The 57,671-nt window shown below is 61.6% G+C and carries 32 protein-coding genes and 1 rRNA gene (1 of these 33 running past the window's edge); 15 read left to right on the forward strand and 18 right to left on the reverse strand.

The genetic code is table 11. The features are described from left to right. The 3 genes from rrf (at position 1) to KW837_RS26055 (ending at position 2,614) form a co-directional block, all read left to right on the forward strand. Positions 1-115, forward strand: a 5S ribosomal RNA gene (gene rrf / locus KW837_RS26045). A 219-nt stretch (positions 116-334) separates the two neighbouring features. Beyond that, positions 335-2,227, forward strand: a complete 1,893-nt coding sequence (gene mrdA / locus KW837_RS26050) for a penicillin-binding protein 2 (protein WP_218399027.1) — start codon at positions 335-337, stop codon at positions 2,225-2,227. 132 nt (positions 2,228-2,359) lie between these two features. Next, positions 2,360-2,614: a DUF1652 domain-containing protein gene (locus KW837_RS26055; protein WP_123497993.1), complete on the forward strand. Its 255-nt coding sequence runs from the start codon at positions 2,360-2,362 to the stop codon at positions 2,612-2,614. Between the two features lie 196 nt (positions 2,615-2,810). Here the strand turns inward: KW837_RS26055 and KW837_RS26060 are convergent, their stop codons facing one another. The 3 genes from KW837_RS26060 to KW837_RS26070 all read right to left on the reverse strand — a co-directional run bounded on the left by KW837_RS26060 (position 2,811) and on the right by KW837_RS26070 (position 4,645). Beyond that, positions 2,811-3,212, reverse strand: coding sequence for a lysozyme inhibitor LprI family protein (locus tag KW837_RS26060; protein ID WP_218399028.1), 402 nt, complete (start codon positions 3,210-3,212; stop codon positions 2,811-2,813). A 93-nt stretch (positions 3,213-3,305) separates the two neighbouring features. Next, positions 3,306-3,704 (reverse strand): GFA family protein, encoded by a 399-nt coding sequence (locus KW837_RS26065; RefSeq protein WP_218399029.1) that lies wholly within the window; start codon positions 3,702-3,704, stop codon positions 3,306-3,308. Further along, the gene (locus tag KW837_RS26070) at positions 3,701-4,645 is read right to left on the reverse strand and encodes an ADP-ribosylglycohydrolase family protein (protein WP_218399030.1); all 945 of its coding nucleotides are present in this window, start codon (positions 4,643-4,645) and stop codon (positions 3,701-3,703) included. The genes KW837_RS26065 and KW837_RS26070 overlap by 4 nt, the downstream gene beginning before the upstream one ends. 198 nt (positions 4,646-4,843) lie before the next feature. Between KW837_RS26070 and KW837_RS26075 the strand changes: the two genes are divergently transcribed. Continuing rightward, positions 4,844-5,329, forward strand: a complete 486-nt coding sequence (locus tag KW837_RS26075) for an SRPBCC family protein (RefSeq protein ID WP_007907615.1) — start codon at positions 4,844-4,846, stop codon at positions 5,327-5,329. A 177-nt stretch (positions 5,330-5,506) separates the two neighbouring features. Here the strand turns inward: KW837_RS26075 and KW837_RS26080 are convergent, their stop codons facing one another. Both KW837_RS26080 and KW837_RS26085 read right to left on the reverse strand, forming a co-directional pair. Then, positions 5,507-5,653: a hypothetical protein gene (locus KW837_RS26080; protein WP_218399031.1), complete on the reverse strand. Its 147-nt coding sequence runs from the start codon at positions 5,651-5,653 to the stop codon at positions 5,507-5,509. A 217-nt stretch (positions 5,654-5,870) separates the two neighbouring features. Next, positions 5,871-6,806, reverse strand: a complete 936-nt coding sequence (locus KW837_RS26085) for an AraC family transcriptional regulator (protein ID WP_218399032.1) — start codon at positions 6,804-6,806, stop codon at positions 5,871-5,873. Positions 6,807-7,009: 203 nt separating this feature from the next. Here KW837_RS26085 and KW837_RS26090 point away from each other — a divergent pair, with 203 nt between their 5' ends. From KW837_RS26090 to KW837_RS26100, 3 genes are read left to right on the forward strand one after another with little or no spacing between them, the layout of a single operon-like run. Continuing rightward, on the forward strand, positions 7,010-7,747 hold the full coding sequence (locus KW837_RS26090; RefSeq protein ID WP_218399033.1) for an SDR family oxidoreductase: 738 nt from the start codon (positions 7,010-7,012) through the stop codon (positions 7,745-7,747). A gap of 31 nt (positions 7,748-7,778) precedes the next feature. Next, positions 7,779-8,036 carry an Atu4866 domain-containing protein gene (locus KW837_RS26095; protein WP_123720437.1) on the forward strand — a complete coding sequence of 86 codons (258 nt, stop codon included), beginning with the start codon at positions 7,779-7,781 and terminating at the stop codon, positions 8,034-8,036. A gap of 53 nt (positions 8,037-8,089) precedes the next feature. Then, positions 8,090-8,926, forward strand: a complete 837-nt coding sequence (locus KW837_RS26100) for an SDR family NAD(P)-dependent oxidoreductase (protein ID WP_218399034.1) — start codon at positions 8,090-8,092, stop codon at positions 8,924-8,926. 41 nt (positions 8,927-8,967) lie between these two features. Here the strand turns inward: KW837_RS26100 and inhA are convergent, their stop codons facing one another. Further along, positions 8,968-9,654, reverse strand: coding sequence for an isonitrile hydratase (gene inhA / locus KW837_RS26105; RefSeq protein WP_218399035.1), 687 nt, complete (start codon positions 9,652-9,654; stop codon positions 8,968-8,970). Positions 9,655-9,745: 91 nt separating this feature from the next. On the opposite strand from inhA, the gene KW837_RS26110 reads away from it, so the two are divergent. Further along, a complete protein-coding gene (locus tag KW837_RS26110) occupies positions 9,746-10,738 on the forward strand; it encodes a GlxA family transcriptional regulator (RefSeq protein WP_218399036.1) in 993 nt (330 codons plus the stop codon). On the opposite strand, the gene KW837_RS26115 is transcribed toward KW837_RS26110, so the two are convergent. The 3 genes from KW837_RS26115 to KW837_RS26125 form a co-directional block, all read right to left on the reverse strand. Beyond that, positions 10,707-11,609 (reverse strand): alpha/beta fold hydrolase, encoded by a 903-nt coding sequence (locus KW837_RS26115; RefSeq protein ID WP_218399037.1) that lies wholly within the window; start codon positions 11,607-11,609, stop codon positions 10,707-10,709. The two genes, KW837_RS26110 and KW837_RS26115, sit on opposite strands and share 32 nt — an antisense overlap. 58 nt (positions 11,610-11,667) lie before the next feature. Then, on the reverse strand, positions 11,668-12,057 hold the full coding sequence (locus KW837_RS26120) for a hypothetical protein (RefSeq protein ID WP_192343226.1): 390 nt from the start codon (positions 12,055-12,057) through the stop codon (positions 11,668-11,670). A gap of 773 nt (positions 12,058-12,830) precedes the next feature. Then, positions 12,831-14,654, reverse strand: coding sequence for a glycoside hydrolase family 15 protein (locus KW837_RS26125; protein ID WP_218399038.1), 1,824 nt, complete (start codon positions 14,652-14,654; stop codon positions 12,831-12,833). Positions 14,655-14,817: 163 nt separating this feature from the next. Between KW837_RS26125 and KW837_RS26130 the strand changes: the two genes are divergently transcribed. The 6 genes from KW837_RS26130 (at position 14,818) to KW837_RS26155 (ending at position 42,866) form a co-directional block, all read left to right on the forward strand. Beyond that, positions 14,818-15,558 carry an alpha/beta fold hydrolase gene (locus KW837_RS26130; RefSeq protein WP_218399039.1) on the forward strand — a complete coding sequence of 247 codons (741 nt, stop codon included), beginning with the start codon at positions 14,818-14,820 and terminating at the stop codon, positions 15,556-15,558. Positions 15,559-15,600: 42 nt separating this feature from the next. Further along, positions 15,601-16,599 (forward strand): TauD/TfdA family dioxygenase, encoded by a 999-nt coding sequence (locus tag KW837_RS26135; RefSeq protein ID WP_218399040.1) that lies wholly within the window; start codon positions 15,601-15,603, stop codon positions 16,597-16,599. 300 nt (positions 16,600-16,899) lie between these two features. Continuing rightward, the gene (locus KW837_RS26140) at positions 16,900-20,322 is read left to right on the forward strand and encodes a non-ribosomal peptide synthetase (protein ID WP_218399041.1); all 3,423 of its coding nucleotides are present in this window, start codon (positions 16,900-16,902) and stop codon (positions 20,320-20,322) included. After that, a complete protein-coding gene (locus KW837_RS26145; protein ID WP_218399042.1) occupies positions 20,319-28,148 on the forward strand; it encodes a non-ribosomal peptide synthetase in 7,830 nt (2,609 codons plus the stop codon). The genes KW837_RS26140 and KW837_RS26145 overlap by 4 nt, the downstream gene beginning before the upstream one ends. A gap of 12 nt (positions 28,149-28,160) precedes the next feature. Further along, positions 28,161-41,834, forward strand: a complete 13,674-nt coding sequence (locus KW837_RS26150; protein ID WP_218399043.1) for a non-ribosomal peptide synthase/polyketide synthase — start codon at positions 28,161-28,163, stop codon at positions 41,832-41,834. 75 nt (positions 41,835-41,909) lie between these two features. Next, complete coding sequence (locus tag KW837_RS26155; RefSeq protein WP_218399044.1) at positions 41,910-42,866, forward strand: alpha/beta hydrolase; 957 nt, start codon at positions 41,910-41,912, stop codon at positions 42,864-42,866. Between the two features lie 234 nt (positions 42,867-43,100). Here KW837_RS26155 and KW837_RS26160 read toward each other — a convergent pair whose 3' ends face one another. The 7 genes from KW837_RS26160 to pvdM form a co-directional block, all read right to left on the reverse strand. After that, on the reverse strand, positions 43,101-43,460 hold the full coding sequence (locus KW837_RS26160) for a DUF6124 family protein (protein WP_123497956.1): 360 nt from the start codon (positions 43,458-43,460) through the stop codon (positions 43,101-43,103). 491 nt (positions 43,461-43,951) lie between these two features. Beyond that, on the reverse strand, positions 43,952-44,311 hold the full coding sequence (locus KW837_RS26165) for a DUF6124 family protein (protein WP_218399045.1): 360 nt from the start codon (positions 44,309-44,311) through the stop codon (positions 43,952-43,954). Between the two features lie 594 nt (positions 44,312-44,905). Then, the gene (locus tag KW837_RS26170) at positions 44,906-47,386 is read right to left on the reverse strand and encodes a TonB-dependent receptor (protein ID WP_218399046.1); all 2,481 of its coding nucleotides are present in this window, start codon (positions 47,384-47,386) and stop codon (positions 44,906-44,908) included. Between the two features lie 115 nt (positions 47,387-47,501). Further along, a complete protein-coding gene (locus KW837_RS26175) occupies positions 47,502-49,151 on the reverse strand; it encodes a cyclic peptide export ABC transporter (RefSeq protein ID WP_218399047.1) in 1,650 nt (549 codons plus the stop codon). 195 nt (positions 49,152-49,346) lie between these two features. Next, on the reverse strand, positions 49,347-50,234 hold the full coding sequence (locus KW837_RS26180; RefSeq protein ID WP_218399048.1) for a formylglycine-generating enzyme family protein: 888 nt from the start codon (positions 50,232-50,234) through the stop codon (positions 49,347-49,349). 43 nt (positions 50,235-50,277) lie between these two features. After that, positions 50,278-51,564 carry an aminotransferase class V-fold PLP-dependent enzyme gene (locus KW837_RS26185; protein ID WP_218399049.1) on the reverse strand — a complete coding sequence of 429 codons (1,287 nt, stop codon included), beginning with the start codon at positions 51,562-51,564 and terminating at the stop codon, positions 50,278-50,280. After that, positions 51,561-52,931 carry a pyoverdine-tailoring dipeptidase-like protein PvdM gene (pvdM, locus tag KW837_RS26190; protein WP_218399050.1) on the reverse strand — a complete coding sequence of 457 codons (1,371 nt, stop codon included), beginning with the start codon at positions 52,929-52,931 and terminating at the stop codon, positions 51,561-51,563. Before pvdM ends, KW837_RS26185 begins: the two co-directional genes overlap by 4 nt. Positions 52,932-53,275: 344 nt before the next feature. On the opposite strand from pvdM, the gene KW837_RS26195 reads away from it, so the two are divergent. Further along, positions 53,276-54,901, forward strand: a complete 1,626-nt coding sequence (locus KW837_RS26195; RefSeq protein WP_218399051.1) for a PvdJ/PvdD/PvdP-like protein — start codon at positions 53,276-53,278, stop codon at positions 54,899-54,901. A gap of 139 nt (positions 54,902-55,040) precedes the next feature. Here the strand turns inward: KW837_RS26195 and KW837_RS26200 are convergent, their stop codons facing one another. After that, a complete protein-coding gene (locus tag KW837_RS26200) occupies positions 55,041-56,435 on the reverse strand; it encodes an efflux transporter outer membrane subunit (RefSeq protein ID WP_218399052.1) in 1,395 nt (464 codons plus the stop codon). Positions 56,436-56,442: 7 nt separating this feature from the next. Then, positions 56,443-57,671 carry the 3' portion of a MacB family efflux pump subunit gene (locus tag KW837_RS26205; RefSeq protein ID WP_218399053.1) on the reverse strand. 745 nt of this gene lie beyond the right edge of the window, so 1,229 of the gene's 1,974 nt are visible here — the last part of the coding sequence; its start codon lies beyond the right edge, outside the window; the stop codon is at positions 56,443-56,445.

Below are 57,671 nucleotides of genomic sequence, written 5' to 3' on the forward strand. Positions count from 1 at the left end.
TTGACGACCATAGAGCATTGGAACCACCTGATCCCATCCCGAACTCAGCAGTGAAACGATGCATCGCCGATGGTAGTGTGGGGTTTCCCCATGTGAGAGTAGGTCATCGTCAAGATTAAATTCCGAACCCCTATCTGCGTATGCAGGTAGGGGTTTTGTTTTGTCCGCAGGAAAGTACCGTGCTGGCTGTGTCGGCTGCATTGTTCATGAAGTTTCGGTAGAACGGGCGCTAAAGTAACCACGCCGTTTTGGTATGGTGCAGCTCGTTTTTTAACGGACTGATTTCAAGCCTACGGATCGGCACCTCCTCTACAGTCAAAGAGCTGCTGCAGAAATGCCTGAACCAATACCAATCAAGGACCACGAAAAAGAGACGCGCCTGGTCAATAAAAGACTGATGGCCTGCGCCTTGTTCGTCGTCGCTATTACCTGCGCGCTGGTGGTGCGGCTGTATGTTCTGCAGGTGGTCGAGTACGACTACCACTCGACGATCTCCGAAAACAACCGCGTACACGTATTGCCGATCGCCCCTACCCGCGGGTTGATTTATGACCGCAACGGCGTGCTTCTGGCGGACAACCGGCCCAGTTTCAACCTGACCATCACCCGCGAACGGGCCTCCGACGTCAAAGAAGAGCTGGATGAGGTGGTCAACCTCCTGCACCTGCCGGCTGAAGACCGCACGCTGTTCGACAAGGCAATGAAGCAGGCTCGACACCCCTTCGTGCCCGTCACCTTGTTCTATGAACTCAGCGAAGAACAGATCGCGGTGTTGGCAGTCAACGAATTTCGTTTGCCAGGGATCGACGTAGAGCCACAGTTCGTTCGCCACTACCCGATGGGTGCACACTTCGCACACTCGATCGGCTACGTCGGCCGTATCAACGAGAAAGAATCCAAAGCCCTGGACACGGTGGAATACCGTGGCACGCAATCCATTGGCAAGACCGGCATCGAGAGATTCTACGAGCCTGAGTTGCACGGCCATGTGGGTTATGAAGAAGTCGAGACCAACGCTCAGGGCCGCGTGCTGCGAGTGCTCAAACACACCGATCCGATCCCCGGCAAAAACATCGTTCTGAGCCTCGACGTCAAACTTCAGGAAGCTGCCGAGGAGGCGTTGGGCGATCGCCGTGGCTCGGTGGTCGCTCTCGATCCATCGACCGGCGAAGTGCTGGCCATGGTCAGCAAGCCCAGTTTTGACCCGAATTTGTTTGTGACCGGCATCAGCTTCAAGGAATACGCGGCGCTACATGATTCCATCGACCGGCCGCTGTTCAATCGTGTGCTGCGTGGGCTCTACGCGCCGGGCTCGACCATCAAGCCGGAAGTGGCTATTGCCGGCCTCGACGCCGGGGTGGTCACTCCGCAGACCCGCGTCTTCGATCCGGGTTATTACCAGCTACCGGATTTCGATCATAAATACCGTAACTGGAACCACAGCGGCGATGGCTGGGTGGACATGGACGCGGCGATCATGCGCTCCAACGACACCTACTTCTACGATCTGGCGCACAAGCTGGGGATCGACCGCCTGCACGATTACATGGCGATGTTCGGCCTCGGCGAGAAGGTCTCGCTGGACATGTTCGAAGAGTCTGCGGGGTTGATGCCGTCCCAAGCCTGGAAACGCGTCACTCGCCGTCAGGCATGGTTCCCGGGTGAAACCGTGATCCTTGGCATCGGCCAAGGCTACATGCAGGTCACGCCACTGCAACTCGCCCAGGCTACAGCGCTGATTGCCAACAAGGGTGTATGGAACCGACCACACCTGGCCAAAACGGTGGATGGTGTAGCGCCGGTGGACGAGCATCCGATGCCGAACATCCTGCTCAAGGACCCGCGTGACTGGGAGCAGGTCAACCACGGCATGCAGATGGTGATGCACGATGCTCGCGGGATTGCTCGAGCGGCAGCGGCGGGGGCTCAGTACCGCATCGCCGGCAAAAGTGGCACCGCGCAAGTGGTGGCAATCAAGCAGGGTGAGCGCTACAACCGGGCGAAAACCCTGGAGCGCAACCGTGACAACGCCTTGTTCGTCGGTTTCGCCCCGGCCGAACATCCGAAGATTGTCATTTCGGTGATGATCGAGAATGGCGAGGCTGGTGGTCGCGTCGCCGGTCCCGTGGTGCGGCAGATCATGGATGCCTGGCTGCTCGATCAGGACGGCCACCTGAAGCCGCAATACGCCGTGCCGGGCAAAGCTCCGGGAGATCCTCACGTCTAAGGATCACTAACGAGACGATGAGCAACCTGTTACGGTCTTGAGACAGCCGTTATTGAGGATTAGAATTTTCCGGCTAATGGGTGAATGAGGGAGTATTTGCCCGGCCATACACCTGGCGTGATGGAGGTAGCGATGTTCCTTTCAACCCTGGAAATTCAAAACATCATTGAACATAGTTTTTTGCCGGCGGTGTGCACTTGCAGCATGGAGGCGGACCAGTCCCTGACAATTCGGGTCTGCGATTGCATGACCGGGAAAGTGGATTTGGTGGCCACCCATGTTCCGGTATGGACACTGGATAGCCCCCACGCGATCGCGTCACTGGTGGCTGATATGCGGCAAGAAATCGAGGCTCATAAAGGCATTCACGCGCCGTTTTACCGTTGAGCCTGCGTCACGCCGCACCACGTTGGTGGTGCGGCGTGTCTCCCGAAGCCGAGAAGGAAGACTCGGCCACCGCCGAACACGCTATAGCCTGAAGCAGAGCGGTAACATCAAGTTGTCGGGTGGATTTTTGGAGAACACACAATTTGTGTGCCGCCAAGCCCCTTGCAGGCGCGAGGCTTGCCCGCGAACCGCAGCATCAAGCCCCAGGCACCGGGCAACTCAAATCCCCTTCCTGACACTTCAAGTAAGTCTTGAACGCCCCGACCCGCGCCTTCGTCAGTTTGGTGATGCAATTGCTATAGATCAACGGATACACACTGCCACCCGCCACTCCGGACGCCGAGAACTTGCACTCGGCATCGCGAAACGCAATCCATGAGCGTTGAGCACCAATCAACAGCTTTTTGGCGTCAGGGCTGTCGTTCAACCGTAGGGTGATTTGCTGGTAAAGCGCATTCAGCTCCTTGTCGGCCGCTTTGTACTGCTGCGCCGCGCACTGATTCATCGTCGTCTGGTCAGTGGCATTGTCGCAGTCGATGGCATGCGCAAGAGGAGTGAACAGCAGCGGCGTCAACGCAAGGAGAAAACGTGGGGGCATGGGAGGTTCGCTGTAATGATGGAAAGTTGGAATGCAGTGTAGCGGGGCGCCGCCAGCCAACAAATCAGAGTCTGGCGCGGTGTATCCGGAAAACTATGTCTGCCATTCCTGACACTTCTCATTTGATTCATATTCAAGCCAGGACACATCATGGGACGTCCAGATGTGAGCCTGAGGTGTCATTTTCGGATCATCGTCGAGCGTCGCCACGCGAACGATTACATGGGGTTGGGCCAAGCGCTCTGCCATCAGATGCGATCCGCAGATCGAACAGAAATGCCGAAGCTTGCCCGGCGACGACTCATAGGTGCTTAGCCGGTCCTGTCCTTTTATCCAGCGAAAATGCTCACGCATGACCCCGGCCGTCGAGGCGAATGCTGCTGCGTGTGCCTTGCGACAAGTGTGGCAGTGGCAATGACTGATGGGCATGTCGAGGCTATCAAGTTCGTATTCGATGGCTTTGCACAAGCAGCTGCCATGCAAGTTATTCATGGGGCTTTTCCTGGTTGCGTGGCTGAGATGTCGGCAGCGGCGGCGGCCCGAAGCAGGGCGTCAGCCGTGGCCTCGATCTCTTCGCGCATGTGCAATTTCGCCAGCCACCCGTCAGGGATGGCCTGCACACCGTAGTGAGCCCCGGCCAACTGACCGACGATGGCGGCAGTGGTATCGGCGTCATCGCCCATGTTCGCCGCTTCGAGGATGGCGGCTTCAAAACTGTCAGTGTGGTGAAAGCACCACAAGGCCGCTTCCAGTGATGCAACGCAGTAACCGGTACCACGAATATCGTCTTTGGATTTTCCGAGGTAGTCACCTCGGGCGATGCTCGCGACCTTTGGTTCCACGAACGTCGTCTCTGGCAGGCTCTGCAAATCCAGCTTGGGCGCGCCTTGCAATGCCTTGCGGATCAGAGCGGCAAGCAACTGACAGCATTCAAGTGCCTCTGGCGCCGCATGGGTAGTGCGCGAGCTGTCTGCGGAAAACCTCCTGATCCGGTCGGGGTCGGGAAAGTAGTACAGCACAATTGGCGCTAACCGCATCAGCGAACCGTTGCCGGCTGTGTAGGGATCGGTGGAACCTGCGAATGGCTGACCGTTTTCCAGATAACGAGTCAGCGCTTCACGGACGGTCATGCCGATGTCGAAGCATTCGCCGGTTGAACTCAGGTAACCCCATTGCCACCAGTTGAGATAACGGCCCATTTGGTCGGCCGCATCAAAACCTTTTTTGTTCAGCAGGCTTTCTGCCAGGCAAAGTGCCATGGAAGTGTCATCGGTCCATTGCCCTGGCTTCAGATTGAACGGGCCGCCCCCAACCATATCGGTCAGAGGGATAAACGAGCCGCGTGGCTGGAACTCGGCACGGGTGCCAACGGCATCCCCACACGCAAGCCCCAGCAGGGTTGCGCGATAACGTTCCGTGAGTGAAGGCTGCATGAATCTTCCTTGTAAGGGGTCACGTCGCTGCAAACGTTAGCAGTTTCAGCCCGCTGACTCCCCCCCAAAAACCAGAACTTATGGCCAGAACTGAGGCCGAATATTTCAGGTACGGGTGATTGCGGCACCTGTTTGATACAACTTTTAGGTTGGTCTTATGGTCTTTACGGGCCTACTGTTCAATACAGGAGGTGACTTATGAACCCAGCATCAGATCGCATCGAAAGGAAAATCCTGCTCAAGGTGCCGCGCTCGCAGGTCTGGCGTGTGCTGGCCAACGCCGAAGCCTTCGGGCAATGGTTCGGCGTGGCACTCGAAGGCAAGCGCTTTGTCGCCGGCGAGTGGACCCAGGGGCAGATTACTTATCCTGGCTATGAGCACTTGTTGTGGAATGTACTGGTGGAGCGGGTCGAGCCGGAGCGGGTGTTTTCGTTTCGCTGGCACCCGTACGCAGTCGAACCTGATACCGATTACTCCCAGGAGCCCACCACGCTGGTGAAGTTCGAACTCCAGGATATGGATGAAGGCACGTTGTTGACGGTCGTCGAGTCCGGTTTCGATCACATCCCTCAGTCGCGCAGGCTCAAGGCGTTCCGCATGGACAGCCGGGGTTGGGATGAGCAGATGAGCAATATCGAAAAATTTCTGGTAGACACCAAGGACCACGAGCGTCAGGGCGGCTGATGGCTGCAGGCCATGAAACTCGTGGCTTCAGCCCATGATGGCTGATACATCTAAGGGGGTTCGGAGGGGCGGCTATAGCGGATGTCTTACACGCGGTAGTAGCTATGTCGTCTATTGCGGATTGGATCCGAAGGGTAATCTAGCTCCATCAACTGAAGCACAGGAAGTGCTCCAGGGTCACGGATGATCGACCATAGCAAGGATCGCTGCCGACAGGGAGTCGATATGGTCTTGGGAAAAACCCGCTTCGGCGGGTTTTTTTTCGTCTTTAGAAACCTGAAACCCGATCTCCTGTAGTGCAGGTTTCAGGCGTTGAATGGTCAATGGCTTACACGCAGCCAGTGGTATGTCGTCTTTTTAAGCTTCGCCGATACGTTTAATCTGGATCCATCAACTGCAGCACAGGACGTGCTCAGGATCACGGATGATCGACCATACGCCAGGATGGCTGCCGACAGGATGTCGCAATGGTCTTGAGAAACCCGCTTAGGCGGGTTTTTTTATGGCCTTGATTTGCCTGATTCTGGCGTACACAAAACTGTTAAATCGCCTGAGCGCGTAGTCGGGCGATGTCCTTGCTCGGCGAGGCGCCAAACAGACGGCTGTATTCACGGCTGAATTGCGAAGGGCTTTCGTAACCCATCTTGTAGCCGATTGACGAAATATCGCTATTCTCCGACAACAACAGCCGCCGCGCTTCCTGCAGGCGCAACTGCTTCTGGTATTGCAACGGGCTCATGGCCGTCACCGATTTGAAGCGGTGATGCAGCGCCGAGGTGCTGAGGTTGATCATCTGCGCCAGGTTTTCGATGCTCAAGGGCTCGACGTAATGGTTGTTCAACCACTCGATAGCACGGCTGATACGGTGGGTCTGGGTGTCGGGGATGGCGATTTCATGCAAGCGCTGACCCTGCTCGCCGCGCAATAACCGATAGAAGATTTCCTGTTGTGCCAGTGGCGCCAGGGTCGCGATGTCGTCCGGGGTGTCCAGCAACCTCAGTAGCCGCAACACGGCATCCAGCAAGGGCGCGTCGATCCGATCCAGAAACAGACCACGTCCAGTCGTTCTCACCCCAGATACCCCGATTGGGCTGACATCTGCGATCAAACGGCAGATCTGTGCCGGGTCTATGTCCAGACGCAAGCACAGATAAGGCCGATCCGGGCTGGCCTCGATCACTTTGCCGGCCAAGGGCAGGGTGACCGACACCACCAGGTAATTGAGCGGGTCGTAAACATAGCTTTCAGCGGCCAGGCGAACTTCCTTGCGTCCTTCGACAATCACGCACAGTCCCGGTTTGTGCACCGTGTGCAGGTCTTCGGTGGGATGGTCGCTGCGGATCAGGTGCAAGTCCTTGATCGGCGTGGCGTGAACGCCGTATTCCGGGGCAAAGCGCTTCATCAGGCTCACCAGTTCGGCGCGCCGAACGTCGATGCCGTCCTGGGGCAGGGCATTCGAGGAAATAGAAGTCGTCATGCTGAACAATCTCCTGGGCCGATGGTTGAATCGGGCTAGTAAAACCGATTGTGTTCTTGTCGGCCAGCATCGGTTCGCTGGTACAGGATCGTGCAAGAACCCAGGAGAAACCGGCTAACGAAACTCATCGAAGCGTCCCTAATCTGGACCTGTCGCAACGTCCCCATCCGGGATGTTCCAGTCTTCAGAACAAGGGAAAAGTCATGTCCAACATTCAAGGCAAAGTGGTTGTCATTACCGGCGCCAGCAGCGGAATCGGCGAGGCCAGCGCACGTCTCCTGGCCAGTCAGGGTGCTCATGTGGTGCTTGGTGCCCGACGCATCGATCGCCTGGAAACACTGGTCGCAGAACTCAATGAGGCTGGCCAGAGCGCAGCGTTCAGGGCGGTGGACGTCACCCGCCGCGATGATGTGCAGGCCTTCATCGATTTCGCCGTCGAACGCTTTGGCCGGGTCGATGTGATCGTCAACAACGCCGGAGTCATGCCCCTGTCGAAACTCGAGGCGCTGAAGGTCGATGAGTGGGACCGGATGATCGACGTCAACATCCGTGGCGTCCTTCACGGCATCGCTGCCGGGTTGCCATTGATGCAGCGTCAGCGCAGCGGTCAGTTCATTAACATCGCCTCCATCGGGGCTTATACCGTCAGCCCGACCGCGGCTGTGTACTGCGCCACCAAATTCGCCGTGCGGGCAATTTCCGAAGGCTTGCGCCAGGAAGTCGGGGGCGATGTGCGGGTCACGGTTATTTCCCCCGGCGTGACCGAATCCGAACTGGCCGAGAGCATTTCCGATGCCGGCGGCCGGGCCGAAATGCGTGAATTCCGCAAGATTGCCATTCCTGCCGAGGCTATCGCCCGGGCCATTGCCTACGCCATCGATCAGCCGGCCGATGTGGATGTCAGCGAATTGATCGTACGGCCCACAGCCAGTCCGTTCTGAACGGTCACCTATTGAAGTCGGGAGAACTGAAATGACCAAACCATCAGGTAACCAAGACCAATACGTCGGCCTGTGGGTCACCGCCGACGGCGTGATCCGCCACCAACTGCTGCCCGGCGGGCGCTACGACGAAGCGCGCGGCCATCGGGAAAGCGCCTATCTGGGCCGCTATTGGCTGGAGGGCGACCACATCGAATATGTCGACGACACCGGTTTCACGGCTGACGGCGACTTTCGCGACGGGGTGCTCTATCACGCCGGGATGGTGCTGTACCGCCGGCCGGAGTGACGCGTCATTGTTTTTATCGAGCAAGTCATGCACTGAAACAGAGGAACCTACTCATGAAAAACTCTCCTAAAACCTGGTTTATCACCGGCACCTCCAAGGGCCTCGGCCTGGCCCTCGCGCAACAGGTGTTAGCCTTGGGAGATCGCGTCGCCGCCACTTCCCGTAACCTCGGCGAGCTGCAGGCCGCCAGCGAGCGCTTTCTGCCGCTGCAAGTCGACTTGATGAATGAATCCAGCGTGGCCACCGCTATCGCAAGCACCGTTGAGGTCTTTGGCAGTCTTGATGTGGTCGTCAATTGCGCCGGTTACGGTCAGCAGGGCACGTTCGAAGCGCTGTCGGACCGCGAGCTGCGACGCAATTTCGATGTGAATCTGTTTGCGCCGCTCAATGTATTGCGTCACGCCTTGCCGCAGTTGCGGGCGCAGCGCAGCGGGCACGTGATCAATATCTCGTCGATCGTTGGCTTCGATGGCGGTTACGCCGGTTGGGGCAGTTACGTGGCGAGCAAGTTCGCCCTCGGTGGCGTGACCGAAGCGCTGGCGGCAGAAGTTCAGGAGTTGGGAATCAAGGCCACGGTGGTTTATCCGGGGCCGGTGCGTACGGGGTTCCTGTCCAGCGCTTCGCTGGCCGTTGCCGAGCGCAGGATCGATGATTACACCGCCGCGCAAGCGTCCCTGGACCTGCACCAGAACACCCTTGATGGTCAGCAGGCCGGCGACCCGGACAAGATTGCCTTGGCAATCATCCAGGCGGCGAATGTCAGTGAGCCACCGCTGCACTTGTTCATGGGTCAGATTGCGGTTGACCTGGCGCAACAGAAAATCGCACGGGTGCAGCACGATTTGAACCAGTGGAAAGCCTCATCACTGGCAACGGATTTTCCGGCCTGAGTAACTGGCTGCGGGGGCAATAGCTCCCGCAGCCGTTTCTTTCACTGGCGGGCGAGTTTCGCCGCTGCACGTTCGGTGATTTCCGAGCGCAATTTCAACGACGCGGCAGCGCGTTTGCGGGCTTGCTCCAGCACGCTGACCGGTGCTGTCTCGGGACTGCCCGAAGCAAACGGCGGCGCCGGAGCATATTCCAGCTGCAACTGCACCAATTGCGCCGTGTCCTTATCAAACAATTCAGCCGCCAGGGTCAGGGCAAAATCGATCCCCGCGGTGATCCCGCCCCCGGTCAGCAGATTGCCGTCGCGCACCACCCGATCGTTCACCGGGATCGCTCCCAAAACCCCGAGCAACTCGTGATACGCCCAGTGAGTGGTGGCGCGTTTGCCCTTGAGCAACCCCGCCGCGCCAAGCACCAGCGCGCCGGTGCAGACCGAAGTGACATACCGCGCCTCGGCGGCCTTTGCCTTGATGAAGGCCAGGGTTTCTTCATCCTCCATCAACGGCCCGACACCGCTGCCGCCAGGAATGCAGATCACATCCAGCGGCGGGCAATCGTCGAAGGTGGTGGTCGGTTTCAACACCAGCCCGGTGCTCGCGGTGATCGGGACCAGGTCCTTCCAGATCAGGTGCACTTTCACGTCCGGCAGCGAGGCCAGCACATCATAAGGGCCGGTCAGGTCCAGTTGTTGAACCTGTGGAAACAACAGAAAGCCGATCTGCAACGTCATGGCGTTTTTTCTCCTGGTTGGGGTGGACGGCTTCACTCTAGGCTCGTAGGATCTGGCGCATACGCCAATCACCCCACGAATTACGCCAAACATGCCGAACACCCCGAAAACCATTCATGTGCTGGCCTTTGCCAACGTACAACTGCTCGACGTCACCGGGCCGTTGCAGGTATTCGCCTCGGCCAACGACATCGCTCGCCAGCAAGGTTTGCCGCAACCCTATGCGCCGTCGGTGATTGCCAGCGGCGGCGGGGCGGTGATGTCGTCGGCGGGGTTGGCGCTGTTGGCAGAGTCGCTGCCGGATCAGGGCAGCGACACTTTGATCATTGCCGGTGGCTGGGGCGTTTACGCGGCGGCGCAAGACGAGCCGTTGGTGGCTTGGGTGCGTGAGCATGGGACCGGGTGTCGGCGGGTGGCGTCGGTGTGTACCGGGGCGTTTTTGCTGGCGGCCAGCGGTTGGCTCGATGGCAGGCGGGTGGTCACGCACTGGACCCGCTGCGAACAATTGGCGCAGCAGCATCCCAAACTACAGGTCGAATCCAACCCGATCTTCATCAACGACGGTCCGGTCTGGACCTCGGCCGGTGTCACCGCGGGCATCGACCTGGCCTTGGCGATGGTCGAGGAAGATCTCGGCCGAACCATGGCACTGGACGTCGCCCGGCAACTGGTGGTGTTTCTCAAGCGTCCGGGGGGCCAGTCGCAGTTCAGCGTGACCCTGTCCCTGCAACAGGAAGGCAACCGCTTCGACGAACTTCATGCCTGGATCAGCGAAAACCTCACCAAGGACCTCGGCATCCCGACCTTGGCCTTGCAGGCCGGCATGAGCGAGCGCAGCTTCGTCCGTCACTACCGCGCCGACACCGGCCAGACCCCGGCGCGGGCCATCGAACTGATTCGGGTCGAGACCGCGCGACGGCTACTCAGCGACACCGGCGTACCGATCAAACGGGTCGCGGTGCAATGCGGGTTTGGCAGCGAAGAAACCTTGCGCCGCAGTTTTCTGCGAGCCATGGGCGTGACGCCGCAAGCCTATCGCGAGCGGTTTTCCGTCAGCCTTCCAGCAGATCCAGTATTGCCTTGAGGGTTGCTTCGGGCGCTTCTTCGGCAATGTTATGCCCGACGCCCGCCAGTATTCGGCGTTGGTAAGGGCCGGAAAAGCGCTCGGCGTCTTCATCGATTTCAGAAGCGGGGCCCACGCCGTCATCGGCGCCACACAGGGAAATTGTCGGCACGCTGATCACCGGTTGCTGGGTGAGCGCTTCTTCCATCCGTTCCAGCGCCGGATCGCCGGGCGCATACATGAAGCGGTGCCGGTACGAGTGAATCACCACCTCGACGAAATCCGGATTATCGAAGGCTGGTGCGCTCAAGGGATAACGTGCGGCATTGTTGGCCCAGGTCGGCGACCACAACTTCCAGAGCAGTTCGCACAGTGCCCGGCGGTTTTGGGTCAAGCCTTCGACACCGCGCGGGGTATGGAAGTAATACTGGTACCAGAGACGGTGTTCGGTCTGCGGATCCAGAGGCTGGGTGGAGTTGGGGATGTTCTGAAGGTTGTAACCGTCCCCGGTCACCAGACAGCGCACCCGCTCCGGCCATAGCGCCGCAACAATGCACGCCGCCCGACCGCCCCAGTCGTAACCGCACAGGGCAGCTTGTTTGATGGCGAGGGCGTCCATCAGGTCCAGCAAATCCTGGGCGAGGACGGCTTGCTGGCCGGAGCGCAGGGTGTCGGGGGAGTTGAAGCGGGTCGGGCCGTAGCCGCGCAGGTACGGGACGATCACGCGGTAGCCCTTTGCGGCGAGGGCCGGGGCGATTTCGTCGTAGGCGCGGGGGGAGTAGGGGAAGCCGTGGAGCAGGATGACCGGGTCGCCGGTGGTGGGGCCGTGTTCCTCGTAGGCGAGATTGAGGCTGGGTGTCAGTGCGTATCGGATCTGCGCGTCAGGGTTCATTCGACATTCCAGAGGGCTGTTTTGAGAGGCTGGTTCAAATCGACTCAGGGCCTTTGCCTCAGGCTTCCACGTCCGCCACCTGATTGAAATACTTCGACCGATCCGGCGTAAACGTCACGACCATTTTGGTTCTGGAACAGGTCAACGCCCGTTCTGCGTTCAGATCAATATCCAGATCTTCCCCGCGCAACCCCTGCCATTGGGCGAGGTATTTGAGGGATCCGTATTTTTCGAGTTTTTTCAGACTGCGGCTGACGCCACCTTTCCAGCCTAGCACCGGAAGTTCACCGGTGAGGCATTGTCGGGCGAGGTCGGGGAAGCGGGCGGCGCGTTGGCGGCCGATTTCCCAGCATTTGATCAGGCCTTTGTCGTGGCCCTCCCACAGTTCATCCCGGTTCAGGCCTGATCGGAGTGGGGTGTCGATGCTGCGATGGATACGCTGGGTCATTCTGGTTCCTTGAATTCGGGTTTTGTTGGACAGCTCCGCTGTGCCCGTTGACGTGGATGGTAGGGATGGATGTAAGCGCTGGCAACAAGGTATTTCCGGATGTAGGAATGCGTTACCGCGTGTTGATTGGGCTGGTTTTGTTTAGTGATTGTAGGTTCGGCCTACCTGGCTCTGTGGCGAGGGGGCTTGCCCCCGTTCGGCTGCGCAGCGGCCGCAAAGCCAGCAAATGCGGTGCTTCTGGAGGAATGGGGTTGTGCATTCAAGGGGCCGCTACGTGTCCCAACGGGGGCAAACCCCCTCGCCACGGAGGGACAGTCGTGGCTGACGGTGCGTGTTTAAGTTCATCGGGCGCAGCCTCGGTCCTACAAAAAGCGTCGTAAAAGGGGATATTTCCGACGAGTTTTGGCGGTTGTAGGTTAGGAAAGGGAGCCGATAGGCTTTGGAGGTCGCTGCAAATTCAGCGACCGGGTTTGGTCACCCGTGCACAGGCGTACATGTCGGTATGCTTCGCGGTGGGCTGTGCGCGGGGCACTTTCGAGTGCGCCGGGTGCCTGACTTCCCGGTTGACCAACCTGCGTACCGCCCACCACCCTGGATAACGTCGACGTACCGAAGCCTGCGCCACACAACTGGTCCCCTGTGGGAGCGGGCTTGCTCGCGAAAGCGGTGTGTCAGGCGACATCAATGTTGAATGTGAAATCGCCTTCGCGAGCAAGCCCGCTCCCACAGTTGAACGGTGTACATCTGTAGTAGCGAAGAAGCCGACTCGGTCTTCAAGGCTGCCAAAAGTTTTTCTCTCCGCTCAATTTCCGATCCAGGAAACTCGCCGCGCTGATCAGTGCCAGGTGCGTCAGCGCTTGCGGTGTGTTGCCCAGATGCCGGGCATGGCTGTCGAACTCTTCGGCATACAGCCCCAGCGGGTTGGCGTACTTCAGCAATTGCTCGAACTCCAGATGCGCCTTTTCCACTTGGCCGGCCCGGGCCAGGCATTCGACGTACCAGAATGAGCACGCGGCGAAGGCGCCTTCGGTGCCGGGCAGGCCGTCGATCTGGCTGTCGTCGTTGCGGTAGCGGTAGACCATGCCGGCGCGCACCAGGGTTTTCTCGATGGCTTCGAGGGTCGCGATCCAGCGCGGATCCTTGGCGCTGACGAAGCGCACCAGCGGCATCAATAGCATCGAGCCGTCGAGGCCGGTGCCGCCGATGTGCTGGACGAAATGCCCGCGTTCTTCATTCCAGAAGTTGCTCCAGATGTCGGTGTAGATCGCTTGACGGGTCTGGTCCCAGCGGGCGAACGGGGCGGGCAGCGAACGTTTGGAGGCCAGCCGGATGGCGCGGTCCACCGCCACCCAACACATCAGTCGCGAGTGCAGGAAATGATACGGCTCGCCGCGCATTTCCCAGATCCCGACGTCTTTTTGCTGCCAGGTTTCGCAGACCTGATCGACCACTTCCACGGTGTGTTTCCAGCCTTCATGGGAAATTGCTTCACCGTGCTTGTTGACCAGGTACACCGCGTCCAGCAGCTCGCCGAAGATGTCGAGCTGGATTTGATCGTAGGCCTGATTACCGATGCGTACCGGTGTCGCGCCGCCATGACCGGCCAAGTGTGGAAGTTCGACCTCCGGCAGTTCCTGGCGGCCGTCGATGGCGTAGAGGATGTTGAGTTTCATGGTCTTGCCGTGACAATCCCTGACCCGACCGCGCAACCAGCGCGTGTAGGCGTTGGCTTCCTCGACGAAGCCCAGGCGCATGAAGGCATAGACGGTGAACGAGGCGTCGCGGATCCAGGTGTAGCGGTAGTCCCAGTTGCGTTCGCCGCCGGGCGTTTCCGGCAGGCCGAAGGTAGCGGCGGCGAGGATGGCGCCGTGCTTGCGCGAGGTCAGTAGCTTCAAGGCCAGGGCCGAGCGATTGACCATTTCTCGCCAGCGACCGCGATAATTGGACTGGCCGATCCAGTCGCGCCAGAACTTCAGGGTGCGCTCCAGGCACAGCGCGGCGGTACCTTCCTTGAAGCGCGCATCGTCAACGCCGCCGAGCAGAAACTCGGCGCTCTGGTCCTGTTCGAGGATGAATTCGGCGACGGCCGCATGGCCCTCGATGCGTAAGGATTGATTCGAACACAGCTGCATGTCTGGCTGGCCGGTGGCCTCGAAATACACACTCCGATCACGTGCGCGGGCCTTGGTGTGAGCCCGGGCATAGTCATGACGCACGGCGCAGCGCATGTGGATCGTCGCTTGTCCGCTGACTACTCGCACCCGACGCATCAGCATCGGTAAATCATCTTCGCTGTCGCCGATGGGCAGCAGGTCGGTGACTTCGACCACCGCGTGATCGCTGAGCCAGCGGGTTTGCAGGACGTTGGTATCGGGCAGGTAAATCTGCTCGCGGCGAGCGTCGGGCAGGTCCGGGGCCAGTTGAAAGATGCCGGCTTCGGGGCTGTCCAGCAGCGCGCAGAAAATCGATGGACTGTCGAATTCCGGCCAGCAGAAAAAGTCCACGCTGCCCTTGTCGTTGACCAGCGCGGCGCTGCGCATGTCGCCAATGATGCCGTGGGCGTCGATGGCGCTTTGTCGTTCGGGATGATCAGCCATTGCCGCAGTGCTCCGGGGACTGAGGGTCTAACTAGCTGACCGGTTTAAGCCACAGAGAGTTCATTTGCCGGCAAACCGTCGCTCCCACAGATCCATCCCACAGACTAATTCTCGCCACACCTCATCCGTTCTCCTAAACAGATAACCAATCGAGGTAAGTGCGGTGACAAAGCTGACACTGCTGTGCCTGCCCTATTCGGGCGCCAGCGCCATGGTCTATAGCCGCTGGCGGCGCCAGTTGCCGCCGTGGCTGCACTTGCAGCCGGTGGAGTTGCCGGGGCGGGGCGCCCGTTACGACGAACCCTTGCAGACCGACATGCGCGCCCTGGCCCTGCAATTGGCCAGGGAACACAAGCCATCCTTGCACGGCCCTTACGCCCTGTTCGGCCACAGCCTGGGGGCGTTGCTGGCCTGCGAGATGGCCCACGCCTTTCGTGCCCTCGGTGCTCCAGAACCGGTGGCGCTGTTTGCTTCCGGCACGGCGGCCCCGACGATGCGCAGTGACTATGACCGTGGCTTCGCCGAACCGCAGAGCGACGAACAGTTGACCGAGCAGCTGCGCAACTTTCAGGGCACCAGCGAGGACGTGTTGGCCAATCAAGAGTTGATGAGCCTGACGCTGCCGATCCTGCGCGCTGATTTCATGCTCTGCGGGCGCTTCCGTCCGATGCAACGCCCGTTGCTCAAATGCCCGGTGCACGTGCTCGGCGGCAAAGAAGACAAGGCCACCACCGAGCAATTGATCGGCTGGAGCCAGGAAACCCAAGGCAGTTTCTCGGTGGACATGATGACCGGCGGGCATTTCTTCATTCATGAGCATGAAGCCAAGGTGCTGCGGATTATCAAGAATCATCTGGAAGTCCATCACCGACGTCATGCGCAGCTGGCCGCGTCGGTTTTTTAGCGCGCGCGGTTCACTTTATCGAATGTTAACAGGAGGCCCGTCATGGGTGTTGCTGTGGGTTTTGCCGTTCGGCCGTTGTTGCCGGTGCGGGGTCGCTTGCCGCTGTTGGTGGAAGCGACCGAGCCGAATACCAGCCTGTTGGCGGTGTTCGATGAATTGAATGAACTGGTGGATGAGCATTTGTTGCGTGACGGCGGCATTCTGTTTCGCGGGTTCCAGCTGGACGGCGCCGAGCAGTTCCGCCAATTCGCCGCCGGCTTCGGCCATCCGCTGCTCAATTACGAGTTCGGTTCGACGCCGCGCACCAACGTCACCCAGGGGGTCTACACCTCAACCGAATACCCGGCGCATCAGAGCATTCCGCTGCACAACGAGCAGGCCTATTCCCGGGACTGGCCGATGAAAATCTGGTTCTACAGCATGATCGCCGCCACCTCGGGCGGCGAAACGCCGATTGCCGACAGCCGGGAAGTCTATCGCCGCATGCCTGTCGCGATCCGCGAGCGCTTCGTCAACAAAGGCCTGATGTACGTGCGCAATTTCGGCAACGGGCTGGACGTGGCTTGGGAGCAAGTGTTCAACACCGAAGACCGCGACGTGGCCGAGGCCTACTGCAAGGCCCACGGCATCATTTGTGAGTGGAAGGACGACGGAGAATTGCGCACCCGCCAGACCTGTCAGGCGGTGGCGCGTCATCCGGTGACCGGTGACATGGTCTGGTTCAATCAGGCTCACCTGTTCCACATTTCCAACCTGCAGCCGGAGGTGCGTGAAACCTTGCTGGATATCGTCGACGAGGAAGACCTGCCGCGTAACGTCTACTACGGCGATGGCTCGCCCATCGAGGATGAAGTGCTCAGTGAGATTCGTGCGGTGCTTGATGACTGCGCCATCAGTTTTCCTTGGCAGGAGGGTGATGTGCTGATGCTCGACAACATGCTCTCGGCCCACGCCCGCGCGCCCTTCGAAGGCAAGCGCAAGGTGATTGTCGCGATGGCCGAAGGGCATTCCCAGGATTGCGTTGATCTGATTTGCCCCTGACGCGCCAATCGCCGAAGCCGGTCTTGCACCGGCTTCGGCGTTTTTGTTGCGCTGTCCACTGCTCGGTCTAATGCCTGGTGCGGAACCTGTGGGAGCGGGCTTGCTCGCGAAAGCGGTGTGCCCGGCAACATTAATGTCGACTGACACGCCCTTTTCGCGAGCAAGCCCGCTCCCACAGGTTCTGCACCTCAACTGACTGGCCGCGTTTGTCTGTACCGCTAAATCATCGCGCCAGCCATTCGTTCTTGTTGATACGACCGGGCCTCCTGGTCACGCCGCCGATCAGCAAGGACCCCATGCATGAATGCCGCAGACGCACAGAAACTCGCCCGCCGTTTTATCGAACTGCCACAGGACAAGCGTCGCTTGTTTCTGGCCGGCATGGCCCGCGAAGGCATCGATTTTGCGCAGCTTCCCATGACCTCCTGTGTCGGGGCCGATGAGCGTGACGGCCTGTCCTATGCCCAGCAGCGGATGTGGTTTCTCTGGCAGCTGGATCCGCAGAGCGCGGCCTACAACCTGCCGATGGCGGTGCGCCTGAGCGGCGCGCTGCAAACCGAGACGCTGGAGCGCGCGTTCAGCCTGCTTGTCGCGCGTCATGAGTGCCTGCGCACCACCTTCGGCCAGGAGGGCGAACGTGCGTTCCAGCGAGTGGCCGAACCCCATGACCTGACGCTGGCGATCAACGACCTGAGTGCCTTGCCTGAGGAACGGCGCTGGCCGCAGGCGCAACAGCACATGATGGCCGAAGCCACTCAGGCCTTCGATTTGCAACAGGGGCCGTTGCTGAGCCTTCGCCTGTTGCGCCTGGCCGAACAGGAACACGTGCTGTTGCTGACGTTGCACCACATCATTGCCGATGGCTGGTCGATGAACATTCTGATCGACGAGTTCATGCGCACCTACGACGGGTTGGTGGCGGGGCGGCAACCGACCTTGCCGGCACTGACCGTGCACTACCGCGACTATGCCTTGTGGCAGCGCAGCTGGCTGGAAGCCGGGGAGTGCGAGCGCCAACTCGATTACTGGCGCACGCAGTTGGGCGACACGCAGTTGGGTGAAGAGCCTCCGATCCTCGAATTGCCCACCGACCGTGCCTATCCGGCCCAGTCCAGCCACCAGGGCGCGCGCCTGGAGAAAGTCATCGATGGGGCCCTGCGCCAGGCGCTGAAAACCCTCGCCCAGCGCCAGGGCGTGACGCTGTTCGTGGTGCTGCTGGCCGCCTTCAAGACCTTGCTGCACCGCTACAGCGGCCAGACCGACATCCGCGTCGGCGGGCTGATCGCCAACCGCACCCGCAGTGAAACCGAAGGCTTGATCGGCTTCTTCGTCAATACCCAGATCCTGCGCAGCGAGGTCACCCCGCAGACCCGCTTCAGCGACCTGCTGCAGAGCCTGCGTCAGGCGGCGCTTGGCGCCCAGACCCATCAGGAGCTGCCGTTCGACGCGTTGATCGAAGCCCTGCAACCGGCCCGCAGCCAGAGTCACAATCCGTTGTTTCAGGTGATGTTCAACCACCAGCCGCTGGTGATCGATCTGCAGGACGTGCGCCTCGATTGCGGTTTGCAGGTCGGCTATCTGAGCGAGCAGCAAATGGTCGGCAGCGGGCGTCAGCATGCGGCTACCAGCGACCTGATGCTCGATACCCGGGAGGAGGGCGAGCAACTGTTTGCCGCGTTCACCTACGCCACCGACCTCTTCGATGCACAAACCATCGCCGCGTTGGCCGAGCATTGGCACAACGTGCTGGTGTCGGTCTGCCGTGATCCGCAACAGCCGCTGGGCGAGGTGTCGATGCTTGGCACGGATGAGCGCGAGCGCTTGATTCAACCTGTCGCCATCCCGGCGCTGCTGCCCGGCATGCCGCAGCTGTTCGAGGCCCAGGCGACGCGCACGCCCGAGACCCGCGCCGTGATCTTCGTTGGTGATCAGTCGCCCTCACTCAGCTATGCCGAACTGAATGCTCGCAGCAATCGTCTGGCCCATCAGTTACGCGCCAAAGGCGTCGGCCCCGATGTGCTGGTCGGTGTGGCGTTGGGGCGATCGCTGGAACTGGCCGTGGCGTTGCTGGCCGTGCTCAAGGCCGGCGGCGCCTATGTGCCGCTGGACCCGCACACCCCGGCCGAACGCTTGCGCCATGTGCTGGATGACAGTGGACTGAAACTGTTGCTCACCGAGAGCCCGCTGCTGAGCAGTTTGCCGGCGCTCGATGGCATCGATTGCCTGTGTCTGGACCAGCTACCGGACAGCGCCGCTGCGAATCAAGACAACCTGCAAGTGACGGTGGATCCGCAGAACCTCGCGTACGTGATTTACACCTCCGGCTCCACCGGCCGGCCCAAGGGCGTGGCCGTCAGTCACGGTGCGCTGAGTGAATTCATCGCGCGGGCGATCGACTACAGCGATTTGCGCGAAGGTGATCGCGTACTGCAATTCGCCACCAGCAGCTTTGACGGTTTCGTCGAGCAATTTTTCCCGCCGCTGTGCCATGGCGCCTGTGTCGTCCTGCGCGATGCGAGCCTGTGGGACAGCGCGACGTTGCACGAAGTGATCGTCGAACAAGGCATTACCCTGGCGGATTTGCCGGCCGCTTACTGGTATTCGGTGGTGCAGGATTACGCGGCCAACCCGCCGGTCCACTTCGGTGCCTTGCGCCAGATTCATGTGGGCGGCGAGGCGATGGCGGTGGACGGGCTGCGCCTGTGGCAACGCGCCGGGTTGGGCCATGTGCGTTTGCTCAACACTTATGGCCCGACCGAGGCGACGGTGGTTTCGACTATCCACGATTGCAGCGCATTGACCGCCGAAGCGGTGTCGTGGCGCGGCATTCCGATCGGTCACGGCCTGGAGCAACGCCGGTTGTACGTGCTCGACGACGATTTGAACCTGCTGCCGCAAGGGGCGGTGGGCGAGTTGTACATCGGCGGGCCGGGCCTGGCCCGCGGTTATCACCGACAGCCGACGCTCAGCGCCCAACGGTTTATCGCCGATCCGTTCGCGGTCGGCGAGCGCCTGTACCGCACTGGCGACCGTGCCCGGCTGCGCGACGACGGCGCGGTGGAGTACATCGGTCGCGTCGATCACCAAGTGAAAATTCGCGGGTTCCGCATTGAATTGGGGGAAATCGAGTCGCGGTTGCAGCAATGCCCGGGGATTCGTGAGGCGGTGGTGCTGGCATTGTCCCTGACTGGTGGCCCGCAACTGGTGGCGTATCTGGTCGTCGATCAGAGCGTGCTCGGCAGCGCGGCAGAGCAAGTGATTCTGCGTCAGCAAATCCGGGCCTCACTGCAGAAGAACCTGCCGGACTACATGGTGCCCGGTCATTTGCTGCTGTTGCCGCGCCTGCCCCTGACCCCCAGCGGCAAACTCGACCGCAAGGCTTTGCCGATCCCCGATCCGAGCCAGTTACAGAGCAGCTATCGCGCACCGCAAACCGACACCGAACAGGCTCTGGCACAGATCTGGATCGAGGTGCTGCAAGTGCCACGGGTCGGTGTCGATGACCATTTCTTTGAGTTGGGCGGGCATTCGTTGCTGGCCGCGCAAGTGATCGCCCGGATCAAAAGCCAGTTGGGCGTGGTGCTGCCGTTGCGCAGCCTGTTCGAGACACCGCTGCTGGGCGATCTGGCCCTGGAACTGGCCGCGCTGGCCGGCGGTGCAAGCGATAACGACTGGTCCGACATGGATCAGTTCATGAGTTCTTTGGAGGGAGTTGAAGTATGAGCGGCAATATGGCGGAGCGTATCGCTAAAAGGTTCGTCGGTTTGCCGCTGGAGCAACGTCGACTGTTTCTCGCCAAACTGCGCGAGGAGGGCAAGGACTTCAGCCTGTTGCCGCTGCCGGTCAGTCGTCACGACTGCGCGGTGATCCCGCTGTCGTTTGCCCAGCAACGTCTGCTGTTTCTCTGGCAGCTCGACCCGCAGAGCGCCGCGTACAACATGGCCGCCGGCTTGCGCTTGCACGGGCAACTGAACGAGGCCGCGCTGTTGCGTTCCTTCGATCATCTGGTGGCGCGTCATGAAGTGCTGCGCACGGTGTTCCAGACCGACAACGACCCGCCGAGCCAGGTCATCCTCGACCAGCAGAGCGTGCCACTGCAACGCGTCGATCTGTCGAACGTCGCCGTGCAAGAACGTGAAACCGAGCTGGCGCGGCAGGTTCAGGAAGCGGCGGCGCAACCGTTCGACTTGCTCCATGGGCCATTGCTGCGGGCCAGCCTGTTCCGTCTGGCCGACGATGAATATGTGCTGATCGTGAGCATGCACCACATCGTCTCCGATGGCTGGTCGATGGACGTCATGGTCAAGGAATTCGTGCAGTGTTATCAGGCCTTCAGCCTGGAGCGCGAACCGCAGTTGCCGGCGTTGCCGTTGCAGTACGCCGACTACGCGATCTGGCAGCGTCGCTGGCTGGAGGCCGGCGAGGGCGAGCGGCAACTCGATTACTGGCGTCAGCAACTGGGTGAAGAGCATCCGCTGTTGGACGTGGCGGCGGATTTCCCCCGGCCGCTGACCCAGAGCTTTGAAGGCCAGACCCTGAGCTTTGATTTCGGTGTGGATCTGTCCCGGCAGTTGAATGGCTTTGCCCGGGCTCAGGGCATTAGCTTGTTCATGCTGGTGCTGGCCGGGTTTTCGCTGTTCCTGTCGCGTCTTGGCGGCGAGCGCGATATCCGCGTCGGCGTGCCCAATGCCAACCGTGGGCGCTCCGAGGTCGAAGGGCTGATCGGTTTCTTCGTCAACACTCAGGTGTTGCGTTGCAAGGTCGATGAGCGCGGCAGCTTCGACGATTTGCTGGCTCGGGTTCGGGAAGCATCGTTCGGTGCCCAGGCCCATCAGGAGCTGCCCTTCGAGCAACTGGTGGATGAACTGGTGCCCGAGCGAACCCTGGGGCATAACCCGTTGTTCCAGGCCAAGTTCAACCAGAACGTCGGTATGCAGACCCAGCGTTCGATGAACCTGCCGGGCCTGAGCGTTACCGAGTATCCACTGGACAAACAAGGCACGCACTTCGATCTGGCGCTGGACATCACTGATGACGGCACGCTGATCCACGGGCAAATGACCTACGCCAGCGACCTGTACCAGCACTCGACCATCGAGGCGTTCATTCCGACGCTGCTCGGTCTGTTCCGCGAATTGCTCAGCGCCCCGCAGGCGCCGCTGCACAGTCTTGCAACCACACCTGTGCAACCGGCGCTGGCGCCACGGCAGCCGGCAGAATCGGTGTTGCAGCAATGGGAGCGTCAGGTGGTCACACAGCCTGAGGCGCTGGCCGCACGCTGTCTCGAACGAACCTTGAGTTTCCAGGCGCTGGATCAGGACGCCAATCGCCTGGCCCACTACCTGCGTGCGCAAGGTTTGCAAAACGGGCAGCCAGTGGCGGTGCTGATGGAGCGCTCACTGGAGTGGCTGACCTGTGTGTTAGGGGTGATCAAGGCCGGGGCGGTGTACATGCCGCTGGACGTCAAGGCGCCGGCCGCGCGATTGCAGCAGATGCTCGCAGGCGCGCAGGCGAAAGTCCTGCTGTGTGCCGCAGGCGACGCGCGGGAAAGCAGCCTGGCGGTCGCCGGTTGCCAAGGGCTGGCCTTCGCCCCCGAATGCTGGCAGGACCAGCCGACGACGAAGCCTTCGCTGATAGTGTCGGCGGATGCAGCGGCCTATGTGATTCACACCTCCGGTTCCACCGGCCAACCCAAAGGCGTGCTGGTGAGCCACGGCGCTCTGGCCAGTTACGTGCGCGGTGCGCTGGAACGTCTGGCGCTGGAGCCAGCGGCGAGCATGGCGCTGGTCTCGACCATTGCGGCGGACCTGGGATTTACCGTGCTGTTTGGTGCCCTGTGCTCCGGGCGCCTGTTGCATGTATTGCCGGAGGAGCTGGGCTTCGACCCGGACCGGTTTGCCGATTACATGGCCGGGCACCAAGTGGGCGTGTTGAAGATCGTGCCGGGGCATTTGGCGGCGCTGATGCAAGCGTCCCGGGCCGCCGATGTATTGCCGCAACACGCATTGATCGTGGGCGGCGAAACCTGCTCGCCGGCATTGCTCGAACAAGTGCGGCGACTCAAGCCGGGCTGTCGGTTCATCAACCACTATGGCCCGAGTGAAACCACGGTCGGCGTGTTGACCCATGAGCTCAAGGATCTCGACTCGGGTGCCCGCAGCGTGCCGGTCGGCCGTCCGTTGTCGGGTGCGCATGTCTACGTGCTGGACGATGTGCTCAACGCGGTCGCCGATCAGGTGGCGGGCGAGCTGTATATCGGTGGTGAGAGTGTGGCGCTGGGTTACCTGGGGCAACCGGGGCTGACCGCCGAACGCTTCCTGCCGGATCCGTTTGGTGCCGCCGGCGCGCGGGTGTACCGCAGCGGTGACCGGGTGCGGCGCAATCGCCAGGGCGCGCTGGAGTTCATCGGACGTGCCGACGATCAGGTCAAGGTGCGCGGCTATCGAGTGGAACCGGCGGAAGTCGCCCGGGTACTGCTGGGCCTGAACGGTGTAAGCGAGGCCGCAGTGTTGGCCTTGCCGCTGGACGGGGATGAAACGCGCCTGCAACTGGTGGCGTACTGCGTGGCCGCACCTGACTTGCCGTTGAATGTCGACGCCTTGCGCCAGCAGTTACAGGCCTGCCTGCCGGAGTACATGGTGCCGGCGCAGATCGTGGTGCTGGAGCGCCTGCCGCTGACCGCCAACGGCAAACTGGACAAGCGTGCCTTGCCGGCGCCGGGGCTGGTCATGCAGCAATTTGTTGCCCCGGTGGGCGAGATCGAACAGAAGCTTGCCGCCATCTGGGCCGATGTCCTGAAGCTTGAGCAAGTGGGCAGCACCGACAACTTCTTCGAGCTGGGTGGCGATTCGATTCTCAGTCTGCAAATCATCGCCCGGGCCAAACGCCAGGGCATCAAGCTGAGCCCCAAGCAACTGTTCGAGAAACAGACCATCGGCCAGTTGGCGGCGGTGGCCAAGCTGATCGAGAGCAAACCGGCCGCCAGCGTCGTGCAAAAGATCAGTGGTGAGCTGCCGTTGTTGCCGATCCAGGCCCGCTTCTTCCAGACCGACATCCCTCAGCGCCACCACTGGAACCAGTCGGTGATGCTGCAACCGCAAATCCCCCTCGACGCGACCCATCTGCACAACGCATTGGCCGCCCTGGTCGAGCAGCATGATGCGCTGAACCTGAGTTTCCAGGCATCGGGCGAGACTTGGCAGGCGACATTCCAGACGCAGCGCCACACGGACCTGTTGTGGGTGCGGGCACTGGACGACCTTGCCGATTTGCCAGCGCTGGCCACCCAGGCCCAGCGCAGTCTCGACTTACAACAGGGCCGGCTGGTGCGCGCGGTGCTGGTGAACCTGCCTGACGCAACACAACGTTTGCTGCTGGTGATCCATCACCTGGTGGTGGATGGCGTGTCCTGGCGGGTGCTGCTGGAAGATTTGCAGCAAGCCTATACCGCGTTGGCGGCTGGCAAGGCGATTGTCCTGCCGGGCAAAAGCAGTTCGCTCCAGGCCTGGGCGCAACACCTGCACCGTTACGGGCAAAGCGATGCCTTGAAGGCTGAGCGCGATTACTGGCAGCGCACGCTGGAGGGCGATAACAGCGACTTGCCGAGGGACTTCCCCGAGACCGTCCAGACTCGTCGCCAAGCCGCTCGGGCCACTTCACGCCTGAACAAGACACTGACCCACGCGCTGCTCAAAGTGGCACCGGCCGCCTATCGCACCCAGATCAACGATTTGCTGCTGACGGCCCTGGCGCGGGTGTTGTGTGACTGGAGCGAACAGGATTCGGTGCTGATCCAGCTCGAAGGCCACGGCCGCGAAGACCTGTTCGACGACCTCGATTTGAGTCGCACCGTCGGCTGGTTCAGCAGTTTGTTTCCGGTGCGCCTGACTCCACAGGCAGAGCCGGGCACTTCGCTGTGCGCGATCAAGGAACAACTGCGAGCGGTGCCGGGCAAAGGCATCGGCTACGGCGTGCTGCGCTACCTCGCAGGCTTCGAACCGCTACGGGAATTGCCGCCGCCGCGCATTACGTTCAACTACCTCGGCCAGTTCGACGGCGCGTTCAGTGCCGCTGATGGCGCACTGTTGGTGCCGGCTGCCGAAAGCACCGGTGAGCATCAGAATGAAGATGCGCCCTTGGGCAACTGGCTGAGCGTCGATGGCCAGGTCTACGGCGGTGAACTGGAATTGAGCTGGACGTTCGGCCAAGGCATGTACCGCCCGCAAACCATTCAGGCGCTGGCCGATGCTTATTGCCATGAACTGGAACGACTGATCGAACATTGCACTGTCGGTGAACATGCCGGAGTCACGCCGTCGGATTTCAATCTGCTGAGCCTGACTCAGGCGCAACTGTCGGCGCTGCCGGTGCCGGCACGGGATATTAGCGATCTCTATCCGTTGTCGCCGATGCAGCAGGGCATCCTGTTCCACAGCCTCAACGAACCGGACGGCCCGGCCTACACCAATCAATTGCGGGTCGATGTACGGCAGCTCGACGCCGAGCGTTTCCGTCAGGCCTGGCAGCAGACACTGGAGGCCCATGAGATTCTGCGCACAGTATTCGTCTGGCCCGAGGATGCTGACGCGCCGGTGCAGATTGTAAGGCAGACGGTGCAGATGCCCATGACCGTACAGGACTGGCGCGGTCGTGATGACCTTCACGCAGCGCTCGATCAGTTGGCCCGAGAGGATCTGGCCGCCGGTTTCGAACTGGACCACGCGCCGCTGTTGCGCGTGTTGCTGGTGCGAACCGCTGAAGCGCAGCATCACTTGATCTACACCAGTCATCACATTCTCATGGACGGCTGGAGCACCTCGCAGTTGTTCGGCGAGGTGTTGCAACGCTATGCCGGCATGACCCCGGCGGCGACCCCGGGACGCTATCGCGATTACATCGAGTGGCTGGACCAGCGCGATGTTCAGGCCAGTCGCGAGTTCTGGACGTCGGCATTGGCTGACCTTCAGGAGCCGACCCGCCTGGCCAGCGCCATGCCGGTCAGTCAGACGTTGGCCAGCGGTTATGCCGACTACCAGCATGTGTTCAGCGAACAACAAACCGGCGACCTGAACCGCTTCGCCCGCGAGCAGAAGGTCACCCTCAATACTCTGATGCAAGCCGCGTGGCTGGTGCTGTTGCAGCGCTATACCGGCCAGGACACCGTGGTCTTCGGCGCCACCGTGGCCGGTCGGCCGACGGACTTGCCCGGCGTCGAACAGCAGATCGGCCTGTTCATCAATACCTTGCCGGTGGTGGCTGCGCCATCCGCCGAGATCCCGGTCGGCCAGTGGATTCAGCAGGTGCAGAGCCTCAACCTGGCCCTGCGCGAACATGAGCACACGCCGCTCTACGATATTCAGCGCTGGGCGGGGCAGGGCGCGGGTGCGCTGTTCGACAGTATTCTGGTGTTCGAGAACTACCCGATGGCCGAAGCGCTGGCCCAAGGCTCTGCCACCGGTCTCGAGTTTTCCGCCCTCTCGCGTCAGGAGCAGACCCACTATCCGTTGACGCTGGTGGCGGTTACCGGTCGCGAGTTGACCCTGGGCTTGAGCTTCGACCAGGCCTGTTTCGATCACGCCACCATCGCCGACCTGAGCACCCGGCTCGAAGGCCTGATGATGCAATTCATGTCGGATGCTTCGCAGCCTCTGGGCGCGTTGCAACTGCTGGACGGCGCCCCGCGTCAAGCGGCTGTCGACTGGGGCAAGGCTGCGATCACGGCGCTGGATTCGCGCAACGTGGTCGAGCGGATCGACGCGCAGGTACAACGCCAACCGCAAGCTGCGGCGGTGTTGTTTGCCGAGCAAACCCTCGATTACCGCAGCCTCGACGCCCGGGCCAATCGACTGGCGCACAAGCTGCAAGCGCTGGGTGTCGGGCCGGAAGTGCGGGTGGGCGTGTGCATGCGCCGCACCCCGGACATGCTGGTCGGGTTGCTGGCGATCCTCAAGGCTGGCGGTGCCTACGTGCCGCTGGACCCGGAATATCCGCAAGAGCGCTTGCTGCACATGCTCGAGGACAGTTGCGCAGCGGTGCTGCTGACCGAAGCCGCGTTGCAGGCGATGTTGCCCGAGGCGTTGCCGTCTCAAGTGCTGTTGGTCGAAGAGGGCGCCGAATGGCTCGCCGGGTATCCGTCCACGGCGCCCGTCAGCCAGATCGTGTCGCAGAACCTGGCCTATGTCATTTACACCTCCGGCTCCACCGGCAAACCCAAAGGCGTGGCGATCACCCACGCTAACCTCGCGGCGCTGATCCAGTGGTCGCAGGGCGTTTACCGCGATGAGCAGCTGCGTGGCGTGCTGGCTTCGACTTCGATTTGCTTCGACCTGTCGGTGTGGGAAATTTTCGTCACCCTGGCCAGCGGCGGTTGCATGGTGCTGGCGGACAACGCCCTGGCGCTGTCCGAGTTGCCGGCCCGTGAGCGCGTGACGCTGATCAACACCGTGCCGTCGGCAATTGCCGCGCTGCAACGGGCCGGGCAGATTCCGGCGTCGGTCACCACCATCAATCTGGCCGGCGAGCCGCTCAAGCAGACGCTGGTCGATACGCTGTACGCCAGCACCTCGGTCAAGCAGGTTTATGACCTGTACGGGCCGTCGGAAGACACCACCTATTCGACCTTCACCCTGCGCACCGCCAACGGCCGGGCGAACATTGGGCGGCCGCTGGACAACACCGTGGCCTACCTGCTCGACAGTCAGTTGCAGGTGTTGCCGGCAGGGTTGGCGGCCGAGTTGTACCTGGCCGGTGCCGGCGTGACCCGAGGTTATCTGCTGCGTCCCGGCCTGACTGCGGAACGCTTCGTACCGGACCCGTTCGCCACTCATGGTGAGCGGCTGTATCGCACCGGCGATCTGGTGCGCCAGGGGCCAGACGACACGATTGAGTACATCGGTCGCGCCGACCATCAGGTGAAGATTCGCGGCTTCCGCATCGAGCTGAGCGAGATCGAAGCCCGATTGCTGGAACAGCCCGAGGTGCGCGAAGCCGTGGTGCTGGCGCAGGAGGGCGCGGCGGGTAAACACCTGCATGCCTACGTCGTAGCGAGCCAACCGGGCAATTTATCGTTGGCGGAAAGCCTGCGGGCGGCCCTGGCCAATCGTTTGCCGGCGCACATGGTGCCAAGCCATCTGCACGTGATCGACGCGCTGCCGCTGACCCCCAATGGCAAGCTCGATCGCAAGGCCCTGATGGCGCTGGGCGGCAATCCGACGCTGCAGCGTTACGAAGCGCCGCACACCGATCTGCAATGGGAAGTGGCAACCGTCTGGCAAGAGGTGCTGGAAGTCGAGTGCGTCGGTCTGACGGACAACTTCTTCCAGTTGGGCGGGCATTCGTTGCTGGCGACGCTGGTGGTGACCCGGATCAAGGAACGCCTGGGTGACAAGGTGCCGCTCAAGGAACTGTTCGAAGCCGACACCCTGCAAGCGTTCTGCACCCGCATCGAAGCGTTGCGCGTCGATTTATCACCGGTTCAGGACGAATTGGCTAAATCCCTGGAGGCCCTCAAACGTCTATCCCTCGATGATCTGGAAAAACTGATTTCTTGAGGGGAACAACGCGTGCAAGAGTTAATCGAGTCGGTAGGACAACTTTCGGCTAAGCAAAGAAAGGCTCTGGCGGTTCTGCTCAAGCAGAAAGGCGTCAACCTTTTTGACATTGCCCCGGTTTTCAAGCGCACGGCTGAAGAACCGTTGTTGCTGTCCTACGCTCAACAGCGCCAGTGGTTTCTCTGGCAATGGGCGCCGCACAGCGCGGCCTACAACATTCCGACGGCCCTGCGCTTGCAGGGCCCGCTGGAGGTGGCCGCGTTGCAGCGCAGCGTCCAGGCGCTGATCGAACGTCACGAAACCTTGCGCACGGTGTTCACTCAAGACGCCGGGCAACCCTTGCAAACGATCCTGCCCGCAGGATCGTTTGCCCTGGATACTCACGAGCTGAGCCCTGAACTGGCGGCAAATCCTGAGGCGTCGATCCAGGCCTTCGTCCAGACCCAGAGCCAGCAAGCTTTCGATTTGCAGACCGGCCCGCTGTTGCGCGCGGCCCTGCTGCAAGTCACCCCGCAGGATCACGTGCTGGTGCTGACCCTGCACCACATCGTGTCGGACGGTTGGTCGTTGCAGGTGATGATCGAGGAACTGGTGCAGCTATATGCCGGTTTCAACCTCGGGCATGACGCCGGGCTGCCGGCCCTGCCGATTCAATACGCCGACTACGCCCTGTGGCAGCGGCAATGGATGGAGGCCGGCGAACAGGAACGTCAACTGGCTTACTGGCAACAAAAGCTCGGCGGCGAGCAACCGGTGCTGGAGCTGCCCACCGACCGTGCGCGCCCGGTGGAACAGAGCTTTGCCGGGGCCAGCCACAATCTGATTCTGGATGCGGCCCTGAGCGATGGACTCAAGGCATTCGCCCGACGGGAAAACGTCACGCTGTTTGTGTTGTTGCTAGCCTCGTTCCAGGCCTTGTTGCACCGCTACAGCGGCCAGGCGGACATCCGCGTTGGTGTGCCGGTAGCCAACCGCGGGCGCGTGGAGATCGAGCGTCTGATCGGTTTCTTCGTCAACACCCAGGTGCTCAAGGCGGACGTAGACAGCCAAGCCAGCTTCGTCGATCTGCTACGTCAGGTTCGGCAAACCGCCCAGGAAGCCCAGGCGCATCAGGACCTGCCGTTCGAACAACTGGTGGAAGCACTGGAGCCGGGACGCAGCCTGAGTCACAGCCCGTTGTTCCAGGTGATGTTCAACCACCAGGCCGAAAGCCGGATCAGTGTCGAGACTCGGTTGAACGGCTTGAGCATCGAGCCGCTGGAATGGCAAAGCGCAACCGCGCAGTTCGACCTGGTATTGAACACCACCGAACAGGCCCATGGCATTGAAGCGGTGCTCAAGTACGCCACCGATTTGTTCGAGCCTGCGACCATCGAGCGCCTGGCCCAGCATTGGCAAAATCTGCTGCGGGCGATCGTTCAGGACCCGACCCAGCGCATTGCCCAACTGCCGGTGCTCGATGACGCGCAGCAACAGCAACTGCTCGCGCACTGGAACCCGAGCCCGGTGGTGCACCCGGTCAGCCAGTGCATTCATCAGTTGATCGAGGCTCAGGCCGAGCGTCATCCGCAGGCGCCGGCGGTGGTGTTCGCCGGGCAACGGTTGACATACGCCGAACTCAATCAACAGGCCAACCAATGGGCGCATCTGCTGATCGCCCGTGGCGTGGGCCCCGATGTTCGGGTGGGCGTGGCGGTGGAGCGTTCGCTGGACATGATCGTCGCCATTGTCGCCGTTCTGAAGGCCGGTGGCGCTTATGTGCCGCTGGACCCGAGCTACCCCGACGACCGTTTGCGCTACATGATCGAGGACAGCGGGATCGAGCTGTTGCTGACCCAGGGACATCTGCTGGCGCAGCTGCCGATTCCACCGGGGCTGGCCTGCCTGGATCTGAATCAACCTCCACAGGACAGCAGCACGGCCAATCCGCCGTGCATGACTACGGCAGACAACCTCGCGTATGTGATCTACACCTCCGGGTCCACCGGCAAGCCCAAAGGCGCGTTGTTGCCCCATGGCAATGTCATTCGCCTGTTCAGTGCCACTGATCACTGGTTCGGTTTCGGTCCCGAAGACAGCTGGACGCTGTTCCATTCCTACGCGTTCGATTTCTCGGTCTGGGAAATCTTCGGCGCGCTGCTCCACGGCGGCAAATTGGTGGTGGTGCCCCACGACGTCACCCGTTCACCGGAAGAGTTCTACACCTTGCTTTGCGATGAACAGGTCACCGTTCTGAACCAGACGCCGTCGGCGTTCAAACCGCTGATGCAAGTGGCCAGCGCTTCGTCGCGCAACCATGCGCTGCGTTACGTGGTGTTTGGCGGTGAAGCGCTGGAAGTGCAGAGCCTGCGCCCCTGGTTCGAGCGTTTCGGTGATCGCGCGCCAACCCTGATCAACATGTACGGCATCACCGAAACCACCGTGCATGTGACCTACCGCCCGCTGTCCATGGCGGACTTGCAGCAGACCCACAGCAGCCCGATCGGCGAGCCGATTGTCGACCTGTCGTGGTACTTGCTCGATGACGCGATGAACCTGGTGCCCCAAGGGTGCATTGGCGAGTTGTACATCGCCGGGGCCGGGCTCGCGCGGGGCTATCTGAACCAGCCAGGCATGAGCGCCACCCGGTTCGTTCCGGATCCGTTCAACCCTGTGGCCGGTGAACGTTTGTACCGCACCGGCGACCTGGCGCGGCTGCGCGGCGACGGGGTGATCGAGTACATCGGCCGTATCGACCATCAGGTGAAGATTCGCGGTTTCCGTATCGAGCTGGGAGAAATCGAAACCCAATTGCTCAAGCATGACGCGGTGCGTGAAGCCGTGGTGCTGGCGGTCGAAGGGCTCAGTGGGCAGCAACTGGCCGCGTGGATCGTGCCGAGCGAACCACTGGACGCGGACGCCCACGCCAACTTGCGCGATTCGATCAAGGCGCAATTGCGGGAAAGCCTGCCGGACTACATGGTGCCGGTCAGCTGGGTGTTCCTCGACCGCCTGCCGCTGACGGCCAACGGCAAGCTCGATCGCAAGCAACTGCCCAACCCCGATGTGAGCCTGGTGCAAGAGGCTTATGCGGCACCGCGCAGCGAACTCGAACAGCGTCTGGCCGAGATCTGGCAGGACGTGTTGAAAGTCGAGCGGGTCGGGCTCAACGACAACTTTTTCGAACTGGGCGGCGATTCGATCATCTCGATTCAGGTGGTCAGCCGGGCGCGTCAGGCGGGCATTCGCTTCTCGCCCAAAGACATCTTCCAGCACCAGACCGTGCAACGCCTGGCCTCCGTCGCACAGCAGAGCGATGCGGTGCAGGCGATGCAAGGTGATGTGCTCGGCGCGGCCGTGCTGACCCCGATTCAACAGTACTTCTTCGCCACTGACATTCCCCAGCGTCAGCACTGGAACCAGTCGATCCTGCTGACCCCGGCCGAACCTCTGCAAGCGGCTGTGCTGGAGCAGGCCCTGGAACATCTGCAACGGCATCACGATGCCTTGCGTCTGCGCTATCGGCAGACCGCCGGTGATTGGGTGCAGGAGCATGCCGCCGTCGATCAGCCGCACGCACTGCTGCGCACCGTGACGTTGTCAGACAGCGAAGCGTTGCCGGCGCTGTGCCTGGAGCTGCAGCGCAGCCTGAACCTGAGCGACGGCCCGTTGATCCGTGCTGCATTGGTGGATTTGCCCGACGCCAGCCAGCGACTGCTGTTGGTGATCCACCATTTGGTGGTCGATGGTGTGTCGTGGCGGATTCTGCTGGAAGACCTGCAAACCGCCTATCAACAACTGAGCGCGGGCACGCCGTTGCGCCTGCCGGCCAAGACCACGGCGTTCAAGGATTGGGGCGAACGCCTGCAAGGTTATGCGCGCAGCGCCGGGCTGGAAACCGAGCTGGATTACTGGCGCGGACAACTGGCCGAAGCGCCGGCGGACTTGCCGCTGGACAACCCTGATGGACAACTGCAGAACCGTTTCGAGCGCAGCGTCGATACGCGTCTGGATGCCGAACGCACCCGGCAACTGCTGCAGCAGGCGCCGGCGGTGTATCGCACTCAGGTCAACGATTTGCTGTTGACCGCACTGGCCCGGGTTTTGTGTGAGTGGACCGCCTCCGACAGCGCCCTGGTGCAGCTCGAAGGGCATGGCCGCGAAGACCTGTTCGACGACCTCGACCTGAGCCGTACCGTGGGCTGGTTCACTAGCATGTTCCCGGTGCGCCTGACTCCACAGACCAGCCTCGAAGCGTCCATCAAGGGCATCAAGGAACAACTGCGCTCGATCCCTAACAAAGGCATCGGCTTTGGCTTGCTGCGGTATCTGGGACGTGATGAGGCGCAAGCGGCCCTGAGCGGCTTGTCCCAACCCAAGGTGACGTTCAACTACCTGGGGCAGTTCGATAACAACTTCGACGAAGGCGCCCTGTGGGTGCCGGCCACCGAAGACAAGGGCGCCGGGCAGGACGAACAGGCGCCGATGAGCAACTGGCTGACCATCGACGGCCGCGTCTACCAGGGGCAATTGAGCCTGACCTGGACCTACAGCGGTGACGTGTTTGAAGAGGCGACCATCAACGCCCTGGCCCGCGCTTATGAAGTTGCGCTGGGTGAGTTGATCGAGCATTGCCTGAATCATCCGAGCGGCGGCCTGACCCCTTCCGATGTGCCGTTGGCCGGGTTGTCCCAGGCGCATCTGGACAGCCTGCCGATTGCGGCGCAGCGGATCGAGGACATTTACCCGCTGGCGCCGATGCAGCAGGGCATTCTGTTCCACAGCCTGTACGACGCCGACGCCAGCGCTTACGTCTATCAGATGCTGCTGGATATCGACGGGCTGGATGTACCGCGCTTCCAGCAAGCCTGGCAGCGAGTGGTGGATCGTCATGAAGTGCTGCGCGCCGGTTTCATCTGGGGCCTCGACGGCCTCGATACACCGCTGCAAGTGATCAATCGCCAGCTGACCCTGGAAATGCCGGAAGTGGATGTGCGTGCAGAGCCGGACGTGCAAGCCGTGCTTGAGGCCCGTGCCTTGGCTGATCGCGAACGCGGTTTCGACTTGCAGAATCCGCCGCTGCTGCGCCTGTGCCTGCTGCGCACCGCCGATGATCGTCATCGCCTGATCTTCACCTGCCACCACATTCTCATGGACGGCTGGAGCAACTCGCGGATGTTTGGCGAAGTGCTGCAGGATTACGCCGGGCATCCGGTGCCGAGTGCCCAGGGCCGTTATCGCGACTTCCTGGCCTGGCTGCAACGCCAGGACAAGGACGCGGCGCAAGCCTTCTGGCGCGGGCAGTTGACCGAACTGGACGAACCGACGCGGCTGGCCTCGGCTTGCCACGGGCAAACCGTGCCCGGCCCCGGCAAAGGCGTGCATAAGTTGACCTTTGACGCCGCCTTCACCCAGCGCCTCAACGGTTTCTCGCGCCAGCAGCAAGTGACGCTTAACAGCCTGGTGCAAGCCGCGTGGCTGTTGGTATTGCAGCGCTATACCGGGCAGAGCAGCGTCGCCTTCGGCGCGACGGTGTCCGGTCGCCCGGTGGACCTGCCGGGTATCGAGCAACAGTTGGGCCTGTTCATCAATACCCTACCGGTGATCGCCAGCCCGCAAGCGACGTGCAGTGTCCGCGACTGGGTGCGCAGCGTGCAGGACAAGAACCTGCTGCTGCGCGATTACGAACAGACGCCGTTGCAAGACATCCAACGCCTGGCCGCGCTCAACGGTGAAGCGTTGTTCGACACCTTGCTGGTGTTTGAAAACTACCCGGTGTCCGACACCCTGGAGGCCAATCCGGGTGGACTGCGTTTCAGCGGTCTCGAACATCGCGAGCAAACCAACTACGGTCTGACACTGATCGCCGGTGCCGGCGAGGTGTTGAGCCTGGACTTCAACTACCTCACCGAGCACTTCGCCGAGCGCAGCGTTGTCGGCCTGGCCGCTCATCTGGAAGAAGTGCTGCGCCAGTTTCTCGACGCACCGCAACGCTTGCTGGGCGAGATCGGCCTGTTGCCGGCGAGCGAGCTGCGCACCCTGGCCGAATGGAATGACCATCACGCCGCGTATCCGACCCAGGCCTTGATCCATCAAGGCTTTGAAGCCCAGGTCGAAGCGCGGCCACAGGCGATTGCCTTGCGGCATGCCGGTGCTGGTTTGACCTATGCCGAACTCAATCGCCGCGCCAATCAACTGGCCCGTCATCTGCAAACACTGGGGGTCGGTGCGGAAATCCGCGTGGGCGTGGCGATGCCTCGTTCCGCCGAACTGGTGATTGCCTTGATGGCGGTGCTCAAGGCCGGTGGCACCTACGTGCCGCTGGACCCGGACTACCCGGCGGATCGCGTGGCCTACATGCTCGACGACAGTCAGGCGCGGGTGTTGCTGACCCAGCCGCATTTGCTGTCGCAATTGCCCGAGACCCAGGCGCAAGTGGTGTGGGTCGAGGCGGGCGGTCAGGCCTTCGCTGACCTGGCACCGCACAACCTTGAGGGCCGGATTGATTCTGCCAACCTGGCGTATGTGATTTATACCTCCGGTTCAACCGGTAAACCGAAGGGCGTGGCGATTGCTCATCGCAACGTGCAGGCGTTGATCCACTGGTCGCACGAGGTGTACAGCGAAGAGGACCTGCAAGGCGTGCTGGCCTCGACTTCAGTGTGCTTCGACCTGTCGGTGTGGGAGATTTTCGTCACCCTGGCCCGCGGCGGCTCGTTCATCATGGCGCGCAACGCCCTGGAACTGCCGGACCTGCCGGAGCGCGATCAGGTGCGCCTGATCAACACCGTGCCGTCGGCCATCGCTGCGTTGCAGCGTGCCGGGCAGATCCCGCAAGGCGTGCGCATCATCAACCTCGCGGGAGAACCGCTCAAGCAAACGCTGGTGGACACGCTGTACCGCGAGACCTCGGTCGAGCACGTTTACGATTTGTACGGGCCGTCGGAAGACACCACCTATTCGACCTGCACCCGTCGCGAAGCCGGCGGCCAGGCCAACATCGGCCGGCCGCTGGTGAACACCACCGCGCACTTGCTCGATGCCCAATTGCAGGCCGCGCCGATTGGCGTTGCCGCCGAGCTGTACCTGGCCGGCGACGGCATTACCCGTGGCTATCTGTTCCGCCCGGGCCTGACCGCCGAGCGCTTTGTGCCCAACCCGCTGGCCAGCAACGGCGAGCGGATGTACCGCACCGGCGACCTGACCCGCTTGCGTGAAGACGGTGTGATCGAGTACGTCGGCCGCATCGACCATCAGGTCAAGGTGCGCGGGTTCCGTATCGAACTCGGTGAAATCGAAGCGCGCCTGCTGGCCCACGACAGCGTGCGCGAAGGCTTGGTGCTGGCAGTGGAAGGTCATAGCGGTCAGCAATTGGTGGCTTACGTGGTGCCGACGCAGTCTGACCTGAGCCCGCAACAGCAGGACGATCTGAGCGAAGCGCTCAAGGCCGGACTCAAGGCGCACCTGCCGGATTACATGGTGCCGGCGCAATGGTTGTTCATTGAACAATTGCCGCTGACCCCCAACGGCAAACTCGACCGCAAGGCCTTGCCGACCCCGGACGCCAACCAGCTGCAACGCGATTACGTGGCACCGCGCACCGCACTGGAGCAGCAGATTGCCGGGATCTGGCAAGACATTCTGAAACTCGAGCGAGTCGGCGTGACCGACAACTTCTTCACCCTGGGCGGTGACTCGATCATCTCCATCCAGGTGGTGAGCCGGGCGCGTCAGCAGGGCATCAGCTTCACGCCCAAGGATCTGTTCCAGCAGCAGACCGTCCAGGGGCTGGCCACTGTCGCGCAGCTCGGCAAAGCCCTGGCGCCAACCGATCAAGGCCCGGTGACAGGTGAGACACCGTTGCTGCCGATTCAGCAATGGTTCTTCGAACAACCCTTGCCGCAGCGTCATCACTGGAATCAGTCGGTGCTGCTCAAACCGTTGAACCCTCTGCTGGCCGCGACACTTGAGCAGGCCCTGCACGCGCTGATCGATCATCACGACGGCCTGCGCCTGGGCTTTACCCAAACCCCAGACAGCTGGTCGGCGAGCTATCGGACCGTGGAACAACAGCGCCTGTCACCGTTGTGGCTGGAATCGGTCAGTGATGCCGCCCACCTGGAACGCGTCGCCGAACAAGCCCAACGCAGCCTGGATCTGCAACAAGGCCCGTTGTTGCGCGCGGTGTTGTTCGATTTGCCTGAGGGCGAGCAGCGCTTGTTGTTGATCGTTCATCACCTGGTGGTCGATGGTGTGTCGTGGCGGATCCTGTTGGAGGATTTGCAGGGCAGCTACCGCCAGTTACTGGCCGGCGAACCGTTGGCATTGGCGGCCAAGACCACGTCCTTCAAGCAGTGGGCGGAGCAATTGCAAACTCACGCCCGCAGTGAATCGCTGCTTGGACAACTGCCTTACTGGCAGGCGCAGCGCTCGGACGACGCGCCGCTGCCGCAAGATAACCCCCAGGGCAGCCTGCAGAGCCGCCATGCCTTGACGCTTTACAGTCGCCTGAACCCGACCTTGACCCGACGACTGTTGCAACAGACCCCGGCGGCTTACCGCACACAGGTCAACGACCTGTTGCTGACGGCGCTGGCACGGGTAATCGCCCGTTGGAGCGAACAGTCGTCGGTGCTGATTCAGCTCGAAGGCCATGGTCGTGAAGATCTGTTTGATGGCCTCGATCTGACCCGCACGGTCGGCTGGTTCACCAGCCTGTTCCCGGTCAAATTGACCCCGACCCAGGAGCTGGCCGGCTCGATCAAGCAAATCAAGGAGCAACTGCGCGCAATTCCGGATCGTGGCATTGGTTTCGGTGTGCTGCGTTATCTGGGGGACGAGGCTTGCCAGGCGTCGCTGCGAACCCTGCCGACACCGCGTATCACCTTCAACTACCTGGGCCAGTTCGACGGCAGCTTCGATAGCCAGAGCGGTGCCTTGTTTGTGCCGGCCGATGAGGGCAAGGGCGCAGAGCACAGTGACGATGCGCTGCTGGGTAACTGGCTGACGCTCAATGGCCAGGTGTACGGCGGCGAGTTGAGTGTCGGCTGGTCGTTCAGCACGCATATGTTCAACGCCTCGACCATCGAACGTCTGACCGAGGAGTACACCCGGGAGCTGGAACTGCTGATCGAGCATTGCTGCCAGCCGGACAGTCACGGCGTCACGCCGTCGGACTTCCCGTTGGCGCATCTGGATCAGGCCCGATTGGACGCCTTGCCGATAGCCCCGTCCCGGATCGAAGACATTTATCCGCTGTCGCCGATGCAAGAGGGCATGCTGTTCCATACCTTGTCGGACAATGGTTCCAGCCTGTACGTCAATCAGATCAGTTTGCCGGTGGGCGGTCTGGATGTTGAGCGTTTCCGCAAGGCCTGGGAGGCGGTCATCGAGCGTCAGGCCATCCTGCGCACCAGCTTCCATTGGCACGATGGCTTGGCCAAACCGCTGCAAATTGTCCAGCGTCAGGCGACGCTCGATTTGCAGGTGCTCGACTGGCGCGATCGCGACGCCAGCGAGGCGGACATCGCCGCGCGGGCCGCCGAGGACCGCACGCGAGGCTTCGAGCTGACCCATGCGCCACTGCAGCGAGTGTTGTTGATTCGCAGCACTGAAGATCAGTATCAAATGGTCTGGACCAGTCACCACATCCTGATGGACGGCTGGAGCAGCTCGCGACTGTTTGGTGAGGTGATCCAGCATTACGCCAAGGGTGAAATCAGCGCTGAAAACGGCCGCTACCGCGACTTCATCGCCTGGTTGCAAGCCCAGGACCAGGACGCCCGGGAGCTGTTCTGGAAAGCCCGGCTGGCCCCGGTCAACGAGGCGACGGCGTTGAGCCAGGCCATCCATCCGCGGCATGTGTCCGATGAACCCGGCCACAACGCCATTTACTCCCATTGGGACGCGCAACAGACCGGTCGTCTGCTGCAGTTCTGCCGCGATCTGCGGATTACCCCGAACACATTGATCCAGGGTGCATGGTTGCTGTTGTTGCAGCGCTACACCGGGAAAAACACCGTGACCTTTGGTGCCACGGTGTCCGGGCGTCCCGAGAGTTTGCCCAATGTCGGCAACATGCTGGGTTTGTTCATCAACACCTTGCCGATCATTCAGACGCTGGAACCGGATCAGCCCCTGGCAGACTGGCTGAACCGGATCCAGGCTTACAACCTGGATATCCGCGACCATTCCCAGGCTCCGTTGGCGGACGTGCAACGCTGGTCCGGCCTGGGCGGGCAGGCGCTGTTCGACAGCATCATCGTGTTCGAGAACTACCCGATCGACGACCGCCTGCAAGAGGACAACGATAGCGGCCTGAGCTTCGGCAAATCCATCGGCCATGACGTGACGAACGTGCCGATGGACCTGGCGGTGACGCTCGGCGACGAACTGTCGATTGAATACCTGTACCTGCGTAGCCACTTCAGTGCCGAGGCGGTGGAGGGTATTCGCCTGACGCTGGAAAACACCCTTGAGGCGATGATGCGCGCGCCTGACGAACGCCTGGGTAACCTGCAGCGCCTGTCGCTTGAACAATGGCAGGCGATGCAAACCTGGAGCGCCGAGCCGCCAGCGGATCATCAGCCGCAGCTGTTGCCAGAGCTGATCAGCCGACACGCGCTGATTCAACCCGAGGCCATAGCGGTGCAATGCGCCGGGCTGAGCCTGAGCTACGGCGAGCTGGAACGACGGGCCAATCGTCTGGCCCATTGCTTGATCGAACACGGCGCGGGGCCGGAAGTGGTGATTGGCGTGGCACTGCCGCGTTCGCTGGAAATGGTCGTCAGCTTCCTCGCGGTGCTCAAAAGCGGCGCGGCGTATGTGCCGCTGGACATTGATTATCCGCCGGAGCGTCTGGCGTACATGATTGAAGATTCGGGCATGGCGCTGCTGTTGACTCAGAGCAGCCTGCGGGCGACGTTACCGGTGCCCGAGGGCCTGTTGCGCCTTGAGCTGGATCACCTCGACGAGTCCCGTTATGCCGATGAGGCGCCGGTGTGCCGTGTGCTGGAGCAAGGACTGGCCTATCTGGTTTACACCTCGGGTTCCACCGGGCGGCCAAAAGGCGTGGCGGTGACCCAAGGGCCGTTGAGCATGCACTGTCAGGCCATCGCCAAACTGTATGAAATGGACACCCGCAGTTGCGAGCTGCACTTCATGTCGTTCGCCTTCGACGGTGCCCATGAACGCTGGTTGAGTACGCTGTACAGCGGTGGCCGGCTGGTGGTGCGGGACGGTTGCCTGTGGACGCCGGAGCAGACCTACCAGGCGCTGCACGAGTACGGCGTGACCATCGCCTGCTTCCCGCCGGCCTACCTCAAGCAACTGGCCGAGTACGCCGCGGCCAGCGCAATTGCACCGCCGCCGGTGCGCATCTATTGCTTCGGTGGCGATGCGGTGCCGGACCAGACCTTCGAACAGGTCAAGGCGGCGCTGCGTCCCGAGTACTTCACCAACGGCTATGGCCCGACGGAAACCGTGGTCACGCCGATGCTGTGGAAAGTGCCGGTGAGCCAGCAGTGTGAAGCGGCCTATGCGCCGATCGGCCGGGCAGTGGGCGCACGTTCCCTGTATGTGCTGGATGAAGAACTGAATCCGCTGCCGCCCGGTTTTGCCGGCGAGTTGTACATCGGTGGCTACGGGGTTGCCCGTGGTTACCATGGCCGGCCGGACCTGACCTGCGAACGCTTCGTGCCCAACCCGTTTGCCAGCGGCGAGCGGCTGTACCGCACCGGCGACCTGGTGCGCTTGCGCCAGGATGGCGTGGTCGATTACGTCGGCCGCATCGACCATCAGGTCAAAGTGCGCGGGTTCCGCATCGAGCTGGGTGAAGTCGAGGCCAGCCTGCGGCAACTGGCGCAGGTCAGCGACGCCCTGGTGATCGCCCGGGACAATGCTTCTGGCAAGCAACTGATCGGCTACGTCGTCACCGAGGCCGGGCAGCACGTGGATGATAAGGCGCTGGGTGATGAACTCAAGGCCGGTCTGCGCAGCACTTTGCCTGAATACATGGTGCCGGCGCAGATCGTCTGCCTCAGTGCCTTCCCGATCACCCCCAACGGCAAGCTCGACCGCAAGGCATTGCCCGAGCCGGAATTCAAAAGCGAGGAATACGTAGCCCCGCGCAATCAGCAGGAACAACTGCTGGCGGACATCTGGGCGCAGGTGTTGCAGGTGGAGCAGGTCGGTATCAGCGACAACTTCTTCGAACTGGGCGGCGACTCGATCCTGAGCCTGCAAGTGATTTCCCGGGTCAGGAACCACCCGACCCTGCAGATGGACCTCAAGCTGCGCGATCTGATGCGCTACCAGACCATCGCCGGCATCGTCGAACAGGACGTGGTCAAGGCGAGCACTGCGCAACCGGCGGTGGACCTGACCCATGTGGCCAGTGAAGGGTTGTTCAATCTGCTGCCGATTCAGGAGTGGTTCTTTGCCGAGGGCATGGCCGAGTCTCATCACTACAACCAGTCGTTTTTGCTGAGTGCGCGTCAGACGCTGGATCTGGATGCCCTGGAACAGGCATTGGGCTGGATCGAAAACCACCACGACACCTTGCGCCTGCGTTTCTGTCAGGAAGGCGGGCGCTGGTTGCAGCGCTATGCCGCACCGACCGAGCGCCGCGAACCGGTGTTGTGGCGCCGCGAGGTCGAGAGCAGTGAGCAGGTCGAAGCCTTGGCCAACCTGACTCAGCGCAGCCTCAAACTCGACGATGGACCGGCCTGGCGTGTGGTGCACATCGCCTTGCCGGACGGCCAGGCGCGGCTGTTGATGGTCATCCACCATCTGGTGGTCGACACCGTGTCGTGGCGGATACTGCTCGACGACTTGAAGGTGGCCTACGAGGCTTGCGTGATGGGTATCGAACCGCAATTGCCGATCCGCACCAGCAGCTATCGTGCGTTTGCCGAAGCGTTGCAGGCGCAGGCGCCGGTGATTGCCGAGCAGGAATTGGGCTACTGGCTGGAGCAACTGGATCAGCCGGGTATCGACCTGCCGTGCGACAACCGTCGCGGCAAGAATCAGGTGCGTCACCAGGCTCAGGCGCGGCTCAAGTTGTCCCGCGAGCATACCGAGCAGTTGCTCAAGCAGGCACCAGCGGTCTATCGCACGCAGATCAACGATTTGCTGCTGTCGGCCCTGAGCCGGGCGTTGTGCCGCTGGAGCGAACAGCCGTCGGCGCTGATTTTGCTGGAAGGGCACGGCCGCGAAGACCTGTTCGAGAACATCGACCTGAGTCGCAGCCTGGGCTGGTTCACCAGCATGTTCCCGGTCCGGCTCACCCCCGACAGCGCGGACATCGGCGCGTCGATCGTCAACGTGCAAGCGCAATTGGCGGCCATCCCGCAGAAGGGCATCGGCTATGGCGTGTTGCGTCATCTGGCCGGCCCGCAACTGGCCCGCCAGTTGGCCGACCTGCCGCAGGCACGGGTGACGTTCAACTATCTGGGGCAGTTCGACCAGAGCTTCGACGAGCAAGCGTTGCTGGTGCCGGCGCTGGAAGAAAGCGGCGACAACTACAGCTTGCAGGCCAATCTGGGCAACTGGCTGGAGATCGTCGGCCAGGTGTACGACGGTCAGTTGGCGCTGCGTTGCATCTACAGCACCCAGCGTTATCGGGCCAGCACCCTGGAGTCGTTGATGCAGGATTATCAGCGCGAGCTTGAGGCGTTGATCGAGCATTGCATGGCGCGGGTGGGCTGAGAGCCGGGGTTTTAATCATTGCTGGGGGGCGTTGCTCAGGCGCGCCCCTTTTTTACGGACATAAGGATTCTTTCGATGTCGCTACACCCTGATCTGGAAGCCTTCCTCGACCTGGCGCAAGACGGCCAGGACGCAGGCCAGCCAGCGCTGCATCAACTGACCCCGGCCAAGGCGCGGGCGATCTTCGAACAAACCACCGCGCAGTTGCGCTGGGATGCCCCTCAGGATATTGATGTGCTGGAGGTCAGCACCACGGCCCGGGACGGCGCGCCGCTGGCGTTGCGTTTGTATCGCCCGAGCGGGGCGACGGCACCGATGCCGGTGCTGGTGTATTTCCATGGCGGTGGTTTTGTAGTGGGCAGCCTGGATTCCCATGACGGAGTCTGCCGCGAATTCTGCCGGCGTACGCCATGCGCAGTGTTGTCGGTTGGCTATCGGCTGGCGCCAGAGCATCGTTTCCCGACCGCACTGGAGGACGGTGAAGACGCCTTGTCCTGGCTGGCGGAACAGGCGCTGGCCCTGGGGCTGGATGCCGATCGCGTCGCGTTCGGCGGTGACAGCGCCGGTGCTACATTGGCGACGGTGCTGGCCTTGCAGGCAGTGGTTCAGCCACACACCGTGGCCATCGTCCCCAAGGTGCAGCTGCTGTGTTATCCGGTCACTGATGCGTCGCGCACCCACGATTCGCGTTTGTTGTTCAGTGAGGGGTATTTGCTGGAGAACGACACGCTGGACTGGTTTTACCAGCACTACGCCCGCAGCCCCGAAGATTTGCTGGACTGGCGCTTCTCACCGTTGCTGGCCGATGACTTGCACGGGGTTGCGCCGGCGATTGTGTTGCTGGCCGGGTTCGATCCGTTGCTCGATGAAGGCCAGGCCTACGTCGATAAACTGCGCGCGCAGGGGGTGAGTGTCGAACTCGAACATTGCCCGGGGCTGACTCATGACCTGCTCAGATTGGCTTCGGTGATGCCGGATGTGTTGGGTTTGCATGAAAGCTTGAGTCGGGCGCTGAGTCGGCATTTGGGTTGAGCATGGAAACTGCAATGCGAATAATGCCCGTCAGTTAGGTTTGTGGTGGATGGGCCGGCCTCTTCGCGAGCAAGCCCGCTCCCACATTAGGTCGGCGCTGGTCACAAAATTTGTGATCACAGTAGATCCAGTGTGGGAGCGGGCTTGCTCGCGAAGAGGCCCATTAGAACACCCTAGAACTTCTTTGATCGTTCCCACGCTGGAGCATGGGAACGATCGGTTACAGGTTCTTCGCTAGCCTCGCGGATCGAAGTTATCCAGCACCCGATTCACCGCCAGCTCCCCGAGCATGACCACCGATTGAATCCCCAACATCATGTTGCGATGTGGCATGTCCATCAATCCGGCGAACTCACTGAGCATCATGCTGGCTGATGCCAGGGTTTCGCAGGCGTTGACCAGCAGAGTTTCGTTATCGACCTCGGCGCCGACATGGTAAATGGTGCTGGGTTTGCGCTTGGTGTCTTTGGGAATGTCCGGTTTGAGGTAGTAATCGAGGGCGCGATCGGCGGCTTCGTTGAGTTTTTTGGAATCGAGGGATTCGTAGGGGGAAGTTGGATCGGTTTCCGGCGGATTAGGCGTCGGTTTGAACATAGATGAAACTCCTTGATAAATGGAGCCGCAGACCTATTGCTACCAAACATTAGGGTGGCGGCTGTACGCAGGTTGGTAGACCGGGCATCAAGGGAACCCAGCGCGTCCGAGGGCGCCCTGCGCACAACCGCCATAACAAAACAGCAGACGAAAAAGCGTCAACTGCTTGAAACGTCGGCGTTGTGCGCCTTGATTAACCCGGGCTACCAAACCCGATCGCTGATTCGTCAGCGACCCGGAAACGATAGAACCCGGCCTCAAGGCGCACAAGCCGGCGGATTCTGGCGTAGTCGTAGGCAGCGGCGCAAGAATGTGTAGCCTGAGTGAGTGTCTGGAAGTGTCGTTTAAACAGTTCCTGTTTATTGGTCTGACTGTGGGTCTTGTGGTGGCTGTACCGGCCCCTTCGCGAGCAAGCCCGCTCCCACAGGGGATCTTCGGTGAACACACTATTTGTGTACGCCTGAGATCAAATGTGGGAACGATCATCCTCGCTAGCCTCGTGGATCGAAGTTATCCAGCACCCGGTTAACTGCCAGCTCCCCAAGCATGACCACGGATTGAATCCCCAACATCATGTTGCGATGTGGCATGTCCATCAATCCGGCGAACTCACTGAGCATCATGCTGGCTGATGCCAGGGTTTCGCAGGCGTTGACCAGCAGGGTTTCGTTATCGACCTCGGTGCCGACGTGGTAAATGGTGCTGGGTTTGCGCTTGGTGTCTTTGGGAATGTCCGGCTTGAGGTAGTAATCGAGGGCGCGGTCGGCGGCTTCGTTGAGCTTTTTGGAATCGAGGGATTCGTAGGGGGATGTTGGATCGGTTTTCGGTGGGTTCGGTGTAGGTTTGAACATGGTAAAACTCCTTGATCAATGGAGTCGCCACACGTCGCTGCTAAACGAGAAAGGGTGGCGACCGTACGCGGGTTAGCAGACCAGGGATCAAGGAACCCGGCGCACCGAAGTGCCCCACGCACAGTCACCATAACGCAGACCAGCGTAGGCAAAAGTAGCCGGCTGATCGAGAGATGACACTGCGTGCCTTGATATTTACCGAGCTGCTAAACCCGATCGCTGATTCGTCAGCGACCCGGAAACGATAGAGCCCGGCCTCAAGGCGCACAAGCCGGCGGATTCTGGCGTAGTCGTAGGCAGCGGCGCAAGAATGTGTAGCCTGAGTGAGTGTCTGGAAGTGTCGTTTAAACAGTTCCTGTTTATTGGTCTGACTGTGGATCTTGTGGTGGCTGTACCGGCCCCTTCGCGAGCAAGCCCGCTCCCACAGGGGATCTTCGGTGAACACACTATTTGTGTACGCCTGAGATCAAATGTGGGAGCGGGCTTGCTCGCGAAGAGGCCCGCTGGAACACCGTCGAACTTTCAGTTAAACCACCGTCCTTTTCTCACAAAAAAACGCCCCGCAATTGCGGGGCGTTTTCATTGGGGCTGCAATCAGAAGTCAGCCTTGACCGACATCACGAAGTTGCGCGGTTCACCGTAGAAGTTACCCCAACCTTCGGTACCGATTGTGGCGTAGTAGCGCTTGTCGAACAGGTTGTTGCCGTTCAGTGCCACGGACCAGGTGTCGTCGATGCGGTAGCCGATGCGACCGTTCCAGACCGCGTAGCCTGCCTGGGTGACGTTGTTGTTGCTGGTCGGCGAGACGCGGTAGTTGCCGCTCTGGGCATTGACGCCGGCACCGACGGTGACGCGTTCCAGTGGGCCGCTGAGCGCATAGTCGCCCCACACGCGCAGCAAGTGGCGCGGCACATAGGTGTTGTACGACACGCCGTCCTGACTGACATCGGCGTCTTCCAGAATCTTGGTCTGGGTGTAGGTGTAGCCGGCCAGCAATTGCAGACGGTCGATGACTTCACCGCTGACTTCAGCTTCGAAGCCCTGGGCGCGCACTTTTCCGGAGTTCAGCGAGCAGCTGCTGTCCGGGCAGGCCGGGTCATCCTGGGCTGCGTCTTTCTGGATGGTGCGGAACAGGTTGAAGGCGCTGTTCAGGCGACCGTCGAACCATTCACCCTTGATCCCCAGTTCATAGCTCTGGCCGATCAATGGCTTGAGGGTCGCACCGGTGATGGTCTTGTAGCCACCTTGCGGGGTGAAGATATCCGCGTAGCTGGCGTAGGCGGTCAGGTTGTCATTGATGTCGAACAGCAACGCAGCGAACGGGGTGACTTGCCCGGTTTCCTTGGCCTCGGAGCTTGTCGGCGTGCCTTCGCCGCGCCAGAACGAGACGGAATCGGTTTCGGACTTGTACCAGCTGACGCGGCCGCCCAGTACGAAGGTCAGCGGATCGGCCAGTTTCAGACGTGCCGTGGAGTAGACGCCGTATTGCTTGATCCGCATGTCCACCGGACCACCCCGGGAGGCGTTGGCCAGGTAAAAACTTTCATCCGGCTGGGGCAGGTGATGGTTGGGGTTCAGCACATTCTGAGTCTGAGGCAGGAGGGCCACGGCGTAGAAGTCGTCCTTGTGGGAGCGGCTGGCGTTGGCACCGACGATCAGCTCATGCTCTTGGCCGAATGCGTCGAACTTGCCGTCCACATACGCGTCGAGGCCGTAGTCGACCTGATCGTAGTCAAAGATGCTGCCGATCATCGCGGTACTGGTGCTGGTGGCGCCAACCGGTACTGAACCGCTGGGGAAGGCGTATTCCATGTCCTGGGTGTTTTTCGAGTAAACCCCCGCGACCTTCAGCGCCCAGTTGTCGTTGAACTCGTGTTTCAGGTCGCCAAAGTAGGTGGCCCGCTTGCTGCGCTGGTTGTTCCAAGCGGTGTTCAGGCACGTGGAGCGAGAGAGCTTCAGGTCACTGCCATCGGCGTAGCGCGGCAAGCCGCCCCAGCACGGAGTGGCATCGACGTCTTCATAGGCCATGCCCAGGCCCAGGGTGGTGTAGTCGCTCAAGTCGAAGTCCAGGGCGCCGTAGTAGATCTGGTCCCTGCGTTCGCCCACGTCATAGAAATACTGACGGGTCTGCTGGGTCACCACGGCCCGGCCACGGATGGTGCCGGCGTCGTTCAGCGGGCCGCCGGTGTCGACCTGGCCACGGTAGTTGTCCCACGTGCCGGCAGACAACGACAGTTGAGTGTGCGGGGTGTCCTGGCCGCGCTTGCGCACGAAGTTCACACCCCCCGCGGTGCCCCCGGCGCCCTTCATCATCCCGGCCGCACCGCGCAACACTTCGACCCGATCATAGATCGCCATGTCGCTGTTGAAGGCATCGGCCTGCACGTAGCTGCTGCCGATGTCCAGCGGCACACCGTCGTACTGGTACTGGCCGGTCATGCGGAAACCCCGGGAGTAGAAATACTTGCCGCCCATGGGCGAGTCGTAAACGGTGATGCCTGGGGTCTTTTCCATGACCTGTTCGATGGTGTTCAGGTTCTGGTCATCGAGCATCTTGCGCGTGATGACGGTGATCGACTGCGGGGTTTCCCTGAGCGAGTGCTCGCCCTTGCCAATGGTCACCGCGCCGGTGGTGTAGGAGTTGCTGCCTTCGGTGGTCGCGCCCAACCGCTGACCGTTGATGCTGGTCGGTGCCAGTTCCATCGCACTGCCGGTGGTCGGCGCCAGCAGCGTGACCGTGTTGCCGTCGCGTTGATGGCGGATCCCGGTGCCCTTGAGCAGCGCATTGAGCGAATCATCTTCCTGATAGCGGCCGTTGAGGGCACTGGAGCGCAGGTTCTGAATGCTCTCAGGGCTGTAGATGATTTGCAGATTGGTCTGTTGACCGAGGGTCTGCAGTGCCTGAGCCAATGGCTGGGCCGGGATATTCAGGGTCCATTCCTGGGCCTGGACATACGGCGTCACCGCCAGGGTCATCGCCAGGCCGAGGCCGGTGGACGTCATGCGCGAGCGAGTGGTGCTGCTCATTAACAGGGCGCGGGTCAGAGGTCGAAGCATGAAACGGGATGCGGACATGAGGTTAAGACCTTGGCAGGTATAGTTGGTAATGGTTCTTATTCATCTCATTAAGACGAGGAGGCCGCGGCAAACCGGAAAAAAATATTTTTCCGACCGGCCACGGCCTCGTCGATTACGCGGGTTGCAGTTCGCTTTTGACCTTGCCGGCCTCCATGCGCACCAGTTGATCGGCCACGTCGAAATAGCGGTCATCGTGGGAGATGACGATGATGGTCTTCCCCAGACGCTTCAGGTCGGGCAGCAGTTCGGTGTAGAAAATGCGCCGGAAGGTCGGGTCCTGATCGGCCGCCCACTCATCGAACACCAGCACCGGCCGTTCTTCGAGCCAGGCGTTGACCAGCGCCAGGCGTTTGCGCTGCCCGGTGGAAAGATCGGTGGTGCTGAACGCGCCGTCGCGCACGCTGACCTTGTGCGCGATCTCCAGGCGTTCGAGGTAGCGCGTGGCATCCTGTGGCACTTGTCGGTCGCCCTGAATCAGGTCATCGAACAGGTAATAGTCGGCAAATACCGTGGTGAAGTTCTGTCGGTAGTCATCGCGATTGAGGGCGGTGATCGGCTGGTCGTTCACGCGGATTTCGCCTTCGGTGGGGGCGTAAAGCCCCAGCAGCAGTTTGATCAGCGTGGTTTTGCCGCAGCCGTTCTCACCCACGATGAACACGATGTCGCCTTGCTCGATGCGCAGGTTGACCGGCCCGAGGCGGAAGGGCTCGCTGCCTTCCACGGGCGGGAAGGCGTAACGCACGTTGCGCAGTTCCAGGCTGTGGACCGGGCCGGGTTTGTAGCCATGGTCTTCCAGCAGCAGGTGCGGTTCCGGGGAGGAAAATTGTTCGCTGAGTTCGGCGATCCGGCGAAACGCAATCTGCGCCCGGCTGATGATCGGCAGGGTGCTGACCAAATGTTCCAGCGGACCTTTCATGTACAGCAGCACCAACACAAAACCGCTCATCACGGCCTTGTCGGCACTGGGCCAGAACGATTGCAGGGCCAGCGCCAGGCCGATGACCACGAAGAACAGCATCGAGCCGAACGACTTGGCAATGACGAAGGTGTTGATCGAGCGGATCTGTGTGTCACAGATTTTCTCGGCGGTTTTCTGGATGCCGGACACGAACATCCGCTGACGCCGTGGGCGGTGGATGCGCAGTTCCTTGGCCCCTTCGGCGATGGCGTTGTAGTGCTTTTGCAGCTCGTCTTCGGAGTCGCGCGCCGCGTAGAAACCGCGCATGCCCTTGGCTCGGGCGATGGCCTGGAGGGTGGTGCCGATGGCGATGGCCACCAGCATCATCAGAAACATCGGCCACGACAGCATGGCCAGGTAGCCGAGGCAACCGAGGGTCACGGTCAGGGAAATCGCCAACGGCGCGAAGGCGAAGGCGAAGTCGCTGATGGTGTCCACGTCATGGGTCAGCACCGGGATCAACCGGTGGCTGCGGTAGCGCTCGATCTGGTCGATCGGCGCCGACAGCACTTTCTCCCCCAGCTCTTTGCGCAGCCTGGCGATGATGTGCTGACCGACGTAGTTGGTGCCGATGTCGGAAAGAATCGAGGTCAGCAGCGCCAGCACGCACAGCCCGGCGAAAATCATCACCACGGTGCGGGTCAGGCCGTCAGCGGAGTGCAGGGCATTGTTGATGGTCGCCAGCAACACGGTGACGCTCAGGCCACCGATCATGCCGAGCACGATGGACACAGAGACAATCAGGCGGAAGGGCTTGAGCAGGGCGAACAATTCGTTGATCGCCCCACGCGTTGGCTTGGTCATGGAGGATTCCTTTCGACACGTAGGGAGTGCCGGTACTTAAGGAAAACGAATGGTCGGGGATTTTATTTAAACAGCAGTGGACGGGAATGCCGCACATGTAGGAGCCAGGCTTGCCGGCGAAGGCGTCCTTAAGAGCGCCTTCGCCGGCAAGCCTGGCTCCTACAAAAAGCTGGGCAAGCCCTTACCACAAAGGATTCAGAGCTCACGCACTACACGAAACCCCAGCCAGTCGCCGCTGCTGGTGGGCAGGCTGCTGTTGCGATTGCCGGAGCGGGAAAACACCGGTGCTTCGCCCCAGTCGTTGCCGCGCATGACCTGGCGTTTGCAGTTCTGTTCCAGCCACGGGCTGCCGTCGCTGGGCACGCCGACATAGTCTTCGCGGTAGCAGTCGGCGACCCACTCATAAACATTGCCGTGCATGTCGAACACGCCAAAGGCGTTGGCCGGGAAAGTGCCGGCCGGGGAGGTGAAGTTGTAGCCGTCGGCGGCGCCGTAGGTGTTGGCGTTTTTGGAGATCTGGTAGTCGGCGCCTTCATCGAACGCAAACGGGAAAGCCCCGGTGCTGCCGGCGCGGGCGGCGTACTCACGGATCGACTCGCTGGGCATGCGATAGGCATGACCGGTTTTCTTCGACAGCCAGGCGATGTAGCCCTCGGCTTCGGCCACGTTCATGCACACGGCCGGGTGGCGCGCGGTCTGTTTGAAGCTGGGTTTGCCAGCGGTGCAGCGACGGCCCGGCCGATCATCGAAGTCGGCGGGGGTGTTGCCGGTGGCGCGCACGTAGGCGTCCCATTCGCCGGCCAGTACCTGGAAACGACTGATGGCGAAAGGGCGGGTGAAGGTCACTTCATGCAGCGGACCTTCATCGGGTTGGTGGCCAACTTCATCCGCTGGCGTGCCCATGGTGTAGCGGCCGGCGGGCAGCACGACCATTTCCGGACAGTCCTTGCAGTCCTTGAACACCTTGCCGGGAGTTGGCGGGCTTGCGGCCTGGGCCGTACCGGGCAGCAGGCCGGCGAGCAGTGCGGTCAGTGCCAGGGCCGATAGGGTTCGCAGGGCGGAAGGTGGGTGGGACGTATTCATAAGTCGTCTCGGTTAAAGGAAAACGGTGCCTCGCAGCGAAGGTTCACGCGGAGCGCTTTTTGCCCAGCACGTTGATGAAGCGGTCCACCTCGGCTTCGGTATTGAGCAGGCCGGGCGCGGTGCGGATCACCGGGCCGACGTCGCGGCTGACTGCATCGCTGACAATCCGGTTTTGCACCAGGTAAGCAGCCACGGCATCGCCGTCCTGACCCTTGACCCGGAAGAAGCTAAACCCCGCCGAAAACCTCGGGTCGACCGGGGTGACCAGCTCGACACCCGGTTGCTCCAGCAAGCGCTGTTTCAGGTAACTGTTGAGTTGATGGATGCGCGCCTGCACGCCAGCTTTACCCAGTTCCAGGTGCAATTTGAACGCTTCGTCCACGGCCCAGCGATGTTCGAACGCGTGATAGCCACCCGGGGACATGGTGGTGGAAAAGGTCGTGGCTTCGGAGAAGGTCGGCACGCTCGGGCTGACGTACTTGAGCTCTTCACTGCGGCTGCAAACGATGCCGGTGCCGCGAGGGCCGAACATCCATTTGTGGGTGCCGGCAATGAAGAAGTCGCAGTTCATCGCCGGGAAACTCAGGTCTTCCACGCCGAAACCATGCACGCCATCGACCACGTAAATGATCCGGTCCTGGTCGTCGCGCTGGCGATTGTGTTCATCGACGAGTCGGCCGATGTCGCTGATCGGCAGCTTTACGCCACTGCCCGAGTGCACCCAGGTCATGCCCAGCACGCGGGTCTCGGGGCGGATGTTGCGGTTGATGGTGTCCAGCACCTGGTCGGCCGAGATCGACTGTGGCTGCTCGAACAACTGAATCTTGCGCACGCGGGTGCCATCGCGCTGGTTGCGAAAATTCAGGATGTTGTTCGTGGAGTAATGCTCGTGAACCGTGGTGAGGATTTCCTGATCGGGGCGCACCTGCACGCCGCCATAAATCATCGCCAGGCCTTCGGTGGTGCTGCCGGTGAGGGCGATCTGTGTCGGTTTGGCCTGCAAATACCGACCGGCCCAAAGCCGTACGTTTTCTTCGCGCTGGTGGGTCACGCCCAGGTCCCAGTCCATGGCCAGCCCGGGATTCAGGTCCAGCGCGGCACGGTGACGGGCGATGGCCTCGCGCACGGGTTTGGGGTGGGAGGTCACCAGAAAATTGGCGAAGTGGATGTAGTTCGGGTCCTGGTCGAACAACTGACGCAATTGCGCCCATTTGTCCCGGGGCAGGGTTTGCATCTGCGCGGCGGCGACCGGTAAGCCGAGGCTGGCACCCAAAGGCAGGCCGGCGGCGAGGACCCCGGCCTGTTTCAGAAAGGTCCGACGGTCACTCATGGCTTGAGCGGTTCCTGGCGAGAAATCAGCGTGGGCTTCGCGGCTTTTTGCACCTGCTCCCAGACCCGCAGGAAGTTACCGCCCCAGAGCTTGGCGATATCGGCTTCGGAATAACCGCGCTGGATCAATTCGGCGGTGACGTTGCGGATTTCGCCGACATTTTCCCAGCCCTTGATACCGCCACCGTCGTTGAAATCCGAAGCGATGCCGACGTGGTCGATGCCGACCTTGCGCACGGTGTAATCGATGGCGTCCCCGAGGTCCTTGAGCGTGGCCTTGGGCTCTTCTTCGAGAATGGCGTACAGGCCACTGGCGTATTGACCGAGCTTCTGTTCGGACCAGGCGGTGATGATCGGGTCGCCCGGCATCAGTGCCATCGCCAGGTTGGGCAATGGCGGCAGATCGAAACGCGCGCGCAGGGCGTTGAGTTTGTCCTGTGTGCCTTGGGTCAGCGGTTTGAGGTATTGCGAGAAGCCGACCACCTGCACCACGCCACCGCTGTTCTTGATCAACTGCAGCTCTTTGTCGCTGAGGTTGCGCGGGATGTCCACCGCGGCCCGTGGCGCCGAGTGCGAGGCCACCATCGGCGTGCGGCTCAGTTGCGCCACTTGCTCCAGGCCCTTGGTCGACATCTGGGACACATCAATGATCACGCCCAGATCGTTGAGGCGCTGCACCGCCTGTTTGCCGATGTCCGACAACCCGTCGAGGGCATCGGGGGAGTCGTTGAAAAACGGCAGCGGTCGTGACGAATCGGCCCAGCTGTTGTTGCCGATGTAGCTGAAACCGAACATGCGCATGCCGCGAGCGGCCCACAGGTCCAGTTTGCTCAGGTCATTGCCTAGCGGGTAGGCGTTGAGCATGCTGATGAAAATCGCAAACTTGCCTTCGCCGTGCAGGCGTCGGAAGTCGTCGGGGGTGTAGGCGATACCGACTTGATTGGGAAAATCGCGCACCAGGCCGGAGATGATTTTGTAGCGCACTTCCTGCTGGTTGCGCGCTTCTTCGACAAAACCGTCGGTGGGCCTGTGCGGCGCGTTCGGGCCGTTCCACATTTCCGGCCAGCCGAAGACCGTCAGGGCCGCGCCGGACAGTCGGCCGCGGTTGGCCTTGATCAAATCGAACTGGCCGGAACCGTCCTTGTCGGCCTCGTTGCCGTGGGCGCCGAAACTCAGGGGGACGGTGATGTGGCTGTCGAAGGAAAGGATCCGCCCCTGCAGTTCGGTGGCCTGTTTCATGACCTTGACCGGGTAGCCGGGATTGTCCTTGAACCCGTAATCCCAGACCAGCCAGCCTGCGCCGGCACTGATGGCCAGGGCCAGTGGCAGGCCGAGGTACAGGGCCTTTTTCGAATGTGTTTTTGTCATCGCCATCTCAGTCAGGTTCGCCGTTGAGTGCAGGCGCAGGGGCCTTTGCTATCTGGGAAGAACGAGTGACCAACAGAAAAAATTAGTGGCTTGTGCGATTCCCTGTGGCGAGGGAGCTTGCTCCCGCTCGGCTGCGAAGCAGTCGTCAATCCAGCAGACGCGATCTGTCTGAGAAAAATCAGGACCGCTCCGCGCTCCAGCGGGAGCAAGCTCCCTCGCCACAGGAAAGCCCTCTATCCACAGAAAGCCCCCCACAAGGGACTGTCTGGTGCGCTTAAATTTCCCCCCACAACAAACGTTCTAGCTTGGATAAAGCCTGCTTCAAGGCTGACACAGGTAGGGCAATGACGATTTCTCGACGCTGGTTCATGGCGGGCCTGGCGCTCACGAGCGCTGCGGTGCCTGCCGCTTTTTATGCACATCGTGAGCTGACCCGGGAAAAGGAACCGATCACGCCGGGGGAGGCCACGGTCGACCTGGCGAGCACCGCCGGGCAGCAACTGGCCGACAGCTTGCGCGGAATCTGGGACATTCGTTTTGTCGGCAGCGATGCCGGGCTTGAGGGCTTGCCGCAGGACGGGCTGGAGCTGTTTCTCGACATCGCTCATCGCGGGCGAGGGTTGCGCGGTTGCCTGGACACCGGTACTCACCTGCGCGGGGAAGGCCAGCCGTGCTATCAGGTCATCGGCGATCTGGCGCCAGCCAATGGAGCCGAACTGTACTGGCGGTTGATGCGCACTGACGCCCCGCTGGTGGCGCCGGTGTATGAGTTCAAGGCCAAACTCGACGAGGTCTGGGCAGCGTTCGGCAACGCCGGCAGCGGCACGTTCAGCGGCCAGGTGCTGAGCCTGAATCGCCCGTTGGGTTTGCCCGAACTCGACAATCGCTTTATCGCTATCAAGCGCCGGTTTCCCGAAGCGCGGGAGCGCACTGCTCTCAACCCGACATTTCTGGCGTGGCTGGTGTCCCCCGAACATCGATTGTTTCATCAGCTCTGGCACGCTTCCCGGGACAAATGGCACAAGCTCTCGGAGAAAAAACGCGAAGCGTTGCGCGGCATCGGCTGGCAACCCGGCCCACGGGACAACGAACGTGACGCTCGCGGGCCGCGCAAGGACCGCAACGGTTCGGGCATCGATTTCTTCTTCATGCACCGACACATGCTCGGCATCGCTCGGTCCATGCAGGATTTGCCTTCATGGCCGGCGTTCCCCCTGCCGCAACCGGAACTCGAGCGGGATCGCCAGGGCTTCGCGCGCTATTTCGACAATCACGATGGCAATGCCTTGCCGCCGACCTGGTTGACCGAAGGCGACGACGAATACACCCAGTGGGTCAGCGATATCAAAGCCGCAGAGACCTATCACAGCAACTTCCAGGTCTGGGAGTCGCAGTACCGGGATCCGCGTTACCTGTCGAAACTGACCCTCGGCCAGTTCGGCTCGGAGGTCGAGCTGGGCCTGCACGACTGGCTGCACATGCGCTGGGCGTCGGTGGCTCGGGACCCGTCCAACGAAATACCCGTGCCGATGGCTCGGGATCAGGCCGACTTCGCGGCGCGCTGGTATGCCCCGGAAAACGATTTTCTCGGCGATCCGTTTTCGTCCCACGTCAATCCGGTGTTCTGGCGTTTCCACGGCTGGATCGACGATCGCATCGAAGACTGGTTCCGCGCCCATGAACGTTTTCACCCAGGCGAACTGAGCCGCCTGGAGGTCAACGGCGTGCCGTGGTTTGCGCCGGGGCGTTGGGTGGAAGTCGGCGATCCGTGGCTCGGGCCGGACACCCACGGTTGCAGCGCGACCCCGGGTCTGCAGGTGGGGCGTTCGGTGGAGATGGATCCGGAAACCATGAAGCTGGCGTTGCGCATCACCTTTGGCGATGAAGACAACATGAGTGACCTGTTGCGCAAAGTGCCGCGACGGCCGTGGTATGCGCGGCATTTGAAGGTCAAGGGATGGCCGGTTTAGTCGGGTAGACCGCGTTATCGTTCATTCGCGGGCAAGCCTCGCTCCCACAGGATCCGGGCTGAACACAATGTTTGTGTACACGCAGGATTAAGGTGGGAGCGAGCCTGCTCGCGATAGCGATCTCAATGCTCACGCTGAGCTAGAGGATTTGCCAACCCCCACCCAACGCCTTGTACAGCGCAATACTGGCCTGTAACCGCGACAATCTCAGCTGCACATTCAGATCCTGGGCGGCATACAGCGTGCGCTGGGTTTGCAGCACCGTGAGCAGGTCTTCGGCGCCGGCCTGGTAACGGCTCTGGGCGATGTCGAAAGCGGTCTGTGCCTGGCTCAGTTCCTCCCCTTGCCACTGACGTTGTTCGTCCAGCCCGCGAATGCTGTTGAGGGCTTTTTCCACATCGGCGAAGCCATTGATGATTGCCCCGCGATAGGTTTCCAGCAGTTCCTGTTGACGCGCTGTGGCCTTGTCGCGCTCGGCACTGAGGCGGCCATTGTTGAAGACCGGCGCTACCAGCCCCGAGGACAGGTTGTAGAAAGTCGTGCGCAACAGATCCGAGGCCAGGTCGGCGCCGGTGCCCAGGCTGGCGGTGAGCGTCAGCTTGGGCAGCATCGCCGCGCGGGCGACGGTCACATCGGCTCGAGCGGCGGCGAGTTTGGCTTCGGCGCTGGCGATGTCCGGGCGACGGCTCAACAACTCACTGGGCACGCCGCTGGCAATCTCTGGCCAATGCAATTGATCGAACGGCTGCTCCGTCAGCGTCAGTGCCTGCACCGGTTGGCCGAGCAGGGCGGCGAGGGTGATCCGCGCTTCCCGGGCCTGTTGTTGCACCAGTGGCAGTTTGCGTTGCTGTTCGGCCACCAGGCTTTTTTGCTGCGCCAGTTCCAGCGCGGTGGCGCTGCCGGCGTCGTAGCGAGTCTGCACCAATCGCAAAACGTTTTGGGCGTTGGCCAGGTTCAGCTCGGCGATCCGTTGCTGTTCACGCAACGACAAGGCCTGGGTGTAGCTGTTGGCCACGCCGCTTTGCAAGGTCAGTTCCACGGTGGCCCGATCGAACTCGCTGGCCTGCAAGCCGAGCAGGGCACTGTCCCGGGCCGCCCGTTTGCCGCCCCAGAAATCGATTTCGTAACTGGCGCTCAGTTCCGCATCGTAATAATTCAGCGAGCGATTATCAGGGCTGACGTCCAGTTGACTGTAGCCCTTGCCGTGCAGCAAGCGTTGGCGATTGGCGTTGAGGCCAGCCTTGAGTTCGGGCAGCAGCGGGGCGCCGGCGATGGTGGCGCTGGCCTGGGCCTGCCGCACCCGGGCGACGGCGGCGGCCAGATCGTGGCTGCCCACGCTGGCCTGTTCGATCAGGCGATTGAGTTGCGGGCTGCCGAACTGCGTCCACCATTGCCGATTGCTGTGTGCAGCGGCCGCGGTGTTCGGCGATTGCCAGGCGGCGGGTGGTTGCAGGCCGCTGTCGGGGCGCGACGCAGGGGTGCTGCAGGCGGCCAGCAACAGGCTGGCGGCCAGTAGGGTCAGGGGCACTTTCATAGGTCGATCATTCACTGGTAAGGGCTGTGACCGGATCGAGCCGGGCAGCCTTGCGGGCAGGCATGAAGCCGAAGATGACACCGGTGACCAGGGCGCAGCCGAAGGCGCCGAGCACGGCGATCAACTGGAACGCGACCGCGACATTGCCGAGCAGCAGAACGCCACCGACCAGCAGCGCCAGACCGATCCCGGCGATACCGCCGACCACCGAAAGCATCACCGCCTCGGTGAGAAACTGGCGCAGGATGTCGCGCTGACGGGCGCCGGTGGCCATGCGAATACCGATTTCCCGGGTGCGTTCACGCACGGTCATCAGCATGATGTTCATGACGCCGATGCCGCCAACCAATAACGAAATTGCTGCAATCGAACCGAGCATCAATGACAGCGTGCCCTGGGTGCGGGCCTCGGCCTGGATCATGGCGGCGTTGTTGGTCAGTTCGAAATCGCGCTTGCCCTTGTGCTCGCGCAGCATCGTTTGTTCGATTGCCTGCTCGGCCTCCTTGACCTTGCGCGCATCCTTGGCGGCGATCACCACATACTCGGGATTGCGACTGCCAAACAGCCGCACGCTGGCGGCCGAGTAGGGCACGGCGATGCGGTTGTCGCTGTCGGAGTCGCCGGAACTGGAGCCTTTTTCCGCCAGCACGCCGAGCACCTGAAACGGCACGTTTTCGATCAGGATGTACTGGCCAATCGGGTCGGCCAGGTCTTTGAACAGCTTTTCCCTGACCTTGTGGCCGATCACCGCAACGGCGGCAGCACTGTCTTCATCGGCCTGGGTGAAATAGCTACCCTGAACCACCGGCCAATTGAAAATGCTCGGGAAGTTAGTGTCGTTGCCGCCCACATAGGCGGTGTGGTCGGCGTTGCCGAAACGCACGCCGGCCGTCGAGCCGTTGACCGGCATGATCCGCTGCACCTGGGGCAGGTTGGCGAGCGCGGCGACGTCGTTGAGGGTAATGATCCCGGGCGGCGTACGCGGATTGGGCGCGGCGCCGCTGAGGTAAATGATGTTGGAACCGAAGGCGCCCATCTGCGCCATCACCTGCCGCTTGCTGCCTTCGCCCACCGCCAGCATCACCACCACCGACGCAACGCCAATGACAATCCCCAGCAGCGTCAACGCGGTGCGGAAGCGGTTGATCCACATCACGCGCCACGCCGCCTGAACCGCGTCCACCAGTTCGCCTTTCCAGGCGCCATTGGGCTCGCTGCCGGCGCTCAGGCGCTGGC

Source organism: Pseudomonas sp. PDM24 (assembly GCF_019218905.1).
Lineage (GTDB): Bacteria > Pseudomonadota > Gammaproteobacteria > Pseudomonadales > Pseudomonadaceae > Aquipseudomonas.

Coding starts and splice junctions, on each gene's coding strand:
- KW837_RS26085 (WP_218399032.1), bottom strand. CDS start 6,806: ATGACGACTTCTATTTCCTCGAATGCCCTGCCCCAGGACGGCATCGAC.
- KW837_RS26090 (WP_218399033.1), top strand. CDS start 7,010: ATGTCCAACATTCAAGGCAAAGTGGTTGTCATTACCGGCGCCAGCAGC.
- KW837_RS26110 (WP_218399036.1), top strand. CDS start 9,746: ATGCCGAACACCCCGAAAACCATTCATGTGCTGGCCTTTGCCAACGTA.
- KW837_RS26185 (WP_218399049.1), bottom strand. CDS start 51,564: ATGAGTGACCGTCGGACCTTTCTGAAACAGGCCGGGGTCCTCGCCGCC.
- KW837_RS26180 (WP_218399048.1), bottom strand. CDS start 50,234: ATGAATACGTCCCACCCACCTTCCGCCCTGCGAACCCTATCGGCCCTG.
- KW837_RS26065 (WP_218399029.1), bottom strand. CDS start 3,704: ATGAATAACTTGCATGGCAGCTGCTTGTGCAAAGCCATCGAATACGAA.
- pvdM (WP_218399050.1), bottom strand. CDS start 52,931: ATGACAAAAACACATTCGAAAAAGGCCCTGTACCTCGGCCTGCCACTG.
- inhA (WP_218399035.1), bottom strand. CDS start 9,654: ATGACGTTGCAGATCGGCTTTCTGTTGTTTCCACAGGTTCAACAACTG.
- KW837_RS26140 (WP_218399041.1), top strand. CDS start 16,900: ATGAATGCCGCAGACGCACAGAAACTCGCCCGCCGTTTTATCGAACTG.
- KW837_RS26125 (WP_218399038.1), bottom strand. CDS start 14,654: ATGGCTGATCATCCCGAACGACAAAGCGCCATCGACGCCCACGGCATC.
- KW837_RS26095 (WP_123720437.1), top strand. CDS start 7,779: ATGACCAAACCATCAGGTAACCAAGACCAATACGTCGGCCTGTGGGTC.
- KW837_RS26060 (WP_218399028.1), bottom strand. CDS start 3,212: ATGCCCCCACGTTTTCTCCTTGCGTTGACGCCGCTGCTGTTCACTCCT.
- KW837_RS26145 (WP_218399042.1), top strand. CDS start 20,319: ATGAGCGGCAATATGGCGGAGCGTATCGCTAAAAGGTTCGTCGGTTTG.
- KW837_RS26070 (WP_218399030.1), bottom strand. CDS start 4,645: ATGCAGCCTTCACTCACGGAACGTTATCGCGCAACCCTGCTGGGGCTT.
- KW837_RS26120 (WP_192343226.1), bottom strand. CDS start 12,057: ATGACCCAGCGTATCCATCGCAGCATCGACACCCCACTCCGATCAGGC.
- KW837_RS26195 (WP_218399051.1), top strand. CDS start 53,276: ATGACGATTTCTCGACGCTGGTTCATGGCGGGCCTGGCGCTCACGAGC.
- KW837_RS26055 (WP_123497993.1), top strand. CDS start 2,360: ATGTTCCTTTCAACCCTGGAAATTCAAAACATCATTGAACATAGTTTT.
- KW837_RS26075 (WP_007907615.1), top strand. CDS start 4,844: ATGAACCCAGCATCAGATCGCATCGAAAGGAAAATCCTGCTCAAGGTG.
- KW837_RS26175 (WP_218399047.1), bottom strand. CDS start 49,151: ATGACCAAGCCAACGCGTGGGGCGATCAACGAATTGTTCGCCCTGCTC.
- mrdA (WP_218399027.1), top strand. CDS start 335: ATGCCTGAACCAATACCAATCAAGGACCACGAAAAAGAGACGCGCCTG.
- KW837_RS26160 (WP_123497956.1), bottom strand. CDS start 43,460: ATGTTCAAACCGACGCCTAATCCGCCGGAAACCGATCCAACTTCCCCC.
- KW837_RS26200 (WP_218399052.1), bottom strand. CDS start 56,435: ATGAAAGTGCCCCTGACCCTACTGGCCGCCAGCCTGTTGCTGGCCGCC.
- KW837_RS26165 (WP_218399045.1), bottom strand. CDS start 44,311: ATGTTCAAACCTACACCGAACCCACCGAAAACCGATCCAACATCCCCC.
- KW837_RS26135 (WP_218399040.1), top strand. CDS start 15,601: ATGGGTGTTGCTGTGGGTTTTGCCGTTCGGCCGTTGTTGCCGGTGCGG.
- KW837_RS26155 (WP_218399044.1), top strand. CDS start 41,910: ATGTCGCTACACCCTGATCTGGAAGCCTTCCTCGACCTGGCGCAAGAC.
- KW837_RS26100 (WP_218399034.1), top strand. CDS start 8,090: ATGAAAAACTCTCCTAAAACCTGGTTTATCACCGGCACCTCCAAGGGC.
- KW837_RS26115 (WP_218399037.1), bottom strand. CDS start 11,609: ATGAACCCTGACGCGCAGATCCGATACGCACTGACACCCAGCCTCAAT.
- KW837_RS26170 (WP_218399046.1), bottom strand. CDS start 47,386: ATGTCCGCATCCCGTTTCATGCTTCGACCTCTGACCCGCGCCCTGTTA.